This is a genomic window from Frankia sp. CpI1-P (assembly GCF_001421075.1).
Classification (GTDB): Bacteria; Actinomycetota; Actinomycetes; order Frankiales; family Frankiaceae; genus Frankia; species Frankia torreyi.
In genome coordinates this window covers 268,178-325,848 of record NZ_LJJX01000001.1, presented here as the reverse complement: position 1 = coordinate 325,848, position 57,671 = coordinate 268,178, and the positions used below count along the sequence as shown (strand labels likewise).

Below are 57,671 nucleotides of genomic sequence, written 5' to 3'. Positions count from 1 at the left end.
CGGCGTCACCCTCGCCGCCGGCGAACCCGCCCAGCGCGCGCAGGCGGGGCGCCTGCTCGACCTGTTCATGGACGGCCTGCGCCCCCGGACCGCCCCGCCGCCCGCCGCGGCGCGGTAGGCGGGGCGGCCCGGACGCGGCGGCTCAGGCGGCGCGTTCGAGGATGTGCACCCCGCAGGCCGAACCCAGCCCGATCACGTGGGCCAGGCCGACGCGGGCCCCGGGGATCTGCCGGTCGCCGGCCTCGCCGCGCAGGTGGGTCGCCACCTCCCAGATGTTCGCGATGCCGGTCGCCGAGATCGGATGCCCCTTGGACTCCAGCCCGCCGGAGACGTTCACCGGCGTCGACCCGTCCCGCCAGGTCGCACCCGAGTTGAAGAAGTCCACCGCGCCGCCCTCCGGGCACAGCATCAGGTTGTCGTAGTGGACCAGCTCGGCGGTGGCGAAGCAGTCGTGCAGCTCGACGAGGTCGAGGTCCTCCGGGTCGACGCCGGCGGTGTCGTAGGCGCGTCGCGCGGCGTTGCGGGTCAGCGTGTTGACGTTCGGCAGCACCTGGCAGGCCTCCTCCCACGGGTCGGTGGTCAGCACCGAGGCGGAGATCTTCACCGCCCGACGGCGCTGCTCGGGCGCCAGGGTCTTCAGCGCGGCGCCGGTGACGAGCACCGCCGCGGCCGCCCCGTCGCAGTTCGCCGAGCACATCGGCCGGGTGTTCGGGTAGGAGATCATGACGTCGTTCATGATCTCATCCAGGGTGAACCGGCGTTGGTAGGAGGCCAGCGGATTCAGCGTCGAGTGGGCGTGGTTCTTCTCGGAGATCCGGGCGAACAGCTCGAAGCTCGTGCCGCCGTAGCGGTGGCCGTACTCCATGCCGATCTGGGCGAAGACCCCGGGCATCGTCTCGGTGCCGATGCGCCCGTCGAGCGGGCCGACCGCGCCGAAGCGGCCCTGCGGCGCCCAGGCGGCGGAGTCGCCCGCCCGCTCGCCGCCGGCGAGCAGCCCGGCGCCGGCGAGCTTCTCCACGCCGACGGCGAGCCCGAAGTCCGCCTCCCCGGCGCGCAGCGCCATGTGGACGACGCGGATCGCGGTCGCCCCCGTCGCACAGGCGTTGGCCACGTTGTAGACGGGGATGCCGGTCTGGCCCACCTGCTTCTGTAACGCCTGGCCGATCCCGCCNCCGCCGCGCAGGTTGCCGGCGGCGAGGACGCCGATCTCCCGCATGGTGATCCCGGCGTCCGCGATCGCGTTCATGGTCGCCTCGGCGGCCAGGTCGATCAGGTCTGCGTCGGGGTGCTTGCCGAACCGCGTCATGCTGATGCCGAGGATCCACACGTCGTCGCTTGCCATGTCGTCTNTCCTGCCGAAGGTGTGGGGCGGGTTCCGGGACGCCGAGGGCCTCAGGGACGGGGCTCGAACCCGAAGCTGATCGCCTCGGTGCCGGCCTGGTCGACGCCGACCGGGGTGAGCGCGAGGCGCACCTTCATCCCCAGGCGCACCGCCTCGGGCGTGGGCGCGACGTTGATGAGGTTGGCGCGCACGCTCGTGCCGGCGCAGTCCACCGTCGCCGACACGAACGGCACGGGTACCCCGGGGGCGGCGTGGGCGACGATCGTGAACGCGCGCACCTCGCCCTCGGTGGAGACGTCCACCTGCGTGAAGGAGGTACCGAAACAGCTCGCGCACGCGTTGCGCCGGTCGAAGAAACGCGCGCCGCACGCGGTGCATTCGCGGGCGACCAGGTGCGGTCGTTCACCCAGGACCAGATAGTCGACGAACGGGACGGTCTGCGGCACGGGGGGTGCTCCTCACGGGTCGGATTCCGTCCCCGGCCGGCCGACCGGCGGACGCGTGGGTGGTCCGCCGCGGGACGGGCCGTGGTGGTGGCGGTGGCGGATCCCACCCCGGCCGCGGCCCCGGGGGCGCGGCCCACCGATCACCCTCCACCCCTTGTGGGCTTACCACCCGGTCCAGGCAGCGGCAACCGGTCGGCGGCCCTGGGGGCGCGACCGCTCCGCGGCGCGCTCGCGCACCAGACCCGGCCGTCTGACGGTGCTCCACCGCTCGCCCGGGCCCGGCTCAGCCGTTCGCAGCGCCGTGCGGCGGCACCGCGTCCGGCCCGAAAGTGCCGGACGCGCACATCACGCAATCCCTCCGTCTGCGTTTTCCCTGGTCGGGGGTTCCCTGGACGAGACCCACTCGGCACAACCCGCCCGATACCGGGACATGTTGCTACTATGTCGCGACCGCAATAAATACTCCGAGGGCGGGTCATCAATGCCCTGACGGCGAGGGGAATCGGCTTGGACGAGCTCGACCGGGCCTTGTTGCGCCTGTTGCAGCAGANTGGCCGGCGGACCAACCGGGATCTCGCCCTGGCCACCCATGTGGTGCCCTCGACCTCCCTGCAGCGGGTGCGCGCGCTGGTGGAACGGGGCATCATCAGCGGGTTTCGCGCCGAGGTCGATCTCGCCGCGATCGGCCGGCCGGTGCAGGCCCTGATATCCGTGCGGGTCAGGCCGCCCTCCCGGCCGGTGATCGAGGCTTTCCGTGCCTGGGCGGCCGACCTCACCGAAACGGTGAGCCTGTTCTCCACGACCGGAACCTTCGATTTCCTCCTGCACGTCGCGGTGCCGGACGTCGACGGGCTCTACCGCCTCGTCATCGACCGGCTCACCGCCCGGCCCGAGGTCTTCGACGTGCAAACAAGCCTGGTGTTCGACCACCGCCGCTCGGCCACCGTCGAGCCGATCGAACCGGCCGGCCCGCCCGAATAGCGCCGCGGCGGCCACCGTCGCGGTAGCGGTGCGGCGGGATGGTGAACAGCGCTGCCGGGGCGGTGGCTACGCTGCGGGCGTGGCCGATCGGGATATGAGCCGCGGGTACGACGCCGACCCCGCAAAGGGCGGCGGCACCGGGACCGGACAGATGGGCGAGGGCCGTTCCTCCGTGCGGCACCTGTCGCACGCCTATCGCGAACTGTCCGCCCGTTACCGGTCCGGCGCGGACACCCCGCCCGACGGGACGCTGACCGCCGACCACGTGCGGGCCTACGTTGCCGCCCGGTTGCCGGCCACCCTCGCGGTCAGCCGCGCGGTGCTGGCCGAGGTCGCGGCCCGCCGGCCGGACTGGCAGCCGGCCAGCCTGCTCGACCTGGGCGCCGGGCCCGGCACGGCGGCCCACGCCGCGGCGGAGCGGTACCCCGGGCTGGCCCGCGTCGACCTGGTCGAACGGTCCGCGCTGATGATCGACGCCGGGCGCCGACTGGCCCGCGCCGACGGCCCGCCGGCGCTGCGCGCGGCCCGCTGGCACCGCGGCGACGTGCAGATCCCGCCGCCGGTGACCGCGGACCTGACCGTCGCCGCCTACCTGCTTGGCGAGCTGCCCGCCGCGAGGCGCTCCGCGGCGGTGGCGGCGTGGTGGCGGGCCACCGCGGGGGAGCTCGTCCTCATCGACACCGGCACCCCGGCCGGCTTCGCCCGGATCCTCGCCGCCCGAACGGCGCTGCTCGCCGCCGGCGCGACGATCACCGCCCCGTGCCCCGCCGACGGCGCCTGCCCGCTGCCGCGCGGCGACTGGTGCCACTTCGCCCGCCGCGTCGAGCGCAGCGCGCTGCACCGGACGACGAAGGACGCCGCCCTCGGCCACGAGGACGAGAAGTACACCTACCTGGTGGCCTCCCGGCAGGACCCCGCGCACGCCGGCGGGCGGGTGCTGCGTGCCCCGGCGGCCCGCTCCGGCCACGTCCGGCTCCTGGTCTGCGCCCCGGACGGCCGGCGGGACGTCGTGGTCGCCCGCAGCGCCGGCGCGGACTACCGGTGGGCCCGCCGGGCCCGCTGGGGCGACGCCGCCCCGCTCCTGCCCGCCGCCCGTCGCGGGACCGCAGGAAGGTGACCACGTACGCATTCCATCTATCGGTGTCGTCAGCAGCCCATCGAGCCGAGCGCGATGATCCGGTTCGCCTCGTCGAGGGCGGAGTCGAAATCGGCCCCCGGGTCGTGGCGGAGCAGCTCCGTGGCGCGAGCATGCGCACAGACCGTCGGGTCGGCACTTGCCCTTGCCGTCTGCAGGGCCGGCTCGATCACGTCTCCGAGTGCGACGAGGGCCCGGCTGAGACTCAGGTGCATATTCCGGTCGCCGCGACCGAGTTGCGCGGCCAGGTCCGCGGCCAGCCCTTTCTTTTCCCCGGCGGGCACGAGGATGACGGCGGCACGCCATGCGCTTCGCGCGACCTCGTCGTTGGCGTCGTGCAGCAACGATCGCGTGATGGAGGGCNACGCACTCCCGTCCCCGATTTTGGACAGCGTGTGCAACGCCTGGCTTCGGGCCGCAGCGCGCTTGGAATGCAGCTCCGTGCGGAGTCTGGGCACCGTGATCTCCGCCGGGAGACGGNTCAACGCCCAGGTGAGCATGTCGCGCACGAAGAAGTCCGGCTCCACCGCGCACCGTTCCATGAGCGCCTCGAGGAGATCGGGGTCGGGGTTCGTGCCAACCGCCAGGGTCGCCTGGAGCCGCGTCGACGAGTCTGCGGCGCTCAACGCGTCGAGTAGGCGGCTGTCCGGTGCGGTCCTGCGCGTCGCGCTGATGGGGACCACCTCCTGCATCGAGTGCGGACCTTATCACCGTGTTGATGTCAAGTGCGTGATGTCCGGGGCGAGCAGAGGCTTGGCCAGGAAAGCCCGGTGGACATCCGTTCCCCCAGCCGCACAGGTCATAGTGCCTCGGGCCGATCAGGACGGCGCAGGAACCTCCATTCAGCCGGGGCGGGCGACAAAGGTCGCGTCGACCTTGCTGCTGTATCGGCCGTATCCGTGGGGAACAGGAACATCCGGTCTGCTGATCCGCCACATGACGGACACAGCAATAAGCCGTCGACTGCGCCACCCGTGGTGGCGGCCTGCGCCCTGGCCTCGGCGCCCACCGCCGCCGTCGCACCCTCGGCACCGCAGGACCGACAGGAGCCGGACCTGCGCGGTCCGCGTGGCACCCCGGCCGGGTCACCCAGCGGCTGCCTGATCGTCGTCGACCTCACCCCGGCCGGCGGCAGATCTCGATCACCCACAGTCACGGCCGCCTTCGTCTCGTCCGGTGGGTGAGCCGTCTGTGCTACCCCGCGGACCCGTCGCCGCAGGTCGGGACGCCGCCGACAAACATGGCGTGGTGCCGTGGACACCCCACGCGAAGACCCAGAAAAGGTGCGCTCTACTCTGATGGCGCGATTCCGCGCGGGCGGCACGGGACGGTCCACACCACGGAAGGCGACCGCGGCGGGAAGGATCCGCCGAACTCGACGGCACGCGGCGGCCGCAGCGATGTGATCCGGAACGAGATGGGCGGGGGAGATGGGCGCGGGCTCACCACCGTNGGCGCGGGCGCGCAGGGCGGCGGTCGGGTCGTCGGCGGATGCCCCGTCCCCGTCAACGCCGACGCCGAATCCCGGTCCGGCGACGCTCCCCGTGCCGCGACAGCCCACCAGCCCGGCGGCGCGGCCCGCGGCGGACCGGCGGGTGCGGCTGCGGCGGCGGTCGGGCCCGGGCGGGCGGGTCGGCGGGTGGGGCCGCGGGCCGGGCCGGGCGGCCTGGTCGCGCCCGGCGGTCACCGTCGCCGTGATCTGCGCCTGTTCGTTCACGGTGAGTCTCGTCCTGCAGGCGACGCTGTACCGGGACGGCTCCGGCGACGCCGACGAGGCCGCCTACGTCCTGCAGGCCCGGATGCTGCTCGACGGGCACCTCACCCTGGACGCCGCGACGATGGAGCCGTTCTTCCGGCCCTGGCTGACGGGCGAGCACGACGGCCGGCTGTTCACCAAGTACCTGCCCGGCTGGCCGGCGCTGCTCGCCGCCTCGCAGGCGGTGTTCGGCACCATGGCGGTCGCCCCGGCCCTCGTCGCCGCCGGCTGGGTCGCCGGGACCTACCGGCTGGCCCGCGAGCTGCTCGACGACGCGGCGAGTGCCGTGCTGGCCGCGGCCCTGCTGGCCGGGTCGCCGCTCGTCGTCGTGCACACGGCGCTGCCGCTGGCCTACGCCTGCGGCGCGGCCACGCTCACCCTGGCCAGCGCGGCGCTGCTACGGGGGGCCCGCACGGGCGCCCGGCGCTCGCTGCTCGGCGGCGGGGCCGGCGCGGGCTTCGCGCTGCTGCTGCGCCCCTTCGACGCGGTGCTGGTGCTGACCGGGGTGGTCGTGTTCGCGCTCGCGCGGTTACGCCGCCAGCCGCGGGCGATCCCTGCGCGGGTCGGCTGGGCGGTCCTCGGCGCGGCGCCGTTCGTCGCCGTGCTGCTGGTGTTCTGCTGGCTGGTCACGGGCTCCGCCCTGCGGATGCCGCTGTCCGCCTCCGATCCGCTGGACCGCTTCGGCTTCGGTCCCCGGCGGATCCTGCCGTCCGAGCCGACGTTCGCCTTCACCCGCCACCTCGCGCTGCGGGCCCTGCAGCAGACCTGCACCGCCGCGCCGGGCTGGCTGTTCGGCGGCGTGGTGGTGGTCGCGCTCGCCGCTGTCGGCGCGGTGGCCGCGCGGCGGCGGGCGCAGCGGCTGCTGCTCGTGGCGACGGTGGCCGCGGTCGTCGGCGGATATCTGTTCTGGTGGGGCTCGGCGTTCGCGATGCCGGGGCTGCGCGACGGGCTCGGCCCGCACTACCACCTCGCCGCGCTGACACCGATCCTGATCCTCGCCGCGGACGGCGCCCGCCGCCTGTGGTCGGCCGCCGCCGCCCTCCCGCGGGCCACCGTGCTGCGGCCCACCGCGGCCGGCGTGGTCGTGGTGACGATGGTCCTGCTCACCGCGTCGGCGGTGCCCGGCAAGGTCGACGGGCAGCGCTGGGTCAACGACCACAACGCCTTCCTCGCCGCCCTGCTCCCGGACCGCTACCCCGCCCCGGCGGTGGTCGTCGTGACGCCGCAGGTGCCCAGCCGGTACACCCAGGTGCCGTACCAGACGCTGCGCAACCGGCCGGACCTGCACGGTCGCGTGCTGTACGCGGCCGACCTCGGCCCCGCGACGGCGACCCTGCCCGACCGCGTGCCGGGCCGGGCGCTGTACCGGCTGCGCCCGGATGAGATCGCCGACCCGGCGGCGCCCGCCAGCTTCTACGGCTCGTTCACCGCGCTGCGTCAGGTCGGCGGCGAGCGGATCCGGGTTCACCTGGTCGCTCGCCTGCCCGCCGGCCCCGCGGCCGCCGCCGGCGCGGCCGGCGCGGCCGCCTACGTGCGCCTGGGCGCCCAGACCCGGATCTTCCCGGCGACACCGGCCGCCGCGTCGGTGATCGACGCGACGGTGGTGGTCACGTCGGGGGAGCCGGCGGGCGCGGGGGAGATCGGCGTCGGCGCGGCGACGCTGCCGGAGGAACTCGTCGTCGGACTCGTCCAGCCGACCGCCGCGGGCCCCGCCCGCTGGGAGGAACGCATCCCGCTGGCGCGCCGGCCTACCACGGGTGCGCTGACCCTGCTCACCCCCGGACTGGGCTGGCGCCAGGTACCCGGCCGCGCCGCGGCGGGATGGCTGCCCGCCCCGGTCCGCCCCACGCTGGCCGTCGCCGTCGGCCTCGACTGATCCGGCCCGCCGCCCGCCGCCCGCGGCCGACACCACAGTCGACTCCACTGCCCGGCGCGATGCTGGCGCGGAGCCGGGTTCCTCGGTCAGCGATCCGTGGCCCAGGGCGGGTAACGAAACCCTCCTGACGCGATACCGGGAGGGTGACTACAGCGGAAATCAGGCCACGTCGTGGCGGCGCCGCCAGAAGGTGCTTTCGGTCCACCGGCGTTCCTGGCGGTAGACCTCGGTCGAGTTGCGCAGGTAGGTGGCAGTCACTCGATCGATGAAACTCCGGTAGGCCTGCAGTGCGCGAGAGTTTCCGGCCAGGTCCTCGGCGATGGTGAGGCCCGCGCGGAACCCGGAGTGCAGGGCGTTGAGGATGCCCTGCGAGGACAACGGATCGACGGCGAGCGCAGCGTCGCCCACCGCGAGCCAGGCGGCTCCGATCGGTGGGTCAAGGTACCGGCCGGCCGCGGGTGACAGGCGTGGGGACGTGGCTGCCCGGTCCGGGTCCGCCCGGTGCCGCAGGTGGTGGGTGTGCTGGGCCGCCGCCAGGAATCCGCCTGCGGTCTGTAGCGCGGGCGGGACGAGGTCCACGTCGGTGAAGAAGGCGACTGCCCGCTGGCCGGTCGTTACCAACGAGGTGTACCACCAGCCGCCGGGCCTGGCTTCCACCAGGGTTCTGGCGTCGGTGTCACCGGGAACGGGCTCGAGGAGGATGGATGTCGCGATCAGCCGGTCGTACCGGTGGCGAACGGCGCGGCTGCGGGCGAGCAGCGCGCGGCGCCCGGTGGCGTCGACCAGCCAGCTGGCCGCGACCTCGGCGGAAGGCTCTGGGGCGGCAGCGCCTTGGGTGACGCCGTCGTCGTCGGCGGCCGGACGATCTGGCCGTATCCGCCAGCCTCCCGCGGTACGGGCGAGGTGGCGTACGACCGCGGTGCGCACGTCGGCGCCCGCCCGCGCGGCGTGATCGCGCANCATGCTGTCAAAGCTGGCCCGGTCAAGGTGCCAGCCGTGGCCGTGTGGATCGAAGACGTGGTCCACGCCCTGGAGACCGGCTGACCCCCACGCGGCGTTGGTGCCAGGGCAGGGCAGGTGGCCCTCGGCCTGGAACGTGGTCCACAGGCCGAGGTCGCGCAGGATTGTCCGACCGACGGGCGGCAGGGTCTCCCCGGACCCGTGCCGTCCGGCGGGCTGCGGTCCGTGCCGCCCGGCGGGAGCCGCGAGCAGGAGCACCCGTCGGCCGGCACGGGCGAGGGTGAGCGCGGTCGCCGCCCCCGCGGGACCGCCACCGACCACCGCGACGTCGTACCTTCCGACCTCAGGCACTGGACTCAACGCAGGCCGTGGGGGAAGCGGGCGACCTTGTCGATGTAGCCGGCGGCGACCTCGTCGTCGGGCCGGTCGTCGGCCGCGACGGCGGCCGCGGCCGCCCTGGCCGCGACCGCGTGATCAGCGGACTCGGGCACATGGATCGTGATCAGGCCGCGGAGCGCCGGTCCGGTGTCCGGTCCGAAGCCGGTCTCGGACTCGACCATCATCACCGGCGGAAACTCCGCCGTGTCGGTTGGACCGGGGCGGACCTCGATGACGCCGAGCTTGCCGAACTCGGCGACCATACAGTTGATGCGCCGCAGGTAATCGGCGGGAAAGAAGNGGTCCCACACCCGGCGCCGCGCGAACGCCGCCAGGCGGGTGGAGATGTCCTGGGACGGGTCCACGACCGTCTGGTAGTCCTCTTCGCTGAGTACCTGGTTGGGTACCCGGGCCGGCCAGAAGGTCGGTAGATACGGGTCGTAACGCCGCCCGAAACCGAGATCGTACCCGGACCGGCAGCTCGCGGTGTCGGTCTGCCACGGCACGGCCATCCAGCGGGTCAGATCGCCCGCGCCCTGCCCGTACAGCGGACCGGTCCGGCTCAGCGCGGCCAGCGGTGTGAGGACGTTGNCGTAGTCCGTCTCCGGCTGGTCCGGATCGCGGTGGCGTATCCGGAATGGTGCGCTGTACATGGTGGTGTGCCGGACCGGCCAGGTGACCTCGCATCCCGGATGGAACGCATCCGCCAGGCAGAACGACAGCGCAGCCCGGTCCAGTGTCGACGGCTGCTCGGCGATGTCCACATCGCCGAGGTTCCGTGCCGGCGCGTTGCCGGGGTCGTCGTCGGTTCCGTAGTCGGCGTCGAAGTTCCCCTTGGCCCACTGCTCCAGTTGCCAGTACTGGGTCGGCGTGACGGTCATGTGCTGGTGTGCGGAGACCGGGGGCAACGACATCGCGTCTCCGTACACCGGAGGCCAGGGAACCGGGGAGACACCGTCACGGTCCAGGTTCCGGAAGGTGGCGAACACCGTCCGCCNCACGTCGTCGTCGACGGCCGCCGGGCTCGCCAGGCGCGCGAGGTATCCCGGAGCAAGGAAGAAGTCACGGCCGCCCCAGCCGAACCGAGCGGCGAAGCCCTGGTTGACCCACTGCAACGCGCACATGCGGTGGAGAACCGGCAGGATGTCGCGTCGGAAGGACACGCTCCGGGGGCGCGGCAGGATCCCGGCGGAGACGTAGGCGTCATACAGCAGATCGTGCAGTGTGCGAACCGACCTGAGCTGGGGGGCGTAGTTCGGCGGCGCGGTCACGACCCACGCGGGATCCGTCGGCACCAGTTCGCCATCGATGCGCACCTCGGCGGTGACCGGTCCGTCGCTGGTGTCGTCGTGCCAGCCGTCGTTGTTGGCGAAGGTGGTCGCGGGAGAACCGTCGCGGGAGGCGGACACGCCACGGCCACCGAGGAAGATCAGACGGCCGTCCTCGTCGGTGGCGAGCTCGCCCAGGTAGACCTTCTTGCCGCAGAACTGCCCGGTGTCGAACCGGTGGTCCAGACCGGACTGGTTACGGCCCCGGATTGTCCGTTTCCCGGGGTCGATGGTCAGGTCGCCCCGGTCCTCAACCGGCACCTGGGCGTTTCGGCGCCGGGAATCCGGCGCACTGGTGGCCTCGGGAATGTCCAGCGCGATCTGGAACTCGTACCAGGCGGCCTTCTTGTTCGCCACGTGCACGGTCCAGCATAGATCCGCGTTGTCCGCCGTCAGTTCGGCCACCGCCTCACCGGCCGCGTTGTACCCGTACACCCGGAACCGTACCGCCTGGCGCCGTAGCGCACCGGTGGCATCCTTGTAGGAGTCGAATGGCAGCGGCACCGGATCATCAACCTCCGGCGCCAGGTGATATTCTTCGCTGTTTCCGACTCTGGCTACCCCGATCGCCGGATGAATCGCGGCTCGCACGATCCGGGTGTCTCTCGCCGGATGGACGGTCATCGTGGGACGGGGCGCGTCGGGCTCACCGACGGGGACACCGTTGACGTTTCGGCGCAGTTCGGCGGAAGCCTGGTAAACGACCCGGCGGGCGTCGGATATGGAGCCGAGCGGGGCATGGTCGGGCAACGCGTGCCACGGCTGGAAGGCCAGGCTCTCGCCGTAGGCATCCTGCCCCCGCGCGGCAACGTCCTGGCCGTGCAGGGTGAGGGTGGCCACGTGCACCGGCGCACTCTGGCCCTCCTCCCAACGCACCGTGGCCCGATCGAGCGGCATGGCGTCCGGCTCGGTACGGAACTGGACCATCAGGTGAAACACGGCCTGCCCCNCCAGCAGCCGAAACCGCAGGTCGGAACGCAGATAGCTGGGATCCTGGCCCGGCGGGCCGGCACGGTCGTCGGCCGGGGCGGCCGACACGGGCAGCAGCTTGTACTTGACCTGCCGGTCGGGGCCGAAGGCGTACGGCAGACCGCTCCAGTACGTGGCGGTCAGTACACTGGCCTCCGATTTCGCCATATCGGCGAGGATCTGCCGTGTCGTGGGATGTTCCGCCAGGTACCCGGCATAGTCATGGTCTACCACCCCGGCCCTGGTGAACTCGCACATGTCCGTGGCGGTGTCGACAAAGAACACGTCGTGATTCTGGAGAACGAGATCGTGGGTGGTTGCGTCCACCTCGGTCGCCAGTAGTTTTCTTCCGGGTACCCCAAACAGCTTGATCCCGATTCCCAGGGTGCTTTTCAGGTCGGTCCGGGACGGCAGCGTGTCGCTGGAGAAACGGACCCAGNCCGGCAACGCATCCTGCCGGAGCAGGCCGATCCGCAACTCCTCCGGCAGATCCGGGCGTACCGAGAGGAGGCCCTGGGCCACTCCGTGGGCCTTACTGAAGACCGGACGGCGCACCGGATCCTGGCCCGAATCGACGCGCTGCCGCAGCACGGTGTCCACGAACATCGCCTTGAGATCGGCTATCGGGTCGGCGCAGGTCGGGGACGTTGTCGGGTTCATTCTCTTCTCCCGGGATCGGGCAACGTGGCGGTCCTGCACAACCGAGGATTCCGGGCGTGACGATACGCGGCCGTGGTCCCCTGGCGGCTGCGGCACACCGGGTGTCATATCGAGGCCGCAGAACCCGCCGTCGGCGGACACGAGGTCCTGTCCGGAGTCGGCTGATAAAGGCGCCGGAGGCGGATCGGAGGGGAGGACTCTAAGTTCTTACGCAATCTGCGCGAGCAGGAGGAGTGCGCAGGGTGCACCCGGCCGAGGAGGACGGTCCGTGGCGGTGCACGGCCCTCGGGGTCTTCTCCGCGGCCGCTGACCCGGACGGCTGCCGGTCCAGGCCGCTGACGCGCCCCGTAGCGGTGAACAGGACCCCGCCCGCGGGTGACACCACCCCGCGGCTGGCGCGTCTGCCGGATGTGCGTGCCTCCGACGCGGCATAATGCACGTGCATATGCGTTTGATGATGCTCGTGCATTCGATGGAGGTCGACCATGGCCGAACGTCCCCCGATCGGGCCGGTGTCACCACCCCCCTTACCGGCCCATCGCCTGGTGATAGTGGTCACCGCGGCGACCACTCTGCTCGGCCTGGCGACACTTGCTGCGGTCACCGTCATCACCCTGGGCTCCGGCGAACCCGTCGCCGCCGCCGTCGTCGCCGGGCTCCCACCGGCGGTCATGAGCCCGTTCGCAGTTGCTCTACCTGCGGTTATCCGAGTCGCCCAGGCAGAGCGGCCACCACGCCGGCGCGGGTACGGGCGGCGGGCGGCCCGAGAGTCCCAGACCCGCCGCGCGCCGCGGGGGCAATGACGCCGCTCCCTCGATTGCCATCGCGGTGACGACGGCGGATCACCGGCAGGGAAGATCGCCTCTACGGTTGAGCGTCGTGCGGGTCATCTGGGCGGCCTTGGCCGCGATCGTCATGTCTGTCGGCCTCCTGGCCGGCTGCAACGCCTCCGCGACCGGTGTACCCCTCAACGCTGCCAGTGGCATCGATACGAGCGCCGCCCTCGGCGGTTCGTCCGTGGGCGCCACCGGCGACTCGTCGGCCGTCACCGGCGGGGCGCTGCCCGTCGCCGCGACGGCGTCGCCCGCATCCTGCGGCGGCAAGGTCACCAATGTGCAGGATGTCCAACGGCTCATCAACGAGCCGGTCGGCTGCCCCGGCGCGCTGAACACGTTCTGGCACGGCGAGTTCGGCGACGCCTGGACGGCGCCGCGCTTCGTCGCCTACCGCGACGGCGAGGTGCCCGACGACGCCTGCGGCCGCGAGGTCAACGACCCCCGCCAGTTCGCCGACAACGCGCTGTACTGCACGCTCGACGACACGGTCGCCTACAGCGTCGACTTTCTCGACGAGCTGGCGCAGGTCGGCGGCCCCACCTACCCGCTGTTCGTCCTCATGCACGAGCTGTCCCACCGCGGCGACCGCATCGGCGGGAACCTGGGGGTCGTCACCCGCGCCGAGGAGAACCAGGCCGACTGCTTCGCCGGGCGGCAGGCCTCCGCCGCGCACGACGCCGGGCGCATCGCCGTCAGCGACGCCCTGCAGGGCGCCCTGCTGTTCTACAGCCTCGGCGACACCCGCGGCGGCTGGTTCGCCCAGGAGCCCGCCAGCGCCCCCGACGCCCATGGCTCCCCCCGCCAGCGCGCCCAGGCGTTCGCCTTCGGCTACCTGCGCGACAGCTCCACCTGCCACACGATCGGCAAGTCCCAGACGGGCGACGTGTCGTTCTGACCACCGGCCTCCACGTCCGCCGTCAATCTGGTGACGCTCGGTAACCATAGGTGCGGCCGGGTTGCGGCGACAGGGTTACGGTCGGTTATGACCTTCAGGGCTGCGTCCGATCAGATCGAGGTTCCCGCCGGGGTGGGTCTGACCGCTGTCGGCATGGCGTGGGTCCGCGCCCGGGAGAGCGCGCGCCGCGACCGGCTCTTCGACGACCCCTACGCGGAGGCGTTCGTCGAGGCGGCCGGGGGCCCCGCCGCGGCCGGCCCCGCCGGCGCCTTCGCCCGCTTCATCGACGTGGTGGACTCCCACGGCGTGCAACGCACCCGCTTCTTCGACGACTACCTGACCCGTGCCGCCGACGACGGCCAACGCCAGCTCGTCCTGCTCGCCGCGGGCCTGGACACCCGTGCCTACCGGCTGTCCTGGCCCGCCGGTACCCGGCTGTTCGAGGTCGACCTGCCGGAGATGCTGACGTTCAAGCAGGCGGTCCTCGACACCCGGCACGCGACCGCGCGCGCCGAGCGGGTCACCGTCCCCGCCGACCTCGCCGGCGACTGGGCGACCGCGCTGACCCGCGCGGGCCTGCGGCCGCGGGAACGCACCACCTGGCTCGTCGAGGGCCTGCTGCCCTACCTCGACGCCGACCAGGCCGGCCGTCTGCTCACCACCGTCGGGGAGCTGTCCGCCCCGGGCAGCCTGCTGGGATTCGAGTACCAGTCCGCCGACACGCGGCTGCTCGACGAGCTGCGCGCCACCCCGGAGCTGGCCGAGTTCGCGACCCTGCTCAAGGGCGGCCTCGACGAGCCCGCCCTCACCTGGCTGCCCCGCCACGGCTGGCAGGTGCTGCGCGCCCGGCTGCGCGCCGAGCTCGCCACCGAGTCCGGCCGCCTCGCGCCCGGCCCGCTCGTCGACGGCTTCCTCGTCGCCATCCGCCNCTGACCGCCATCCGCCATNGGCCGCTGACCGCCATCCGCCGCTGACCGCCATCCGCCGCTGACCGTCATCCGCCATCGGCCGCTGACCGTCACCCGCCGCCGGCCCGCGCCGGCCGGGGCCAGGGCCCGGACAAGACGACGGCCATGGTTCCCCGGGATGACTCTCCCGGGGAACCATGGCCGAGATGCCGCCCGCTACCGGCGGCCGGCGTGGGCCGAGCCGCGGATCAGGGGGCCTGGAAACCGGCCGCGATCAGGACTGCCTCGCCCTTGTCGGAGGTGACGTAGTCCTCCCACGCCTTGCCGCCGGCGGCGTTCTTGCCGGCCTTGAGGGTGGCGATCGGGTAGTCGTTGATGGCCTTCGCCGACTCGGGGAACTCGATACCCGTCACCTTGTCGCCCGCGGCCTTCGCGTCCGTGCGGTAGACCAGCGCCGCGTCGACCTCACCGAGGGTGACCTTCGACAGGGCGGACTTGACGTCCTGCTCGAGGGTGACGGGGGTCAACTGCGTCCCGGCCNCGGCCAGCGCCTTCTTCGCCGCCGCGCCGCAGGGCACCTGCTCGGCGCACAGCGCGACCTTCACGCCCGGCTTCACCAGGTCGGGCAGGTCCTTGATGCCCTTCGGGTTGGCCTTCGGCACGGCGATGACGAGCTGGTTGCGGACGAAGACCTTCGGCGCCGAGGAGTTCTCCCCGGCGTCGGTGACGGTCTTCATCGTGGCCGGGCTCGCCGCGGCGAACACGTCCGCGGGCGCGCCGGAGGTGATCTGCTGGGCCAGCGCGGAACTGCCCGCGAAGGAGAACTTCACGGTGGACCCCGGGTTGGCGGCCTCGAACTGCTTGCCGAGCGTCGTGAACGTCCCGGTCAGCGACGCCGCGGCGAACACCGTGACCGTGCCCGTCACACCGCTGGAGGCACTGGTGGTGGCGGGCGCCGGCGTGGCGGCCGTGCCTCCGTCGCTCCCGCTGCTGCCACACCCGGCGGCGAGCAGACCGGCGCTGGCCACGACCGCCAGCGCCGTCTTCACCCTGCGAAATCTCACGAATCCCCGTTCCTACGCACCACGGTCGGTCGCCGGCGCCATCGCGCGCACGGTCGACCGCCCCCTACGAACATCCACTGTTGGCTGTGCGGTCGGGCGCCTCGATGTCACTCATCGTCACCGAACCGACCTATGGCGACGTCGTCGTCGCCGCGAGCGTCGAGCCGCGCGGAGTACTCCGACGGCGACGGCACCCGCTCGCACCTGCGGATGCCGCTGGTAGGCGATGCCGCAGATGCGAAACTGGATGCATGATAGTGCCGCTTGTACGTTACGACCAGGTGGGGGTGCCTCAAATCCTTCCGCAACTGCGGTCCGGCTCCGGCCGGATCCAGCGCGCGCCGGCGCCTGCGCCCCGGGCGGGCCGGCAGTGAGCTGAGCCCGTCACAGCGGGCTGTGTCCTACGGGAGGCAGGGGCTGTCGTGGCCNGTGACCACGCGCAGCGCGACGAGCGGAACGTCCAGCGTGAGCACGATGCCGATGGCGGTCACGTCGTAGTCGAGGACCCAGGTGGCCGAGGCCTCGGCGACGCCGGCGGGCACGCAGTGCCCGTCCTGCCAGCGCACGCCATCAGCATGATCGGGATGATCGTGCGCGCGAATAGTCACAGAAGCGAGCAAAATGGTCACGCTATGACGGCCGGCCGGGCGCTCATCTGCCGGGCGGTGGTCAGCCGGGCGGTGGTCAGCCGGGCCCCGACGCGCGCACGGCCCGCCCCCTGGTGGGGTGCGGGCCGTGGACGCTGCAGCGAGCGGGCGAGCGGGCGAGCGGGCGAGCGGCCGAGCCGCGTGCGCGGACCCGGGGCGCGGGCGAGCTCAGGGCAGGGCGTGGAAGGTGCGGTCGTGGTAGATCAGCGGCGCCGCGGCGGGGTCGGTCGCGGCCTCCAGGACCTGGCCGACGATGAGGAAGTGGTCGCCGGCCTCGATCGGCGGGCGGGTGGCGCAGCGCAGCCAGGCCCGGCCGCCGTCGAGCAGCGGCTCCCCGGTGGGCAGCGCGGTCCAGCGGGTCGGCTCGGCGAACCGGTCGATGCCACTGCGGGCGAAGCGGCGGGCGACCTCCTCCTGCTCCGAGGAGAGCAGGTTGACGACGAACGTCTCGGCGGTGCGCAGGTGCGGCCAGGCCGACGCGCTCGACGAGATCGCGAAGACGACCATCGGGGGCTCGGCGGACAGCGACGCCAGCGAGGTCGCGGTGAAGCCGACCGGTCCCACGCCGGCGTCCGTCGTGATGACGGCGACGCCCGCCGGGTGACCCCGGAAGACGGTCCGGAACAGGTCGCCGTCGACGGCGCGCGCCCTGGGGGCTCCCTGGGTCTGGCGAAGCGAGGCGGTCATACGGATGCTCCCGAGGTTCGAGGGGCGGACATGGTTCTGAGCGGCGGACATGGTTCTCAGTGGCGGTCGTGGGTGTTGAGCGGCGGATCGGGCTCGGCCGGTGCCATGGACCGCGTCGGTCACGCCGACGGTCGGGCCATCCGACCGATCGTCGCCGCTGCGCCGCGCCCGGTCGGCACGCTCGCCACGACTCGGACCGCGGACCGGCAGGGTCCGGCTCGTGGACGGGCCGGGCTGTCCGCCGCCGCGGGGCTGGGGAGTGGGTCGGACACGTGCTGGTCAGGGCCACCGGCGACGCGTGGCAGGCGCACGGCCGGAGGCGGACGTGTCAACGGGGGGCGAGCCACCCTGCGGGGCCGGGCGGGACGGCGACGGGGCGGGCGGAGCCGTTCGGGACGGCGCAGGTGCCGGAGGCGTTCACGACGGCGGCATCCGCGCGGGACCGGGCCGGGCCTTCCCGGCGGGTCGGTGCGGACGCTCGCGGGATGGGGTGGCCGGGGTGGGGTGACTCAGCGGCAGGGGCGACAGAGATCGCTGTTGCTGTGGCCGAAGTCGACGTGACGCCGGCGCCGCAGACGTGGCTGGTCGTCGCGACCCTCCACAGAGGCGCACGGCGATGCGCCGGCCGTAGGCCACGGAGTGAGCTGCACGCTTCCACACTAAATCCGCGCCAATGGCAGGTCAACGGGCCGATCAGGGCATCCGGACCCCGGTGTGTGGCGGGTGACCTCAACACCGGGATACGCACGGAACGCGGATGGGGACGACTATGACTTCGCTCACTGCCGGCGTGGATCTGTGCACGGTACGGCCCCGCCGATCGCCGTCCGGTCCGCGGGCGGGATGACCGGTGGCGCCCAGCTCGGCCGCTCCCGTCCCGAGGGGCGGTGGTTCACGGCACGCCCGTCATTGTGTTGCTGGTGATATTTGAGATACGGATCGGCTACCGGTCCTGCGCGCACCGCTAACACGGAGCCCGGTCGGAACGAGTGGCGGTAGCACTCCGTGTGGCAGCACGCGAGCAGGGCCGCGTGAATGCGTTCGCGGCCGACCGGAGGGGCTCGCAGCCGAAGTGGAGGGAACCCCCCGGTTGGCTCCGCGACAGCTCGGCCCTGGTAGGTTTCCGCCAGCGGAGAGGTGCTCTTCGGTGAAGGCGCGGGGGGATCNGCCCCGTCCTGACCGCAGCGTTGTCAATGCGGATCGTCCGCACTGATCCTTTGTGTTTATGCGCCACCGGGTAACGGCGGTCTGCGGGGTGCAGGCAGCCGGCCGCACATAATCCCGGATCTGCCGGTGAGAGCGGAGGAGGCGTTGGCGCGCAGCGGTCCAGATGCCGGCACGGGTAGACCTCGGCGCGGTCGAGAGGTGGCTTATGCAGGTGTGGCGGACGAGATTCACCGGGGCGGCGATCGCCGCACTCATGCTGGCTGCCTGTAGTTCCGGTGACTCGTCGGGCGGCACGAATAGCGCGACCGGCACCTGCGCCCCCGGCGTCACCGACGACTCGGTCAAGGTGGGTCTGCTCTATCCGGACACCGGNGTGATGGCGGCGCAGTTCACCGGCTTCCGGGCCGGCGTGACCGCGCGATTCGGTGCGGAGAACGCCGCCGGCGGCGTCGGCAGCCGGAAGATCGACTATGCCTGGCAGGACGACCAGTCCGACCCCCGCGGCAACCTGCAGGGCGCCTGCGAGCTGGTCGCGCAGAACGCCTTCGCCGTCGTCCAGTACTCCGCCGCCTCCCAGCAGTCCATCGACTACCTCGACACCGCGGGCGTGCCCGTGGTCGGGGTGGCCGACCAGCCCGGCTGGGGCCAGCACCAGAACACCTTCAGCGTCACCTTCGCCAGCCAGAACGGCCAGAGCACCACGACCCTCGGCGACTTCGTCCGGCAGCAGGGCGGCACCAGGGCGGCGCTGNCCATCAGCTTCCTCAGCCAGACGGCCAAGCTCTACGCCGACGGCGTCAGCGCCAGCCTGCGTCACGCCGGCATCGGCGTCGTCACCCAGGATGTCGACTCCACCAACACCGCGGACGTCGCACAGAAGATCATCGCCTCGGGTGCCGACACCATCATCGCCGCGGCCCCGCTCGACCTCTACACCGGCGTCCTGGCCGCCGCGGTCAGCGCCGGACACCCGTTCAAGGTCGCCGTCTCCGTCGTCAGCTACGACCCGCGCCTGCTCGCCCCCTACGGCCACCAGCTCGCCGGCAGCTACGCCCAACTCTCCTTCGCGNCTCTCGAACGCGACCGGCCGGTCCAGCGCCAGTTCCTCCAGGCGATGGCCACCTACTCGCCGGAGGTCTCCCCGCCGGGCCAGCAGAGTGCCATCGACGGCTGGTTGAGCGCGGACCTGTTCATCCGTGGCCTGAAAACCCAGCAGGGCTGCCCCACCCGCGACTCCTACATCAAGGGCCTGCGGGCGGTGAGCGACTACGACGCTGACGGAATGATGGTCAACAAGATCAATTTTGGAACAGACCGGGGTAAGCTCGACCTCTGCTATGACTTCGTCCGGGTTGCGAACAGCGGCGACCATTTCGAGGTCGTCAGCCCGCAGCCCCTCTGTGGGGAGCGCATCGAGACGGATCGATGAGGCCGCCGNTGCGCCGCGCCCTGCCGATGCCGATGCCGAGAGNACTCCTCCATCCCAACTCCGGGACAATCTGAGATGGATTTCTCGGTGTTGCGGATTGGTGGCTGCAACGCCCCCGCCGGCGGGATCGAGGAGACTTTTCGGCCCGGTGCCCGTGAGGATCGAACCCGCCGGAGATTCGGCTGGGTTGAGGTCACGGACAGCTTTCTCGGATACGCTGGCGCGGGTTTCGGGACCGGTCCGTCGAAGGTGTTCGCGGCGGCGGGGTCCGCGGCTCTTTCGGCGCGATGTTCCGGGGCGACGCGGTCGCGGTCCAGTGCGGTGGAGGGCCGGTACTCCGGTACTCCTGCGATCTGGATCACTTTGCCGGCGGATCGCCCCAGGTTGCGGGCCTGAGTGCCGCCGTCCAGCCGGNATCCGAGGCCTGGTGGAGTGCCGGCGAACCCCGGGCCGGATCGGCCGGTGCGGATCGTCGTCCCTGATGCGCCGGAAGTTGTCCGTCCCAAGGGTTCGTATACAGCACAATATTCATCGTCTACAGACCGTGAGCGTAGTCGGGTGGCGGGTGGCCCCGTGCCGACGCTCGGGTGAGCGTCGCTGACCCCCGACGGAGAAGGCTGGGTGGAGCCCGTTGCAAATTTCCTGAGGCGATGCCTAAGGGCGCGGATGGGAAGCGGAGAGCACCCCCCGGCTGGCTCCGGCGTGGCTCCCCCCTGATAGGTTTTCGCCGACGAAGTTCGGTGATCTTCAGTGAAGATGTCGGAGGATGGGACCTGTACTGACTGCTGTGCTGCGGTGAACAAGTCGTCCGCACTGATCTGGTAGACGTTGATGCGCTACGCGGCGGTGGCGGTTCTCGCGGCGAGTTCGCTCGCCGACCCCGATCGCGCACGTGCGGCCGGGATCGGAAATTCATCAGCGCAGAGGGGTCGGCCACGGGCTCGGGAAACCTCGGCGCGATCGAGAGGCGGATTCGACGGGTGTGGCGCACGAGGCTGGGCGTGGCGGCGATCGCTGCGGTGACAATGCTGGCGGCCTGTAGTTCCGGGGACTCGTCGGACAGCGGAAGGTCCGCGTCCGGCTCGTGCGCTCCGGGCGTGACCGACAGTGCGATCAAGGTGGGTCTGCTCTATCCGGACACCGGCGTGATGGCGGCGCAGTTCACCGGCTTCCGGGCCGGCGTGAACGCCCGCTTCAGCGCCGAGAACGCGGCCGGCGGCGTCGACGGCCGGAAGATCGACTATGCCTGGCAGGACGACCAGTCCGACCCCCGCGGCAACCTGCAGGGCGCCCGCGAGCTGGTCGCCCAGAACGCTTTCGCCGTCGTCCAGTACACCGCGGTGTCCCAGCAGTCCGTCGCCTACCTCGACAAGGCGGGCGTGCCGGTGATCGGCGCCGCCGACCAGCCCGGCTGGGCGGCGCACCGCAACACCTTCACCGTCACCCTGACGAGCCAGACGGGCCAGAGCACGACGACGATCGGCGACTTCGTCCGCCAGCAGGGCGGCACCAAGGCCGCGGTGGTCGTCAGCTTCCTCAGCGAGACCGCCAAGCTCTACGCGGACGGAGTGACGAAGAGCCTGCAGCACGCGGGCATCGACGCGGTCACCCAGGACGTCGACGGCACCAACGCCGCCGACGTCGCCCGCAAGATCATCTCCTCCGGGGTCGACACGATCATCGCCGCGGCGCCGCTCGACCTCTACACCGGTGTCCTGGACGCCGCCGTCGGCGCCGGGCACCCGTTCAAGGTCGCCGTGTCCGCCGTCAGTTATGACCCGCGCCTGCTCGCCCCCTACGGGCGGCAGCTCGCCGGCACCTACGCGTCGCTCTCCTACGCCGCGTTGGAGCGCAACCGGCCGGTCCAGCGCCGGTTCCTGCAGGNGATNGCGGACTACTCCCCGGAGGTCTCCCNGCCCGGCCAGCAGAGCACCATCATCGGCTGGCTGAGCGCGGACCTGTTTATCCGTGGACTGAAGACTCAGCACGGCTGTCCTACCCGCGAGTCCTACATGAAGGGCCTGCGTGGGGTGACCGACTACGATGCCGACGGGATGCTGGTCAATAAGATCAATTACGCCACCGATCAGGGCCAGCTCGATCCGTGCTTCGACTTCGTCCGGGTCGCCGGAAGCGGTGACCATTTCGAGGTCGTGACCCCACAGCCACTCTGTGGCCAACNCTTCGACACCGGCCAGTGATGCGGGAAGTCGGGCCCGCGCGTTGATGTGATAGAAGGACATTACGGCGGGGCGTAGGCGAAGATATGGGCCGGCCATCCGATCCGGATGGTGTGGTCTGGCGGGAGCGCAGGCGTCACAGTGACGACCGGCGGTGTCGAGAACTATCCGACCGGTTCTCGGTGAGGATCGAACTCGCTAGAGTTCGGACTGGGGTGATGCTGTGGGCAGCTTTCTCGGATACGCCGTCATCAGTCTTGGGGCCGGCGCACTGTATGCCTTTGTGGCGGCGGGTCTGCTGCTGATCCACCGGGGTTCGGGAGTGCTGAACCTCGGGCAGGGCGCGCTGGTGATGTTCGCGGCCTATCTGTTCCACGAGGCCGGTGACGGGTGGGGGCTGCCGACCGCGCTTGCCGCTGCCGTCGTCGTCGTGCTCACCGGGGCGGTCGCGCTGCTGTTTCACGTGGCCGTGCTGCGGCCGATGCGCCATGCCGCGCCGCTCAACCGGGTCGTTGCCACCCTGGGCCTGCTCATCGTCCTGCAGGCCGCGGTGGTGCTGGCCTTCGGCGGGCAGAGCCGCTCGGTGCCGTCGTTCCTGCCGCAGTCCGTCGTCGAGGTGTTCGGCAAGCCCGTCGGGGTGCACGTCTTCGTCCGCCTCGGTGTCGTCATCGCCCTGGTCGCGGCGCTGTGGGCGTTCTTCCGGTACACCACCGCCGGGGCGGTCACCACCGCCGTCGCCGAGGGGCCGGCCGCGGCGGCGACGCTCGGCTGGTCGGCCGACGCGGTCGCCGGGGCCTGCTGGTTCGGTGGCGGGGTGCTCGCCGGCCTCGCCGGTGTCCTGCTCGCCCCGCTGCAGAACCCGCTGTCGTCGACGAGCCTGGTCCTGCTGGTCGTTCCCGCGCTGGCGGTGGCGCTCGCCGCCGGGTTCCGCTCGTTCCCGCTCGCGCTCGTCGGCGGGCTGCTGCTGGCGCTGGTCGAACTCCAGCTCCAGGTGCACCTGACCGGCCCGCACGACTGGGCGCAGGGCCTCGACAGCGCCCTGCCGGTCGTCGTCATCATCGTGCTGCTCGTCGTGCGGGGCAGCAACATTCCCGACCGCGCCCACCAGGCCGAGGACCGCCCGCCGCTCGGCTCCGGAGCGATCAACCTCCCGGTGCTGGTCGGCGGGTTCGCCCTGCTGGTGGCGCTCGTCTGGCTGGTGCTGCCCGATCCGTGGGTCAACGCGGTCGCCCTCCAGGCCGGGTACGCGCTGATCCTGCTGTCGCTGGTGGTCCTCGTCGGCTACGCCGGCCAGCTCTCGCTGGCCCAGAGCGCGCTGGCCGGGATCGCCGCGCTGGTCGCGGGGCGCCTGGTGGCGGCCGAGGGCTGGCCGTTCGCCGCCGCCCTGGTGATCGGCGTGCTGGCCACCACCGCCGTCGGCGTGCTGTTCGCCCTGCCGGCGCTGCGCACCCGCGGCCTGCAGCTCGCCGTGGTCACTCTGGGCCTCGGTGTCACCGTCAGCGCGATCCTGTTCCAGCGCGGCTACTCCTCACCTCCCGCGGACGGCCAGAGCTCCTCGATCTTCGGGGACGTGCTCGACCAGCAGGGCACCGTCGTCGCCACCGCCGACGCCCCGCTGCACTTCCTCGGCATCCCGGTCGACCGCACCGACGATCCGCGCGCCTACGCCACCCTGGCGCTGATCCTGCTGCTGCTCGCGGGGCTCGCGGTGTCCGCGGTGCGCCGCGGCCGGGCCGGGCGGCGGCTCATCGCGGTGCGCACCAACGAACGGGCGGCGGCGTCGCTGGGCATCAGCGTGTTCGCGGCGAAGATCTACGCCTTCGCGCTGTCCGCGGCCATCGCCGGGCTCGGGGGGGTGCTGCTCGCCTTCGCCAACCGCAACATCAGCTATGACGACGGGAACTTCCTGCCGTTCACCGGCATCCTCGTCGTCGCCTACGCCGTCGTCGGCGGCGTCGGCTACATCAGCGGCGCCGGGATCGGCGCCCTGCTCGCGCCGGGCACCCTCGGTCAGCAGCTCGCCGGCTGGCTGTCCGACCGCTTCGGCGGCTCCACCGCGCTGCCGCGCACCGTCGGCGCCGTGCTCGCCGGCCTGTTCGGGTACGGGCTCGGCGGGCTCGCCCGCGGCCAGGTCGACCGGTCCCGGCGCGCCGGCGCGGCCCGGTGGGCGCGCTGGCTGCCGGCCGGCGCCCTGGTCGTCCTCGCGGTGCTGGGCGTACTGTTCGGCGACCGGCTCACCGACTGGCTGCGCGAGATCGACCGCTACCTGCCGCTGATCGGCGGGATCATCCTGCTGCTGGTGCTGATCCGTTCCGGGGGCACGGGGCTCGCCGGCGGCCTGGCCGGCCGGGCCCGTCTGCCGCTGCCCGCCCCCGTCGCCGCTCGGCTGGGCCGCCCCGACACCGCGTTCGCCGGCCCTGCCCCGGCGCCGGTCACCGTCGTCGAGGCGCCGACCGAGGCTGTGACGACCGGAGCTGTGACGACCGGAGCTGTGACGACCGAGGCTGTGACGACCGGGGCCGTCGTCCCGGCCGCCGCGGACGTGGCCCCGCCGCCGGAAGCCGAGGCCACGCGAGAGGTGTTGCGGGTGCGGCCGGCGACGCTGACCGTCGAGGGCATCACGGTGCGCTGGGGCGGCGTCGTCGCCGTGGACAGCGTCGGGTTCGAGGTGGCGCCGGGCACCGTCGTCGGGCTCATCGGGCCCAACGGCNCAGGCAAGACGACGATCGTCGACGCCATCACCGGGTACGCGGCGACGGCGGCGGGCACGGTCCGGGTGGGCGACACCAGCCTGGACGGGCTACGGGCGCATCGCCGGGTGCGGGCAGGGGTGAGCCGGTCGTTCCAGAACCTCGAACTGTTCGAGGACCTCACCGTCGCGGAGAACCTGCGCGCCGCCAGCGACCCGCGCGACCTCGCCGCCTACATCACCGGCCTGGTCTGGCCGGGCAACCGCCCGCTGAGTGCACCCGCCCAGGCCGCGGTCCGCGAGTTCGGCCTGGCCGACGCGCTGGACACCCAGGTGTCGGCGCTGTCCTACGGGCGCCGCCGGCTGGTGGCGATCGCCCGCGCCGTCGCGACCGCGCCGTCCGTGCTGCTGCTCGACGAGCCGGCGGCCGGTCTGGACGAGCACGAGAGCGCCGAGCTCGCCGCCCTCGTACGCCGCCTGGCGGACGAGTGGGGAATCGCCGTCCTGCTCATCGAGCACGACATGCCGTTCGTCATGGGAGTCTGCGACCGCCTGGTGGTCCTCGAGTTCGGCCGCAGGATCGCCGAGGGCGCGCCGGCGGACATCCAGGCCGATCCCGCCGTCATCGCCGCCTACCTCGGCCGCCCCGACGAGCCGACCGCGGACGGCGCCGCCGACGACCAGGCGGGCAGCGCCACCGAGACCGCCCCGGCTGATGATCCGCCGGCGGCGGTGGATCAGGCTGCCGCAGCGGAGTCGTCGGCGCCGGCGGTCGAGCCGGTGGTCGAGGAGTCGTCGGCGCCGGCGGACGAGCCTGTCGTCGAGGAGCCGCCGGCGGTGGCGGCTGAGGCTGTCGCGGCGAACGAGCCTGCGGTCGCGGAGACTCCTGCCGTCGCGGACGAGGCTGTCCTCGCGGATGAGGCGGTCCCCGTGGATGAGGCCGCCGCGCAGGGCGAGGGGGCCGCCGCGGACGGAGTGGGCGCCGGCGGTACCGAGGAGGAGATCGTCGTGGCCCAGGCCAGCGCACCGGAGCAGACGGCCGGCGATGGTGCCGGACCCGACCAGACGGCCGGCGATGGCGCCGGACCCGACCAGACGGCCGGCGATGGTGCCGGACCGGAGCAGACGGCCGGCGACGAGAACGGCTCGGCCGGCGACGCGGCGGTCGGGGACGGGAAGGACGGTGCGGCGCTGGCCGCGCCGGTCGGTGAGGCGGCGGCGGCGCCGCCCGTGGCTGGAGGTGCCAGGTGAGCGTCGTCGGATGCCGCCAGCTTGCCGTCGGGTACGGCGCCGGGCCTGTCGTGGTCGGTCTCGACCTCGAGGTGGCCCGCGGGGAGGTGGTGGCGTTGCTCGGGCCGAACGGCGCCGGCAAGACCACCACGCTGATGGCGCTGGCCGGCGCCCTGACCCCCGACGAGGGGATCGTCACCTGGCAGGGGGAGGCGACCACGGCGCCGCTGCACCGGCGGGCCCGGCAGGGCCTCGGCGTGGTGCTCGAGGAACGGGCCGTCACCCCGTCGCTGACCGTCCGCCAGAACCTGCGCATCGGCGGCGTGGATCCGTTGGCCGCGCTGGCCGACTTCCCCGAGCTCACCGAGCATCTCGACCGCCGTGCCGGTCTGCTCTCCGGCGGCCAGCAGCAGTTGCTCACCCTGGCCCGGGTGCTGGCCCGCCGGCCGGTGGCGCTGCTCGCCGACGAGCTCTCGCTCGGCCTCGCGCCGCAGGTGGTGGCCCGTCTGCTGGGCGCCATCCGCGCCGCCGCCGACGACGGGCTCGCCGTGCTGCTCGTCGAGCAACACGTCCGCGCGGCGCTGCGCGTCGCGGACCGGGCCGTGGTGCTCAGCCGCGGGCGGGTTCGCTGGTCGGGACCGGCCGCCCAGGCCCGCGCGGACCCGGCGCTCGTCGAACAGAGCTATCTCACCTGACCGCCTGACCGCCCCCGTCCGTGCCCCGGACGGAACGTCTCACCGATCCTGGAGGAACACGCATATGCCAGACGACACCGCGGGCGCGGCGGCGCCCGCCGACGGCGGCCACGGCCTGCGAGCCGCGACGCTGGACTGGGTCGAGTTCGAACGCCAGCGCGCCGAGGACCCGCGGGCCTACTTCTCCCGGCTGCGGGAGAAGTGCCCGGTGGACTACGACGAGGGACACGATGGCTGGATCCAGATCCTGCGCCGGTCCGACATCGACGAGGTCCTGCGCAATCCNGAGGTGTTCTCCAACCTCATCCCCGAACTGATGAGCAGCCCGCTGCCCGCCATCCCGATGGGCGTCGACCCGCCCGACCACGCCAAGTACCGGCGCATCCTCGACCCGCTGTTCTCTCCGCGGCGGATGGCCGTGCTGGAGGCCGAGGTCGTGGCGAACACGGTCGCCACGATCGAGAGCTTCCTCGACCGCGGCGCCTGCGACTTCGCCACCGACCTCGCCGTCCCGCTGCCCTGCTCGGTGTTCCTCACCCTGTTCGGGCTGCCGCAGTCCGAGCTGCNGGCCCTGCTGCACATGAAGGACGCGATCATCCGTCCGGAGTCGCTCACCGACGACCCCGACGAGAGGGTGCGGATCCAGACCGAGGCCGGCACGCAGGCGTTCACCCTGTTCGGGACGGTCCTCGCGCAGCGGCGCGCCGAGCCCCGGGACGATCTCATCACCGAGCTGCTCAAGGCTGAGATCGAGGGCCGGCCGCTGACCGAGCCGGAGCTGCTCGGGATCTGCTTCATGCTCATGATGGCCGGGCTGGACACCGTCACCATCAGCCTCACCTGCATTCTTGCCTACCTGCTGGAGCATCCCGAGGCGCGGCGCGCGATCGTCGCCGACCCGGAGAAGATCCCGACCGTCGTCGAGGAGCTGCTGCGCTGGGAGACCCCGGTGATAGCCGTCCCGCGGATCACCACCCGCGACACCGAGATCGCCGGCTGCCCGATCAAGAAGGGCGAGATGGTCCACGTGATGCTGGCCTCGGGCAACCTCGACCCGGACGCGGACCCGCGGGCCGGCGTCGTCGACCTCGACCGCGCCGACAAGCGGCACCTGGCCTTCGGCGGCGGGCCGCACCGCTGCCTGGGCTCCCACCTGGCCCGGATGGAGCTGCGCACCGTGCTGCGCGAGTGGCACCGACTCATCCCCGAGTACTCCCTGGCGCCGGGGGCGAGCATCACCTGGAACGGCCACACGCTGCGCGGCCTGGACTCGCTGGCGCTGACCTGGCCGACGGATGCGGGGCAGGCATGAGGCTCACGATCGACACCGCCCGCTGCCAGGGGCACGGGCGGTGTTACGACCTCGCCCCGGAGCTGTTCACCGACGACGACAGCGGCTACGGCGAGGTGACCGTTGCGGACGTGCCGGCCGACCGGGTGGAACTGGCCCGGCGGGCGGCGGAGGCCTGCCCGGAGCGGGCCGTGCTGCTCGACGGGGTGTAGAGCGTCCCGGCGGGATGTAGAGCGTCCCGGCCGCGGCGGCCGGCCGGCCCCGCGGGGGGCCGGCCGGCGGGACGGTGGCGGTCGGGTGGAGGAACGGCGGCGAGTTGAGAGTGGGTTCGGGCGAGAGATGATGAGGAAGACGATGCGGTCCAGAAGCGCGATGGCGGCGCTGGCGGTGGGGGCCACGCTGGCCCTGGCCGCGTGTGGTTCGTCCGGAACGACGGGGGAGTCGTCGCCGGCCACGGACGGCCCGAAGGCCAGCCCGGTGAAGCTGCTGTCCATCGTGCCGCTGACGACGCCGACGACGAACTTCCCGGAGCAGGCCGGAGCGGCGAAGGCCGCCGTGCGCGCGCTGAACAAGCGCGGCGGCATCAACGGCCATCCCGTGCAGATCGACGTGTGCGACTCGAAGAACGACCAGGCGGCGGGCGAGGCCTGCGCCCAGAAGGCGGTGAGCGGCAAGTACCTCGCCGTCGTCTCCGCCTTCAGCACCGCGGGCGGCATCAACGCCATCCTGGAGAAGGCCGGAATCCCCAGCATCGGCAGCTCGGGCATCGCCGGCGACGGCTCGGACCTCACCTCGAAGATCAGCTTCGTCTACCAGCCGGCGTCGACGTACTACGAGGCCGTCTGCGCGCCGCTGCTCAAGAACACCGCCAAGATCAGCAAGATGGGGGTCGTCAACTACGACATCGCCGCGGCCTCCCGCCTCGGGGCGCTGGCCGGGCTCGGCGGCAAGTCCGCCGGGGTCGGCACCCAGGAGATCAAGGTGCCGGTGACGACGAGCGACTACGCTCCGGTCGCGGCCCGGATCACCGACGCCGGCGCGCAGGGCGTCACGATGGGCCTGGCCGAGGCCAGCGCGATCGGCCTCATCCAGGCCGGCGGGGACAAGCTGAACTACTGCAACGCCGCGGGCACCATCTCGGACGCGAACCTGGTCAAGCTCGGGCCCGCGGCGAAGAACTTCTACGCCGTCGGCGCCTTCCCGCTGTTCAACCAGAGCGCGAAATACCCGGAGCTGACCCGGCTGCAGTCCGAGCTCGACGCGGACTTCGCCNCCGGCGACAAGGACNCGGCGAAGAACCTGCGCCACTCCACCTCCACCATCGGCGGCTGGCTGGCGGTCCAGATCGTCGAACAGGTCGGCAAGAAGGTCACCGGTGACCTCACCGCCAAGTCCCTGCTGGCGCAGCTCAACCAGACCAAGGGCCTGGACCTGCAGCTCGTCCCGCCGTTGGACTTCACCAAGACCAACCCGGTCCCCGGCCTGACCCGGCTGTTCAACAACACCCTGCTGGGCCAGCGCTGGGACTCGACGAAGAAGACCTTCCTCGCCACCGGCACGTCCTACGACGGCCAGAAGATCCTGACCGCCGGCGCGAAGTGACCCCGTCGGGTCCCGTCCGCGGGACCCGACGCTAGCCGGCCCCGGCCGGCAAGCCCTGGGCCGGGCCGGCTCCCGAAATGGGGGTCGGCCCGGCCCAGGGCGTTCCCGGCACCTCCCGGCACCTCCCGGCACCTCCCGGCACCTCCCGGCACCTCCCGGCACCTCCCGGCTGGGACCCCGGCGATCGGGGACCTGTCAGTTGGGCCGGCTACCAGTGCGGCGGCATTGCGGTGCGATGCGCACGATCCCCGGGCTCAGACCGTGCAAAACGCACCGCGACCTGCCCGCCCGGCTTCGGACTCACTCCTCTGNCTTTTCCGGTCAGAACGCGGCCAGATCGTGCCGAGGCTTAGGTACGGTTTTCGGGCTGAAAAGTGGCACAAGCCCTCGGCGCGATTCCGTGCACAGACAGGCACAGGCAGACACGGGCAGGCGCGAAGGCGCTTTCGTCTGCGAGCACCGGTCCCGAGTCGGACGCCTGGTGTTCCGCGGAACCGCGCCGTGCTGCCGGGCACGACCTCGACTTCCACGATCTTGCCCTCACCTGCACACCTCGACGGTGAGGATCAGGGAACGCGACAGGCCCCCACGGTCACAACCACATACGCGGACTAGGNCACCGTCGTGGCGGCCGGCGGCTGCGGGTCGGGCACGCCGTGGGCGAGCAGGAAGGTGCGCACGCCGGCCTCCACGGCGCGGCGCACGACGTCGTCCGCNGCCGGGCGGGTGCCGTTCTCGGTCAGCTCGGGGATCTGCGCGTTGATCAGTGCGAAGAACTGGCGGGCGGCGAGCGCCGGGTCGGCGACCTGCAGCAGCCCGGCGTTGCCGAGCATCGCCAGGCGTCCGGTGAGCGCGTCGAGGATCGGGTCGCCGGCCTTCTCCCGCACCGTGCGGTAGATCTCGGGATCGCGGACCGACTCGGCGGCGATCGTGCGGTACAGGAACATCGAGCAGGTGCTGCGCTGGCACTCCACCAGCGCTACGCCCACCTCGAACAGGCTCGCCTGCCAGCGCTCGGGGGAGACGTCCAGGGCCTGCAGCACCCGCAGCGCGTCACCGTTCTGCTCGACGGCGGAGTCGGCGACCGACTCGCGGAACAGGTTCTCCTTGCCGCCGAAGTAGCTGTAGATGGTCGGCTTGGACACCCCGGCCGCGGTGGCGATCGCGTCCACGCTCGCCCGCTCGTACCCCTGCGTGCCGAAGATCGGTGCTGCGGCGTCGAGGATGGCCCGGCGCTTGTCGATCCCGCGCTGCCGTCCCNCCATCGGGCCCCACCCTCACCTCTGCGCCGCCGCTGCCGTCCTTACTGTAGGCCCTCCTGTCCTTACTAAACCGTGTAGTTTAATCTGGTCTCATGAGCGTAAAGGAAGCCTCCGGGGAGCCCGCCGCCACGGCGCCCGACCCGGCAGCCGTCCCCGCGGCCAGCCCGACGCCGGCATCCGGGTCGGGGGTGCGCACCGGCCCGGCCCTGGTCGCGCTCGCCGGCGCGGCGCTGCTCGCCGTGCTCGACGGCACCGTCGTCGCGGTGGCCCTCGCCCCGCTGGCCGACGCCTTCTCCGCCCCGCTGACCACCGTCGTGTGGGTGACGATCGCCTACCTGCTCGCCGCGGCGACGGCGCTGCCGCTGCTGGGCTGGGCGAGCGCCCGCTTCGGCGGGCGCGCGGTGTTCCTCGCCGGTCTCGGCCTGTTCCTGCTCGGCTCGCTGCTGTGCACGCTGGCCCGCTCGCCGGGGATGCTCATCGGCTTCCGGGTGCTCCAGGGATTCGGCGGCGGGCTGCTCGAACCGAGCGCGATGACCCTGTCCGCGGCGCTGGCCACCCGGGAGTCGATGGGGCGGGCGCTCGGCGTGATGTCCACGGTCGTCAACGTCGCGCCCGCGGCCGGCCCGATCCTCGGTGGTCTGCTGCTGGAGACCGGCCACTGGCAGTGGCTGTTCGCGGTCAACTTCCCGCTCGGGCTGCTGGTCGGCGCCGCCACCCTGGCCTACGTCCCCGCCCGCCGGCCCGACCCCGCCCCGACCCGCCCCGGCGCCGACCTACGCGGCCTGGTCCTGCTCACCGCGGGTTACCTCGGCGTGCTGTTCGCGGTCAACCGGGCCGGCGCGCACCCCGGCGACTGGCCGGTCCTCGCCGCCGCGGCGGGGGGGATCGTCCTGCTCGCCGCCTACGTCCGCCACGCGTTCACCACGACCGCCACCCCCGCCCTCGACCTGCGGCTGCTGCGCCGGCCCGGATTCGCCGCGAGCATCGCCGTGATGAGCCTGGTCGGACTGGTCATGTACGGGCAGACCACGGCACTGCCGGTGGTCGGCCTCGACCAGCACGGCCTGCACGGCCTCGACCAGGGGCTGCTGGTCTGCGCCCTCGGGCTGGGGCTGCTCGTGTCGATGACGACCGGCGGGCGGATCAGCGACCGCCTCGGCGCGCGCTCCCTCGTACGTGCCGGCGCCGGCGCCACCACCGTGCTGCTGGCCACCTTCGCGGCGACCGCCGAGCACATCCCGCTCGCCGCCGCGTGCGCGCTGTTCGTCGCCGTCGGGCTGAGCTTCGGCCTCACCGCCTCACCGACCGTGGCCAGCCTGTACCGCACGCTGCCGCCGGTCGAGCAGCCGCAGGGCACCACCTCGATCTTCATGGCGGTGCAGCTCGCCGCGTCGCTGGGCGTCGCCCTGCTGAGCCTGCTGCAGTCGCGCGCCGGCACCGACTGGGTGACGCCCCTGTTCGCCCTGTTCGCCGCGGCCGCCGCCGGCATCGGCCTGCTCGCCGGCCGGCTGCCCGGCCGGCCCGGCTGACCCGCCCGTCCCGCCGGGCCAGTCCGTCATCGGCGAGCCGGCGGAGTCCACATCGCCGTCACATCCGGCGGGTCCTACCATCGGTCCATGCGGGTCCTGGTCGTGGAGGACGAGGTGCGCACCGCCGCGGTGCTGCGCCGGGGCCTCGTCGAGGAGGGATACGCCGTCGACGTCGTCGGCGACGGGATCGACGCCGTCTGGCGGGCCACCGAGATCGCCTACGACGCGATCGTCCTGGACCTGATGCTGCCCGGCATCGACGGCTTCGAGGTGTGCCGCCGGCTGCGCGCCGACCACCGCTGGGCGCCCGTGCTCATGCTCACCGCGCGCGTCGACGTCGACGACCGCATCCGCGGCCTGGACGCCGGCGCCGACGACTACCTGCCCAAGCCGTTCAGCTTCGGCGAGCTCACCGCACGGCTGCGCGCGCTGGTCCGCCGCGGCGCGGTGCACCGGCCCGTCGTGCTGCGCGCCGGCGCGGTCGAACTCGACCCGGCCGGGCACCGAGTCTGGCGCGGCGGGGCGCCGGTCGACCTGTCCGCCAAGGAGTTCGCCCTGTTGCACCTGCTGCTACGCCATCCCGACCAGGTACTCACCCGCACCTACATCACCGAGCACGTCTGGGACGACGCCTTCGACGCCACCTCCAACATCGTCGACCAGTACGTCCGCTATCTGCNCCGCAAGATCGATCTGCCGCCGGCCCCCTCGCTCATCGAGACGGTCCGCGGGGTCGGCTACCGGCTGTGCGTCCCGCTCGAACCGCACTCGACCGAGCCGCACTCGACCGAGCCGCGCCCGACCGGGTCGACGCTGCCGGCCGTCGGCGGCGGGACGTAGCCCGACGTGCCGCTGCGGGTTCGGCTGACCCTGCTGTTCGCGCTCGGCACCGCGCTGGTGCTCCTGCTCGCCGGCACGCTGTTCTACCTGCTGCTGCGGGCGAACCTGCGCGACGCCGTCGACACGGATCTGCGGACCCGGGCCGACGTGCTCACCGCGCGCCTCGCCGACCGGATCGCCGCCGGCGAGCCGGTGCCCGGCCGCGGGGATCCAGCAGCCCTGCTCACCGGGGCCGGCTCCATCGCCCAGGTCCTCACCCCCGAGGGGCGGCCGCTGGCCTCCTCGGCGGACGCCGGGACGGCCCCCCTGCTCGCCGTCGACGAACGGGCCCGGGCCCGGTCCCACCCGGTCTGGATCGCCAGCGACGCCGACGACCGGGCCCTGCCCGCCGGCCAGGCGCGCCTGTACGCCGTGCCGGTGCGCGCCGCGGCCGGCGGGAGCCCGCTCGTCGCCGTCGTCGGCACCCCGACCCACCTCACCGACCGCGCCGAGGACCGGGTCCGCAACGTGATGGTCACGGCGACCGCGCCGCTGATCGCGCTGTCCGGGCTTGCCGCCTGGCTGCTGTCCGGCGCNGCGCTGCGCCCGGTGGACCGGATGCGCCGCCAGGCCGCCGAGATGGCCGCCTCCGACCTCGGGACGGCCGGCGACGGGTTCCAGTTGGCGGTGCCGGCCACCCGCGACGAGATCGCCGCCCTGGCCCGCACCATGAACGACCTGCTGGCCCGGTTGCACGCCGCCCGCGCCCGCGACCGCGCCTTCGTCGCCGACGCGGGTCACGAGCTGCGCACCCCGCTGACCGTGCTGCGCGCCGAGCTGGAGCTGGCCGACCGCCCGGGACGCTCGGCCGAGCAGCTACGGGAGGCGATCCACACCGCCGCCGAGGAGACCGACCGGCTGATCCGCCTCGCCGAATCGCTGCTCACCCTGGCCCGGATGGACGGCGGCCACGTCCGGCGCGGGCCGCTCGCCCTCGACGAGCTGCTCGACCGCGCCGCGCGCGCCGCCGCCGGCTACGCGGCCTCGCGCGGGCTGCGCCTCGACGTCACGGTGCCCGCCGGCGACCGGCCGCTGACCGTGTTCGGCGACCCGGACCTGCTGCGCCAGGCCGTCGACAACCTGCTCGCCAACGGGGTGCGCCATGCCCCGCCCGGCAGCGCCGTCGAACTGCGGGGGCACCGTGCGCCGGGGCGCGCCGACGGCGTGCCCGGCGTGGTCGTGGTGCAGGTTCGCGATCACGGCGCGGGATTTCCCGCCGCTTTCCTGCCCCACGCGTTCGAGCGGTTCCGCCGGGCGGACGCCGCCCGCGGCCGCGACGACGGCGGCGCCGGGCTCGGCCTGTCGATCGTCGCGGCGATTGCCGCCGCCCACGGCGGCACCGTCGAGGCGGCCAACGACCCGGGCGGCGGCGCCCTCGTCACGATCACGCTGCCCCCCGTCCCCGACCCACCCGACATGTTTCCCCGTCGCGAACCATGATCGCGGCGCCTCGCCGCCCCAAGCCGCCCGTGCCCCAAGCCTCCGTGCCCCAACTCTCCGTGCGTCGAGTCGCGACCGGAACACGCTGCGTGTTGCACACTGGTGAGTAGTGTCGGGGCCGTCGCCGCGTGTCACGGATCGGCGGGCCGCCTCGTCCTCACCCGCGTGGCGGGTCGTCCCTCCCGCCCGAACCCGAAGGGGAGACACCGTGCAGATCGTCGTCATCGGCGGGACAGGCCTCATCGGCGCGAAGCTCGTGCGCCGGCTGATCGGGCACGGGCACACCGCGGTCGTCGCCTCGCCGAGCTCCGGCGTCGACACCCTGACCGGCGACGGGCTCGCCGAGGCGCTCACCGGCGCCGACGTCGTCGTCGACGTGTCCAACTCGCCGTCGTTCGACGATCAGGCCGTGCTGGAGTTCTTCCGGACGTCGACGGCGAACATCCTCGCCGCCGCGACCGCCGCCGGCGTCGGGCACCTGGTCGCGCTGTCGGTGGTGGGCACCCGGCGGCTGGCCGAGAGCGGCTACTTCCGGGCCAAGATCGCCCAGGAGGAGCTGATCGGGCAGGGGAGCCTGCCGTACTCGATCATCCAGGCGACGCAGTTCTTCGAGTTCGTCGGCGGTATCGCCGACGCCGCCACCGTCGGCGGCACGGTCCGCCTGGCGCCGGCGCCGTTCCAGCCGATCGCCGCCGACGACGTCGCCGCGGCGGTCGGCGTCACCGCGGCCGGCGCGCCGGTGGACGGCACCGTCGAGGTCGCCGGCCCGCAGCGGTTCCGCCTCGACGAGCTCGTCCGCCAGCACCTCGCCGGCCGCGGCGACCCCCGTCCGGTGGTGACCGACCCGCAGGCCCGCTACTTCGGCGCCCGCCTGGACGAGCACACCCTGCTCCCCGGGCCGGACGCCCTGCTCGCCCGGACCCGCTTCGAGGACTGGCGGGCCGTCACCGGCGCCGCAGCCGGCCGCTAGCCAGAGCGCCCCGCTCGCCGCCGCGGGACCGCACCCTCTCCGGGGATCTGGCGACTCCGGGGATCTGGCGACGCCGGCCTGACCTTCATCTCAGGATGAGCGGACGCTCCGGCCCCGGCTCGCCGCGAGCTGCCTCCTGGGGTTCGGTGACAGTTCCGACTGGCTCGTTCCGGCTTTGCGCTGTCCGGGGTTACCGTCGATACGGTACGACACCGGGGGTGGACGGAGAGCAGCCGATGGTGTGGAACAAAAGGGGCAACACCGACGGTGGCGCGTCGTCGGGCCGTGGGGGCACGAAGCGTGGTGGTAAGCCGCCCGTGGTCCGGGACGACAGCGATCCGGACAGGCGGAAGGCCGGCGGCAACACNGGGGACCAGCCGGTCGAGTTCGGCACGTGTTCCGCCTGCGACGGGAAGGGCGAGGTGGAGACGGGCCGGCAGGAGGTCGATGAGGACGGCCGGTTCGCTGGAAATGCTGTCACNAAGTGCACGGCGTGCAGTGGCGGTGGGCGGGTGACGAAGTGAGCGAGGACACCGGCGTGGACAGGATCGTGCCGATGATCTCTGTCACTGCCTGCCGGAAGTGCCGCCGGGCCCGCGGCGCGGCACTCGCTGGCGTCCGGGGTGTCCGGGCGTCGTCCAAGGACGGTTCCGGACGCTGTCCTCACGGCCTGGTGGACCGGACGGTCTGGGCGCCAGGTGAAGGGCCCGGTTCCGAGCCACCGGAGAGTGCCACGACGCCTGAGGAGCGCCGCCAGGGTCCGGTCTGACCTGGGGGCGGCGCGCCCGCTCGTCGGGGGCGCGCTCAGAGCTCGGTCCGCGCCCCACGCTGGTCGCGGCGCAGCGGGTGGTCGGGTGGGATCTCGACGACCACGATGGGGATGCCGTCCGGGTCCTCGATCCACATCTCGTCGAGCCCCCACGGTTCCCGCTGCGGGTCGCGGACGATCGGCACCCCCGCGGCGGCGAGCCGGCGGTGCTCGGCGGCGAGGTCGCGCACCTGCAGCCACAGGCGCACCCGCCCCGCGCCGCCGCCGGCCGGCTCCTCGGCGCGGCCGGAGACCTCCAGCAGGCTCTGCCCGAGGAAGAACACCAGGCCGGGATCGTCCGGCGGCCCGAACTCCCGGTAGATCGCCAGCCCCAGGATGTCGCGATAGAAGCGGCGACTGCGCCCCGGGTCGACCGGCCTGATGAGAATCCGACTGCTGAGAACCTCCATCCGGCCAGTCTTCCCCCGCCGGCGCCCGCGTGCCGCCGCAGCCGGACACCGGGGTCCACCGTCGCCCCCCCNCGGCGCCCCGTGGTCGCCGCTACGGCGCCGCCGCGGGTGCGCGCACGGCGATCGCCTGGAGCTCGACGAGCACGACGGGCAGCGCGAAACCGGTCACCAGGGTGGTCCGGGCAGGGGGGTGCACAGGCCAGGCCGCGGCGAAGGCGCTGTCCCACAGCGGGAAGTCCGCCGGACGGGCCAGGAACGCCTCCACCCGCAGCGCGTAGTGCAGGCCGCTGCCGGCCGCGCGCAGGACCTCGCCCAGCGCTCCCAGGGCGCCGTCGATCTGCTGGCGGACGTCGGGGGTGGTGGCCGGCGTCAGGCCGGGGCGCAGCAGGTCGGGGCAGATCACGCCGGAGGTGACGACGAGCTCGCCGTGGCCGGTGGCGCCCGAGATCGACGGAAGCTGACCGGGCACCCTCGTGATCACGGCCGGCTCCGCTGGAGGGCCGCGGGGGTCAGTTCGGTGACCGACCCGTGCCCGAGCAGGGTCAGCACGGTGACCATCTCCTCGTGCAGCAGGGCCAGGACGCGGGCCACCCCGGCCTCGCCGCCCGCGGCCAGACCGGCGGCGGCCAGCCGGCCGATGACCACGGCGCGCGCCCCGAGGGCGAGGGCCTTCACGACGTCCGTGCCGCAGCGCACCCCGCTGTCGAGCAGGACCTCGGCGCGGCCGTCGGCGGCCGCGACGACCTCGGGGAGCTGGTCGAGCGCGGCGGGCGTGCCGTCGAGCTGGCGCCCGCCGTGGTTGGACACGAGCACGGCGGCGGCGCCGGCGTCGATGGCGGCGCGGGTGTCCTGCGCGGTGAGGATGCCCTTCGCGATCCACGGCAGGTCGGTGTGGCGCATCAGCCGGGCCAGCCGGTCCCAGGTCCAGACGGGTTCGTCGCGGGCGAAGAGCTGGCCGAAGACGTCCTGGGCCGCGACGTCGCCGCCCGGCGGGTAGTTACCGGTGATCATCCGCAGGTCGACGGTGAAACGGTTGCGCAGGTTGCGCTCGCGCCACCCGGCGGTCGGGCAGTCGACGGTCACGCACACGGCCGCGTAGCCGGCGCGTTCGATGCGCTCCAGCATGCGCACGAAGTTGCGTTCGGTGCCCATGGGGTGCACCTGCGCCACGCGCGCCGCCGCCGGGGCGGCCTGGGCGACGCTCTCGATCGAGTGGGTGCCTGCCTCGGGAACGATGCTCAACGTCCCGCACCGGGCGTTCGCCCGGGCCACGGCGAGGTGGCCGTCGGTGTCGAAGAACCCGTCGGTGCCGAACGGCGCCGTCAGGACCGGCAGACGCATCGGCAGGCCGAGCACGGTGGTGGCGGTGGAGGGCACCGGGTGGCCGCTCATGACCCGGGGGCGGAACTGCCAGCCCGCGAACGCGTCGCGGTTGGCCCGCAGCGTCGTCTCCTGCCCGGCGCCGCCGGCGAGGAAGTCCCACACGTCGCGGGGCAGCACCGCCTGCGCCGCCGCGCGGATCTCCGTCAGCGTCGGAAACCGCCCCGCGATCGGATCGCCCCTCTCGGCCTGCGCCGACCCGACGCCGTCCGACCGGGCCCCCGCAGACTCGGTTCCGGCCGGCCCGATCCCCGCCGGCCCGATCCCCGCCGGCCCGGTTCCGTCCGGCCCGACCTCCGTCTGGCCGACTCCCGCCGCGGTCGTCATGACGCCACCTTCTCGATCAGCGCGCTGCGGTCGCTCAGCGCGTCGCCGGCGCCGGTGATCCGGTCGATCAGGCCGCCTACCGTCATCTCGGACTTCTCCGTTCCGTCGTAGTCCGCGATCACCCGGCCCCGGCTCATCACCAGCAGCCGGTCGCCCAGGGCGAGCGCGTGATCCATGTTGTGGGTGACCATGACCGTGGTGGCGCCCAGCTCGCGCACCAGCTCGGTGGTCAGCGCGAGCACGGTGGCGGTCGTCCCCGGGTCCAACGCCGCCAGGTGCTCGTCGAGGAGCAGCACCGACGGGGCGCTCAGGGCGGCCATCACCATCGTCAGGCTCTGGCGCTGGCCCGCCGAGAGCAGCCCGACGCGGTCGGCGAGCCGGTTCTCCAACCCGAGACCCAGACCGGCGACGTGCTCGCGCATGACGGCGCGCCGGCGGGCGGTCACGGCGAACCGCAGCCCGCGCCTGCGCCCGCGGGCCATCGCCAGCGCCAGGTTGTCCTCGATGGACAGCTCCGGCGCGGTGCCCGCCCGGGGATCGTCGAAGACCCGGGCGATCCAGCCGGCGCGGCGGTGGTCGGGCAGCCGGGTGACGTCGCGGCCGTCGAGGTGGACCCGGCCGCGGGTCGGGCGGGCCGCACCCGAGATCGTCTGGATCAGGCTCGACTTCCCGGCGCCGTTCGTGCCGACGACGGTCACGAACTGCCCGCGTTCGAAGGTGACGCTGAGACTGCGCAGCGCCACCACCTCGTCGACCCGGCCGGCGTTGTAGATCAGGTCGATGTCGTCCAACCGGAGCATCAGGCGGCCTCCTGCCGGACGGCGGCGCTGGCCGAGCGGGTGGTGTGGGCGAGNGTGCGGGCGAGGCCGCCGAGCGCACCGAGGTAGCGTTCGGCCGCGATCGCCACGAGCAGCGTCAGCGCCGTGACCCCCCGCAGGTCGCCCGCGGGCAGCCCCACCCGCAGCGCACCGACCAGGACCAGCCGGTAGGCCAGCGTGCCGACCAGCACACAGCCGACGATGCGCAGCAGCTTCGACCCCGACGGGCGGACGAACAGCTCGCCGAGCAGCACCGCNCCGACCCCGGCGACGAAGGTGCCCGCGCCCATGTTGACGTCGGCGTAGCCCTGGTACTGCACGCTGAGGCTCGCCCCGAGTCCGGCCAGGCCGTTGGCGAGCACGAGCGCCAGCACGGTCAGCCGGCGGTCGTTGACACCCTGGCTGCGGGCCATCCGCGCGTTGACGCCGGTGGCCCGCAGCGCCAGGCCCAGCTCGGTGCGCAGGAACAGGCCGAACGCGACGAGCACCACGGCGACGACCCCGGCCATCACCCCGGAGGTGGCCAGGTCGGCCTGCCGGCCGGACAGCGAACCGAAGCCGCTGAACAGCGTGCCCTGCGTGCCGAGGCTCAGCGTGGGGGTGTCGAGCACGTGCAGGTTCACGCTGAACAGCCCGATGCTCATCACCAGGCCGGCGAGCAGCACCGGAACCCGCAGCAGCAGGTGGATCAGCGCCGTGACGGCGCCGGCGGCGGCCGCGCCGGCCGTCCCCGCCAGCAGGGCGAGCCAGCTCGGCCAGCCGTGCACCAGCGTGAGGGCGCACACCGCGCCGCCGGTGACGAAGCTGCCCTCGACGGTGAGGTCGAAGTCCGCGCGCAGCCGGAAGACGGTGTAGATGCCGAGGAACACCGGCACCAGCGGCAGGCCGGTGACCAGCATGTCCAGCAGGACCTGGATCATCACTGCACCGTCGCCGCGCTCAGCAGGTCCGCCGGCAGGGTGATCCCGAGTTTGGTCATGGTGGCCTTCTGGACGGTGAACCCGACGCCCGACGGCTGGCCGAAGGCGACCTCGGCGGCGGGCGTGCCCGTCAGCACCTTCGCGGCGGAGTCGGCGGCCAGGCGGCCGAGCGTCGGATAGTCCGGTCCGATGCTGGCCAGGATGCCCGCGACGGTGGCGTCCCCGCCGACGACGTAGACCGGCAGCCGCCCGCCGGCCGCGGCCGAACCGACGACGGGCAGCGCGGCCAGCACGGTGGCGTCGGGGCCGATGAGCTCGGCGTCGACCCGCCCGGTGAGGCTGCGCGCGGCGCTGGGCACGTCCTGGGCGCCGGAGATCGTCGACTCCACCACGCTCACCCCGGGGTACTTCGCCACCGCGGCGCGCAACGCCTTGATCCAGACCTGCATGTTCTGGTTGGACGGGTCGTAGATCGTCCCGAGGCGCTTCGGGGCCGGCGTGATCTTCATGATCGACTGCAGCAGCACGGCCGGATCGACGTAGTCGACGCTGCCGGTGACGTTCTTCCCGGGCCGGTCGAGACTCTGCGCGACCTTCGCGCCGACCGGGTCGCCCATCGCCAGGGCGAAGATGGGCTTTTCCTGCGTCTGCTGCGCCAGGGCGACCACGGCGGGGGTGCCGATGACGGCGACGCCGTCGGAGTCCGACTGGGCGAAGCTCCGGGAGATGCTGGTGATGAGGCTCTGGTCACCCTGGGCGTTCTTCACGTCGAAACTGACCGGACGGGGGGCGAGTTTCGTTTTCAGTTCCTGCTCGAAGGCGGCCACGGTCTGGTCGATGACGGTCGCGCTGGCGAGCTGGAGCACGCCCACGTGCACCGTCTTCGCGGTGGCGGCGGAGGAGGCGCCGGCGCCCGTGCCCGCGGGGGAGCCGTCGCCGCCGGAGGATCCGCAGGCTGCCAGGGAGATCGCCGCGGCCAGGCAGGAGGCGACGGCCGGCGCGAGAACGCGTCCGCCGCGTCGGCCGTGGGCGTGGGGCCCGGGTGTCAATGTGGTAACGGCCATGTGACATCGCTTTCGGGGAGCGGGGAAAGGGATTGATTTGGCGATCTTCTCGCGGACATGGGAAGATTTTCGCGTGTTGCCAGAGTCTTGAGGTCGGCCCGGATGACTGTCAAGGCGCGAAACATGAGATTAACTTCCCAGGTTATGGGTTAACATTGATGCCGGTGCGCATCGACGGCGGTGCGCACCGGTGGCGGCGAGGGGGAGCGGATGGCGGGTCCGAGACCGGGACTGCGGCGGGACACCCAGGAGACCCGCGACCGGCTGCTGGCCGCGGTAGGCGAGCTGCTCGCCGAGTCCGGCCCCACCTTCGGCCTGCCCGAACTCGCCCGCCGCGGCGGTGTGGCCACCGCCACCGCCTACCGGCACTTCGAGTCGATCCACGACGCGCACCGCGAGTTCCTGCTGCAGCTCACCGGCCGGCTCACCGACCGGCTGCAGTCGGTGCCGCCCACCTGGACCCCGCGCCGGCGCTTCGACGCCGCCTGCGAACGGTGGGCCGAGCAGGCCGCGGACTGGGGCCCGGCGGCGGTGCACATCCGCAGCTGGCGGGGGTTCCTCGAGCGCGTCCACCTCGGTGACGAGCCCACCGGCGCGCTCTACGCCGCCCTCGAGCCGATCGTGCGCGACCTCATCGAGCACGGGGAGCTTCCCGACCAGGACGTCGAGTACGCCGTGCTCGTCTGGATCACGATGTTCGACGAGCGGGTGATCGTCGACCTGCGCGAGTCCAAGGGCTGGCCGCTGCAGCGCCTGGCCCGCGTCCTCGGCCGCAGCGTCCTGTCCGCCCTCGGCGGCACCGCCACCTGAGCCCGCCCGGGGCGGGGGCCGCGGTCCGCCCGGAGCGTCGCGCCGCAGGGCGCCCGGGGACGGGGCGCCGCAGCGCGCCCGGGCGAGCCGGGGGCGCGTGCCGGCCGGGCGCGCGGGGGAGGATGCTCGGCATGCCCCCCTTGGCTGGAAGGTGTTCTGCTCCGTGACCTCGACGACCGAAGCCGAACCGGCGCGGTGCCCGGCCGGCCCGCGGCGGCTGCGGCGGTGGCTGCTGGCCGGCGCCGAGCAGGCCCAGCAGCACTCCGGCCCGCACGCCCAGCCCGCCGAGGAGCACCGTCTGCACCCGTGGTGGCGGGTGATGTGCCTGACCGGCGTCGACTACTTCTCCACCCTCGGCTACCAGCCGGGCATCGCCGCGCTCGCCGCCGGGGCGGTCAGCCCGATCGCGACGGCGGTGCTGGTGCTGGTGACCCTCGCCGGGGCGCTGCCGGTCTACCGGCAGGTCGCCCGGGACAGCCCGCACGGCGAGGGCTCCATCGCCATGCTGGAGAAGGAGCTGTCCTGGTGGAAGGGCAAGGTCCTCGTCCTGGTGCTGCTCGGCTTCGCCTGCACCGACTTCCTCATCACGATCACCCTGTCCGGCGCCGACGCCACCGCCCACATCCTGGAGAACCCGTACGCGCCGCACGCGCTGCACGGCCACCAGGTCGCCGTCACCCTCGTGCTGCTCGCCCTGCTCGGCGGGGTGTTCCTACGCGGGTTCACCGAGGCCGTCGGCATCGCCGTCGTGCTCGTCGTGATCTACCTGAGCCTCAACGCGGTCGTCATCGTCGACGCGCTGATCAAGATCGTGAGCCATCCGCACCTGTTCAGCGACTGGCACGCACTGCTCGTCAACGAACATCCCGACCCGCTCGCCCTGGTCGGCTTCGCGCTGATCGTCTTCCCGAAGCTGGCGCTGGGCCTGTCCGGCTTCGAGACCGGGGTCGCGGTGATGCCGCTGGTCCGCGGTGACCCGGGCGACACCGAGGCCAATCCGGTCGGCCGCATCCGCGGCGCCCGCACGCTGCTGACCACCGCCGCGGCGATCATGGCGGTGTTCCTCATCACCAGCAGCCTGAGCACGACGCTGCTCATCCCGGAGAAGGAGTTCGAACCCGGCGGGCCGGCCAACGGGCGCGCCCTGGCCTACCTGGCCCACCAACAGCTCGGCGCCGCCTTCGGCACCGTCTACGACGTCAGCACCATCCTGATCCTCTGGTTCGCCGGCNCCTCGGCCATGGCCGGCCTGCTCAACCTCGTCCCGCGCTACCTGCCCCGCTACGGGATGGCGCCGACCTGGGCGCGCGCCGTGCGACCGCTGGTCATCGTGTTCACGCTCATCGGCTTCGTCGTCACGATCGTCTTCCGGGCCAGCGTCGACAAGCAGGGCGGCGCCTACGCCACCGGCGTGCTCGTCCTGATCACCTCGGCGGCGCTCGCGGTGACGCTGTCCACCCTGCGCCGCGGCCGGCGCCGGCTGGCGATCGCGTTCGGCGCCATCGCGGTCGTGTTCGTCTACACGACCATCGCGAACATCATCGAACGGCCCGACGGGCTCATCATCGGCTCGATCTTCATCATCGCGATCATTGTCGTGTCGTTCTCCTCCCGGGTCGCGCGCTCGTTCGAGCTGCGCGTCACCGGGGTGCGCCTGGATCCCCTCGCCGAGCGGTGGGTGCGCGAGTCCGCCGAGGCCGGCTCGCTGCACCTGGTCGCCAACGAGCTCGACGCCGGCGACGCCGCCGAGTACGCCGACAAGGTCCGCAAGGCCCGTCAGGAGCTGTTCGTGCCCGACGACGTCCCGCTGCTGTTCCTCGAGGTCAGCATCCCGGACTCCTCCGAGTTCGAAGGCGAGCTCGACGTCTGCGGCGAGGACCGCCACGGCTACCGGATCCTGCGCCTGACCAGCACGTCCGTGCCCAACGCGATCGCCGCGCTGCTGCTGCACCTGCGCGACACCACGGGCATGCGACCGAACGTGTACTTCGAGTGGAGCGAGGGCAACCCGATCGTGAACTTCCTGCGTTTCCTGTTCTTCGGCGCCGGCGAGGTCGCCACCGTCACCCGCGAGGTCCTGCGCGAAGCCGAACCCGACCCCGACCGCCGTCCCTTTGTCCACGTGGCCTGACCCCGCGGCCGATGCCGATGTCGGGCCCGGACGAACCCACCGGGCCGTACACGGGTGGGCCTGCCGGGCCGGGCGCGGGCGGGTCGGGCGCGGGCGGGTCGGCCGGGCTGGGCGACGCTGGGCCGGCCGGGCTGGGCGCGGGCGAGCAGACGGGGCTGCGAGCGCGGCGCCGGCGGCGCATCCATGACGCGCTGTCCGCGGCGGCGATCACCCTGTTCCTCGAACGGGGCTTCGACGCCGTCTCCGTCGCCGAGATCGCGGCGGCGGCCGGGGTGTCCAAACCGACCCTGTTCGCCTACTTCCCTGCCAAGGAAGACCTCATCCTGCACCGCATCCTCGACCACCGCGGCGAGGCTGCCCGGGTGGTACGCGCCAGGGCGGCCGGCGTGACGCCGCTGGCCGCCCTGGAGTCCCACCTGCTCGCCGGCCTCGACCGCCGCGAACCCGTCACCGGCCTCAACGACGACCCCGAGGTGCTCGCCTTCCACGGGCTCGTCTTCGCCACCCCGAGCCTGCTCGGCCGCGTCGCCCAGTACACCGCCGGCGACGAGCAAGCCCTCGCCGCCGCCCTCGCCGAGGTCGCGCTGCCGGCCGATGATCTACCCGGTGCCGCGTCGGCGTTCGGTGACGTCGTCGGGGCAGTGCCGGCGCCCGGGGACCTCGCTGCGGCGCTCGCCGCCGCCCAGATCATCGCGGTGCAGCGCGTCCTTGCCCGGGAGAACTGGGCGCGGCTGCGCGCCGGTGAGAACGCGGCCGCGCGTCATCCGGCGGCGGTCACGGCCACCCGGAGAGCCTTCGACGCCCTGAGCCGCGCCCTGCCTGACTACGCCTGATCCGCGGGCGAGGCCGTCATCGACCCCGGCGTGGACTGCGATGGACGATGTCGGCGGCGGTGAAGTCCCCGAGCTTGCCGCGCAGTCGGGGTGCTGTCCCGGTCAGNAGGGGGCGGTCGGTCATCCCGAGGGCGGCCATCCGCTCGGACATCGGATGATTGCCCACCTCCACCTGAGCCCGGCCACGGCCGAACCGAATCCCGCCCAGCCGCAGCGGCATCACCCCGCGCAGCAGGACCCCCGGCCGCGGGCCGTCCGGCAGCACGCACCACAGCGGAATGCGGACGCGCACCGGGAACGGCACTCGCACACCATCCACCCCCAGCCGGGCCCGCAAGACGAACCGGCCGCCGTCTCCGTCGAGCTTGACCGCGTATCCCGAGCCCGAGGCCTTCGTGTCCGTTTCGTCCCTCCGCATAGTCGGGAGGGGGCGCGGCGGGGTGGATGGTTCGGGCGCGGTCTCGATCAGGATCGACGCCGCGCGGTCGGTGAGATCCACCTTGGCGGACATGAGCCACTTCGGCAGCGACCAGATCGCCCGGCCGGCGTCGCGGGTGAACGACTCGGTCACCGGNAGGTCAACGAGGTGCACGCCGCGCCGCCGACGCGGGCCCCGCACGACGACCCCGATCCCCACCTCGTCGTAGCTTCCGAGCACCCAGGGCCCGTAGTGGACGACGAACAGCACGCTGATGGCTCGGCCCCCGACGGTCCACGGCGTCAGGCCGGCGCCCGCCAGCACCCCGCGCGCTGCATCGGGATCGGCCCGGTAGACGGCGATGGCGGCCCGCGCATCCGCGATCGTGACCGGCAGGCCGATCAGCTGGTCGTGGATGCGCCATGTGCCGGCCCGCACCGTTCGCGCCATCCGCGTGCCTCCCCGCCCCGCCGTCCCCTCCACCGCAGTCTTGCCTGTCGGCCGCACTGAGGCACCGGCACGGCACCGGCCCGGCGCGCGGACAGGAGTCACGGTCGGCGTCCGCTCGGCCGCCGAGGGTACTTCGACCGTCACGTATCCTTTACCGGGTTAAGAAAGGGGTCGTGGTGGGGACTGGAAGTCGGGGCGTCGGACTAGATGACGAGACAGAGCCTGATGTCGTGACGAGACCCGACCCGGCAGGCGAAACCGGCCCGGTGGGCGAAACCGGCCCGGTGGGCGAGGCTGAGCTGGCGGGGGAGCGGGCTTACCTGCGGCGGGGCCACGCGGCGCTCGCGGGCATGCGGGCCGAGGCCGAGAACACCCAGGTCGCAGGGGGCGACCCGGTTGACGACAAGGTGACGATCGCCTATCTGCGGATCGCCAGGCAGCGTCGCATCGCCGGCCTCGCCGACGGTGACGGGACCGCACCGCTGTTCTTCGCCCGCTTGGACTATGCACCCGACTCAGACGGTGGACCCGCAGCAACCGGTGGACCCGCAGCAACCGGTGGATCCGGCGGACCCGCCGCATCCGGCGGACCCGCCGCATCCGGCGGACCCGCCGCATCCGGCGGACCCGCCGCATCCGGTGAACCAGACGCCTCCGGCCGATGGGGAGCGACCGAGGTGCCCGGTGTCGCGGGCCGGCGGTTCTACCTCGGGCGTCGGCATGTGCGGGAGGCGGCCGGCGACGATCCGCTGGTCGTCGACTGGAGAACGGACGTCGCCAGACCCTTCTACCGGGCTCATCGCGGCGACCCGATGGGCGTGCTGCGCCGGCGGCGCTTCGGCCACGACGGCGCCGAGCTCACCGCCTTCGAAGACGAGTTCCTCTCCCGCCCCGTCCGCTCCACCGGCGACGCCGCCCCCGACGGCTACGGCGACGGCACCCCCGACGCCGATGGCGGCGACCATGGCGACAAGGGCGGGGCGCGGACGGCGGTGGTGGCGGCTGGGGGGCTGCTCGAGCGGGAGATCGAGCGGCCGCGGTCCGGGCCGATGCGTGACATCGTCGCCACGATCCAGCCCGAGCAGGACGAGATCGTCCGGGCCGAGCTGTCGGTGAGCCTGTGCGTCCAAGGGGCGCCCGGGACGGGCAAGACCGCCGTCGGTCTGCACCGGGCCGCCTACCTGCTGTTCGCCCATCGGGAGCGGCTCGCGCGGGCCGGGGTGCTCGTCGTCGGGCCGAACCGGGCGTTCCTCGGCTACATCGCCGCCGTCCTGCCGGCGCTCGGCGAGTTCACCGTCCGCCACAGCACGCTGGCGGACCTCGTCGACGACGTCACCGTCGCCGGCGCGGACACGCTCGACGCGGCCACCCTCAAGGGCGACGCCCGGATGGCGACGGTGCTGCGCCGCGCCCTGCACGACGGGCTGCACCCCCCGACCGGGCCAGTCGCCGTCGTGACCAGGACCGGCCGGTGGACCGTCGGGGAGGAGGAGGTCGCCGGCCTGTTCGCCGACGCCGCCGCCGGCCTGGCCGCCGGCACCTTCCGCTACGCCACCGGACGCGAACGGCTCGCCGGCCGACTGGTGAACGCCGTCCGCGTGCGCGCCGAGGCGAGCGGGCACTACCTCACCGACGGCGCGGTCCGCACCCTCGCCCGCAGCCGGACGGTCCAGGGCGCCGTCGAGGCCGCCTGGCCGAAGGTGGACGCGGCCACCCTGGTCCGCCGCCTGCTCACCGACCCGCCCCTGCTCGCCCGCGCCGCAGACGGCGTCCTCGACGCCGACGAGCAGGCGACGCTGCTCGCCGCCGCACCACCCGGCGGCGCCCGCACGGCCCGCTGGTCACCCGCCGACGTGTTCTGCATCGACGAGGCCCGCGACCTCATCGAGGGCACTCCCGGCTTCGGCCATGTGATCGTCGACGAGGCGCAGGACCTCTCCCCGCTACAGTGCCGGGCCCTGGCGCGACGCTGTGCCGACGGCTCCCTGACCGTCCTCGGGGACCTCGCCCAGGGCACCACCCCGTGGGCGGCCACCTCCTGGGCGGCCCAGCTGACCCACCTCGGCCGGCCCGACGCCCACCTGGAGGTCCTCACCCGCGGTTACCGGGTCCCCGCGGAGATCCTCGGCTTCGCCGGCCGCCTGCTACCCCACATCGCCGCCGAACTGACCACGCCCACCTCGGCCCGCACCACCCCCGGCGCCCTGACGCTGCTGCCCACCGCGGACGTGGCCGCCACCGTCACCGCCCAGGTCGCCCGCGTCCGGACCGCCAGCGGCTCGTTCGCGGTCATCGCCGCCGACGCCGACCTCCCCGCCCTCGCCGAAGCCCTGCGCGCCGCCGACCTGCCCGTCGACGTGCTCGGCGTCGACGGGACGCCGTCGCGGGCCTGCCTCGTGCCCGCCTCCCTGGCGAAGGGCCTGGAGTTCGACCAGGTGATCGCCGTGGAACCGGCGGCGATCGTCGCCGGCGAACCCCATCCCCGCCTGGGCCTTCGCCGCCTGTACGTCGTGCTCACCCGAGCCGTCAGCGACCTCACCGTCGTCCACGCCGACCCGCTACCCGCGGCCCTGCGCACCCACGTTCCCATCAGGCTGCCAGTGGCAGATCGCGACCCCATTGCGCCGGTCATCCGCGAGGCGTGCCTACCCCGGAGTGACCAGACGCTGGTGGCCGACGAATGAGCAGGTGAGGCCGGCTGACCCCGCGACCTCTTTGCAGCGACGCAAAGTGGTTGCCGTGCGGCGCTCCGCGTCACGCGATGATCGAGATTTCGGCCAGCTGCCGCTCGGCCAGCTGCCGCTCGGCCAGCTGCCGCTCGGGCAGGTGTCGCCAGACCCCGCCAGCCCATGTCGCAGCCGCTGTCAGCAAGTCACCCCGGATACAGGCCAGTGGGCAACTGCCGTCACGGCACGTCATTGCACACTCGTTGATGTCGAGATCTTTCGCGATCGCCGATACCGGTCGACCCGAATCGATGACGAGTTTCACGGCCTCGTCCTTGTTCTCGGGCGTGAACCGCCTCCGCGACCGGGTCATTGATCTCCTCCGTCAAGGGATCAATGAGCCCACACCGGGATCACTGTCCGAAGAACGGGAACCGCCTCAAGCAGCTGATCGCGCATGACACAGGTCGACCTCTCTCCGCAGGTCGGCCGGGGATGGCGGAGGCCGGCACTTGGCCGATGGGCCTCGCCACCAACCCGGCAGGCGAAGCCACCGGCGCGGTGACACCCGGCAGCGCACCGAAATCGAACGGCTCGGCGGCCATGGCGCTCCCAGACCCCTGGGCGCCGATCGCGTCATCGTAGGAACTCGCCTCGTCTCCAGCCATCGGTGGTCGAGCCGGCGGGACGGCATCGCGGCCATGGCCACGCGCTGTTGCCGAAGGCCGGTTCGGCGCTCATCGAGGGAAAAACCGTGGCCGGACGTTTGCGGCAAATCGTGCTACCTGCTAACCACTGCGGCCCAATCTCTTGTATCGGGACTAGGTCCGCACATATTTTCGGCCGGCGATGCGCATCCCTGGGGAGCGCGAATCGAATACGGGGGACAGATGAANAGATACTCCTCGGTCGCGTTTCTGGCCGTCCTGTTCGCAACGTTAATGGTTTTTCCTGGAGTCGCGATGGNGGCCGGAAAGTGCGGAAACTGGCACCCGGGTGGAGGGAAGGTTCGACAGACCTATCTGAAATCAGGTTCGAGCGGATCACATGAGTACCTGGTGACCGTCGACTTCCGATTCTCCGACAGTGATATCTCCGCCCTCGCATGCACCGGATCCAGTGCGTTGGAGGTTGACGTCGAGGCGTATGGCGGCCTCAACAAGGCCGGGGGGTATCGTGGCTGGGATTCAAATCTACCGCACGCCTATCTCGACACCGAGGCGTTCGACGGAAACCCTCGTGTACTGACGGTCGGCACCTCGAATGCCGCTGATCTCAAGTCCAACGTGGACTACTTCACGAAGATCCATCTGATCGAGGTGGGACCGACCAAGGACTACTCCGAGATCTACCTGAACTTCCAGCGGGGGCATTGGGCAAAGAAGACGAGCCCGAAAGAGCAGGCATCATGCGTCTCGCATGGTGGCAGTGATCCGGCGTGGTGCGTCTTCGGCGACGAGTCCCATGCCATGAAGAGCGAGCTCGGCACTGCGCCGCGCATCGCCCTCAACGTGGACTACGAAACAGACGACGCCGGCTACTGGGGAAACTACCGGACGACCGATCTCGTCCACGGAAATCGGCTGGCACCGGGGGACAAGATCTTTTCCCCCAATGGCCTCAACTATCTCTCCATGCAGGCCGACGGCAATCTGGTCGAGTACATTCCAGGTGGTCGTGCGGTGTGGGCGAGCGGGACAGGTACGCCCGAGGCCATCCTGCTGGCGCAGGACGACGGGAACTTCGTGGTCGTCGCTCCCGGTAACCGCGCCGTCTGGTCGACGGGAACAGGTCGACGGGACACTGTTCTGAGTCTTCAGGACGACCGCAATCTGGTCGCCTACGCGCCGGGACACATAGCGGTCTGGTCAAACAACATCGCCGGCCGTCCGTAGCTCTGCCTGCCAGGACGAGGTGGGACAGGGGCCGCCGGCCGCCGGCCTGCGGCTGTCGGCCGTCGGCCGTCGGCCTGCGGCCAGCGCGGCCCCCCGTTCGGGCGGACCTGCCGGTCGTCACCGGGGCCCGGCTGGCCCGATCTGGCGGGACACCGTGTGGCCGCGGCGCGGGTAGGAGAAAATGGGCGGGTGGCAGAGGAGCGCAACGTTCTCGGTGGCGAGCTCGAACCGTGCGGCACCGATCCGGTGACCGGGTTCTACCGCGACGGGTGCTGCAGCACCGGTCCGGAGGATCTTGGGAGCCACACCGTGTGCGCGGTGGTGACGGCCGACTTCCTGCGTCATCAACGGCAGGTCGGCAACGACCTGTCGACGCCCCGGCCGGAGTACTCCTTCCCCGGCCTGCGCCCCGGGGACCGGTGGTGCGTCGTCGCCGTCCGCTGGCTGCAGGCCTACGACGCCGGGGCCGCCGCTCCGGTCGTGCTCGCCTCCACCCACGAGCGGGCGCTGGAGGTCATCCCCCTGGAGGCACTGCGCGCCCACGCCGTCGACGTCCCCGCGGACCCGCGTTCGCTGAGCTGATCCCGGCTTCGCCGGGCCGATCCCCGATCCCCGTTCGCCGGGCCGATCCCGGGTGCGCGGGGCCGACTCCGCGTTCGCGGGGCTGGCCCCTGCGCGGTCCGGTCAGTCGATCACCTCGGGTTCGAGGCCGACGGTGAGCCAGTCGCGGTAGACCAGCCCGGTGAGCTCCTCCAGCCGGGCGATGTCGTCGACGAAGTAGGGCAGCACCGCGCGGCGCTGCTCCGGGGTCAGTTTCGGCCGGCCGCCCTTCTGGCGTTGCAGCGCGGACAGCAGCGGGTCGCGCACCACGCGGCGCACCGGCACGGGGAAGTGGTGGCCGACGCGGCCGCCGGTCCGCAGCACCGCGCGCAGCGCCGTGTTCACCGGGGTGTCGGCGACGAACGGGGTGACGTTCTCCGACGGCACGAGGCCGACGAGGCCGGTCTCGACGCCGAGGAACTCGCAGACGCGGTCCAGTGTGGCGGCGGGGGAGTCGCGCAGGTCCCGGTAGCGCANCAGCAGCACCTGGTCGCGGGAGAACAGGCCGAACAGGTGGGCGAGCTGCTCGCCGTAGCGACCGAGGGACACATAGTGCCAGAACTGCGCCCAGCCGGCGTCGCGGCGCTGCTCCTCCAGCGCACAGGCGCGGACGAAGTCCCGTTCGCTCTCCAACCCGGCGGCCCACAGATGCGTCCAGTTGGAGTGGGCGCGGTCGACCGGATTACGCAGCAGCACGATGATCCGCACCTTTGGCAGCAGGCGGCGGATCCGGTTCTGCGCGTCGAGGTCGTACAGATAGAACGGGGTGGCCTCGCCGGTGAGCGTCCCTGCCGGCGCGGGGGCGAACAGCGCCTCGTAGTCGCGGCGGCGCCACACGTGCTCCTGGTAGGTCTGGGCGTCGCCGGGCCCGCCGCGGGCCGGCGGCGGGCCCTCGGACAGGAAGAACTTCGGCTCCTTGACCTGCGGCAGGAACAGCCCGGGATGGCGCGACAGCGCGGCGTGCAGCGCGGTCGTGCCGGCCTTGGGCACGCCGAGGACGAGGAAGTCGGGCAGGGCCATCGGCGGTCGCTCCTGACGGACGGGGGATCGGCCGCGGCCGATCCGCACGGACAGGGATCGGCGTCAACCGATCCGCGGGCACCCGGCGGCGCCGGTCGAAAGGCCAGCCGCGAGAGGCCATCCCCACTGGCATAGCCGAGTAACCCGACCGGTGAAATCAGGATGCTAACCGCGTAACGGCCCTGGCGGGGCCCACTTCGCAAGCCTCCCCGTGTAGCGGAACGGTAGGGTTGCGCGGTGGCAATCAGCCAGCAGCACACGGCGTCCGAGACCATCCCCCTGCCCGGTCGGCAGCCCGCGACGACGGTGGCGCCCGCCCCCGGGCACGGCCCCGGCTTCTGGGCCGGCGCGCCCTGCGNCGTGCTGGCCGACGGCGTGTTCTACCTGGCCTACCGGCTGCGCCGCCCGGTCGGTGCCGGCCGCGGCTTCGGACTGGTCATCGCCCGCTCCACCGACGGGGAGACGTTCACGCAGATCGCCGGCATCCCCCGGGACCCGTTTGGCGCGGAGAGCCTGGAGCGGCCCGCACTGGCGGTGACCCCGCAGGGGTCGTGGCGGCTCTACGTCAGCTGCGCCGCCCCGGGCAGCCCGCACTGGTGGGTGGACCTGCTCGAGGCCGACTCCCCGGCCGCCTTCGACCCGCATCGGCGGCGCACCGTGCTGCCCGGCGACCCGGCGACCCTCGCCGTGAAGGACCCGGTCGTCGCCCTACTCGACGGGCGGTGGCAGCTGTGGGCGTCCTGCCACCTGCTCGACGACCCGGCCGCCACCGACCGGATGGACAGCCGGCACGCCACCAGCCCCGACGGCGTCCACTGGACCTGGACCGGGACGGCGCTCGCCCCCCGCCCGGGCCACTGGGACGCCCGCGGCGTGCGGATCACCTCCGTGCTCACCGGCGGCACCCAGCCGGTGGCCTACTACGACGGGCGGGCCAGCGCCGCGCAGAACTGGGCCGAGCACACCGGCCTCGCCGTCGGCATCACCCCCGACCGCTTCCACGCCGTCGGCACCGAGCCGGTCGCCTTCTCCCCGGACGGCGACGGCGCGCTGCGCTACGTCAGCGTCGTGCCCCTGCCCGACGGCGCCCACCGGTTGTACTACGAGGCCGCCCTGCCCGACGGCAGCCACGAGCTGCGCACGGAGCTGCACCCGGCGCCCTGAGCCGCGGCTCGTCACGCGTCGCCGGGTGCCGGTCGTCCCCGGGGGCGGACGCGGTCGCCTCCACCCCCGGGGACGCGGATCAGGGCCGGCTCAGGAGGTGATCTCCTTGCCGCAGAGCTGCTCCTTGACGACGTCGAACGCGGTGCCGGCATCGTTGACCTGCACGAAGGCGTAGCAGGTGGTCTGGCGGCCCTGGCCGTGGGCGATGTCGATGGGCTGGATGAGGCCCTCGGCGTCGTAGTTCGTCACCGCGCGCAGCCCGTCGATGAAGCCCTGCCGGGTCGGGCAGTCGCCGGCCTCCTCCAGCCCGCGGACGAACATGTCCGTCTGGATGTAGGACATCAGCGGGATGTCCTGCTGCGGCTGGTCGATCTGCGGGGCGTAGCGGTTCATCGCGTCGACGTAGGCGGCGATCGCCGGCCCACCGGACTCGAACGGGCGGTAGAACAGCGGCACCGTCACCCCCGCCATCCCGGCGCCGTACCGCTTGAGCAGCCCGGCGTCGTACCCGTTGACGGCCATGACGACCTTGGGTGCGTGCCCGGCGGCGCGCAGCTGCGCGAGAACCTGGACGAGGGCGTCGGTGTCGGTGATGGCGAGCAGCGTGTCGGCGCCGCTGTCGACGACGCGCTGGGCGACCGCCGCCGGGTTGTCCGCGCCGGGGGTGTAGCTGACGGTCCCGCCGTCGCTGACGCCGGCCGCCNTCATGCTCTGGACGAGCTTGGTGCCCACGTCGGAGACGCCGCCGGACAGCGCGGTCTGCAGCAGCACCGACCGGCTGCCCCCGCGGGACTTCACGAACGTGCCGTAGGTGTCCACGGGGGCGCCGGTGGTGTAGGAGAACGAGAACATGTTGCGGTACTTCGACCAGATGCCCTCGGCGGCCAGCCCCGTGACGGGGACGCTCTGGTCGTTGAGGTACTGGGCGCTGCCGCTGGCCGCGATCGTGGACTCGATGAGGCCGAAGACCTGCTGGTGCTCGATGAGGTCACGCGCGGCGATCGCGTTGGCCGCCGGCGTGCCCTGGTCGTCCCGCCAGTCGTAGAAGATCTTCCGGCCGTTGACGCCGCCCTTGGCGTTGATCGCGCCGAGCCGGGCGTCGATGCCGGCGCGGGCCGCCTGCAACGGCCCCGACACCGCGCCGGTGTCCGGGTAGACGACGCCGATGTGGATCGCGTTCTTGGTCACCCCGGGTGCGTCGCAGTCGCCGGCGGCGCCCGCCGCGCCGCTGGCGCAACCCGTGGCAGTGGCCGCGGTCAGGGTGAGCGCGACGGTCGCGAGACGTAACTGGACGTGGCGGCGCATAAGCGGCGAACCCCTCGGTGGCTGACGGTGGACGATCGACGATGACGGGCGACGATCAGCGAACGGTGCATGCGGACTCCGATCTCGTCGGCAGCAGGGTGCGCCTGGCCGGAACCACGACTGCGATGTTCACCGCCTGTGACAACAGGCACGTGCCCGAGGCGCGGACATTACCGTAAAATGTCCACACCCGAGCACAATACCGAGCCCACTTTTATGGTCTTATGCCTGGTGGGCCTGGGTGTCGGCCGGCAACTGCGCGTAAGGTGCGGCGGGCCCAGCGTCCCGCCGGCGGGCACGCTCACCGCCGCTGTGGTGACACTGGGCAGCCCTCCGCCGGCCCGGCTCGCCGTCAGGCCGCCCGCCCGGCTCGCCGGCCGGCCAAACTACCCGCGCGCGCAGCGGCCGCATCAGATCAGGGACGGCCAGAATCGGGGTCGGCCGCGCGCCCGCGCGCGGCGGCCGCGTCGCGGCGCGCGGCGGCCGCGTCGCGGCGCGCGGCGACCGCGCGCGGGGTGAGGAAGTGTCCGCCCGCGGCCGCCGCGTGCCGTCAGTCCCCTCGCCGGGCGAGGGTCACTCGCCGCGCCAGACCGGCGCCCGCTTCTCGGCGAACGCCAACGCGCCCTCCTTGGCGTCCGCGGAGGCGAACACCGGCTCCATGATCTTTGCCTGGCGGTCGAACGCCTCGTCGGCCGGCCAGGCCGACGCCGAGGCGACGATCTCCTTGGTGGCGGCGACGGCCAGCGGGCCGTTCGCCGCGATCCGGGCGGCGAGCGCCCGGGCGCCGGCCAGCGCCTCGCCGGCCGGGGTCAGCACGTTGACCAGGCCGTAGCGGTGGGCGTCGGGGGCGGAGAGCTGGTCTCCGGTCAGCGCCAGTTCCAGGGCGACCTGGTAGGGGATGCGCTTGGGCAGGCGCAGCAGGCCGCCGGCGCCGGCGACGAGACCGCGCTTGACCTCCGGGATGCCGAAGGCGGCGTTCTCGGCGGCGACGACGAGGTCGCAGGCCAGCACGACCTCGCACCCACCGGCCAGGGCGTAGCCCTCGACGGCGGCGATGATCGGCTTACGCGGCGGCGACAGCGTGATACCGGCCAGGCCCCGGCCCTCGACGACGACGTTCTCGCCCCGCAGGAACGCCTTGAGGTCCATCCCCGAGCAGAACGTGCCGCCCGCGCCCGTGATGATCGCCACGGTCAGGTCCTTGCGGGCCTCGAACTCGTCGAGGGCGGCGGCGACCCCCACGGACACGGCGCTGTTCACGGCGTTGCGCGCCTGNGGGCGGTTGATCGTGATGACGGTGACCCCGTCGGCGTGTTCGACCAGAACTTCGTCGGACATACGTGCTCCCTTGTTGACGGACAGTAAGCCACGCGCGCCCGCGCCGCNGCATACGGGTGATCTCGTCGCGGACGTGGCTGTTTTCGCGCAATACCCGGTGGCCGAACGCTACCGCTAGCGCGCCGCAGAGGAGAGTTCTCGCCCACGCCACCGCCCTCGCCCGAATCCGTCCCGCCGGATCGAGCAGCGCCGGGTCGTGGGTCTGCGCCGGGTCGTGGGTCTGCGCCGGGTCGTGGGTCTGTGCCGGGTCCGGGTACCGCCAGGTGTCCTCCGTGATCCTCGCCGGTCGGCGGCCCGTCGGCGGTGGCCCGCCGAGTTGCTGGAGGGTGGCGACGGTTCCAGTCCCGTGAACGGGGCGCCCCGCCCGCGGGGATCGGACGTCGGCGAAGATGGGATGTCGGCGAGGATGGGATGTCGGCGAGGATGGGATGTCGGCGAGGATGGGATGTCGGCGGGGATGGGACGTCGGCAGAGAGGGAACGTCGGCGGAGAGGGGCGGCGCCGGTGCGCGAGATCGCCGACGCGCTGCGGCGATGGCGGGCCGAGGGCGGCGCGTTCGCGGTGGCGACCGTCGTCGGGGTGCAGGGCAGCGCGCCCCGCCAGCCCGGCGCCGCCATGGCCGTCGCCGCCGGCGGGGAGGTCGTCGGCAGCGTGTCCGGCGGCTGCGTCGAGGGTGCGGTCTACGAGGCCGCGGCCGAGGCGATCCGCACCGGCGTGCCCGTCCTGGAGAGCTACGGCATCTCCGACGACGACGCCTTCGCCGTCGGCCTGACCTGCGGCGGGACCATTGACCTGATCATCGTCCCGTACCCGGCCCGCGGGCCGTCCGCGGGCACGGGCGCGCGGGGCGCGGGCGGCGTGCTCGACGCGGTCCTCGCCGCGCTGGCCGCCGACGACGCGGTGGCGCTGCTGACCGTCGTCGGGGGAGGCAGGTTGGGTGGGCAGGTGGCGGTGTGGCCCGATCGCACCGTGGGTTCGTCCGGGGTCGCCGGTCTCGACGTCGCCGCGGTGGACGATGCCCGCGGGCTGCTGGCGGCCGGTCGCAGCGGGCTGCGCCGTTACGGGCCGCAGGGGCAGCGGCGGCCGGACGCGATCGGCGTGTTCGTCCAGTCGTTCGCCCCACCGCCGCGGATGCTGGTCTTCGGCGCGATCGACTACGCCGCCGCGGTGGTGCGGTTGGGCCGCTTTCTCGGCTACCGGGTGACGGTGTGTGACGCCCGGCCGGTGTTCGCCACCGCGCGGCGCTTCCCCGACGCCGACGAGGTCGTCTGCGAACGCCCGGTGGCCTTCCTCGACCGTGCGGCGGTCGACGCTCGCACGGTGATCTGCGTGCTCACCCACGATCCCAAGTTCGACATCCCGGTGCTGCGCGCCGCGCTGCGCTCCCCGGCGCACTACGTCGGCGCGATGGGGTCGCGGCGCACCCACGCCGACCGGCTGCGTCGGCTGCGTGCCAGCGGCGTCGCCGAGGACGACCTCGCGCGGCTGCACTCCCCGATCGGCCTGGACCTGGGCTCGCGCACGCCCGAGGAGACGGCCGTCTCGATCGCCGCGGAGATCATCCAGAGTCGCTGGGGTGGCAGCGGCCGCCCGCTGCGGGCCACCCGCGGTCGCATCCACGCCGACCCCGGCGAGCCGTCCAAGCCGTCCGAGCAGGCTGGGCCGTCCGAGCAGGCTGGGCCGTCCGAGCAGGCTGGGCCGTCCGAGCAGGCTGGGCCGTCCGAGCAGGCTGGGCCGTCCGAGCAGGCTGGGCCGTCCGAGCAGGCTGGGCCGTCCGAGCCGTCGGCGGACCCGGTCGCGCCGAATCCGGCGGACGCACCGAGCGCCCCGGCCAGACCGGACGGCTGAGTGAGGGCCGTGGCCGTGGGGCCTGATCGGAGCTCGGGTGCCTGGTGGCCTCGAGGCTCGGGCGCTCGCTGGCCGTACCACCTGCCTTGTATCGTTCTGTGATCGTCTATGCACAGAATCGTGCCGAGGGGTAGGTACGGTTTTTAGCCGAAAAACCGTACACAGGCCTCGGCATGATGTGGCCTCAATATGGCCGACACTCGGCTGACGGGCTGACGGGCTGACGGGCTGACGG

Annotated in this window: 35 protein-coding genes and 30 pseudogenes (1 of these 65 cut by a window edge); 33 read left to right on the top strand and 32 right to left on the bottom strand. The window is 72.9% G+C overall.

Annotated elements, in window-relative coordinates:
* Positions 1–118, top strand: the 3' end of a protein-coding gene (locus FF86_RS01550; protein ID WP_044883083.1) for a TetR/AcrR family transcriptional regulator. It extends 482 nt beyond the left edge of the window; only the last 118 of its 600 coding nucleotides appear in the window; its start codon lies beyond the left edge, outside the window; it ends in the stop codon at positions 116–118.
* A gap of 24 nt (positions 119–142) precedes the next feature.
* Here the strand turns inward: FF86_RS01550 and FF86_RS01545 are convergent.
* The 3 genes and pseudogenes from FF86_RS01545 to FF86_RS01540 all read right to left on the bottom strand — a co-directional run.
* A pseudogene (locus FF86_RS01545) lies at positions 143–1,171 on the bottom strand (thiolase family protein); the annotation flags it as partial.
* A 1-nt stretch (position 1,172) separates the two neighbouring features.
* Positions 1,173–1,342: pseudogene (locus tag FF86_RS37895) on the bottom strand (thiolase family protein); the annotation flags it as partial.
* Positions 1,343–1,392: 50 nt separating this feature from the next.
* Entirely contained in the window at positions 1,393–1,788 is a 396-nt protein-coding gene (locus FF86_RS01540) for a Zn-ribbon domain-containing OB-fold protein (RefSeq protein ID WP_044883085.1), read from the bottom strand.
* Positions 1,789–2,295: 507 nt separating this feature from the next.
* On the opposite strand from FF86_RS01540, the pseudogene FF86_RS61695 reads away from it, so the two are divergent.
* From FF86_RS61695 to FF86_RS01530, 3 genes and pseudogenes are all read left to right on the top strand, one after another.
* Positions 2,296–2,338: pseudogene (locus FF86_RS61695) on the top strand (hypothetical protein); the annotation flags it as partial.
* Position 2,339: 1 nt separating this feature from the next.
* A partial coding sequence (locus FF86_RS01535) for an Lrp/AsnC family transcriptional regulator (RefSeq protein WP_242417960.1) occupies positions 2,340–2,769 on the top strand: 430 nt, incomplete at its 5' end.
* A 94-nt stretch (positions 2,770–2,863) separates the two neighbouring features.
* Positions 2,864–3,886: a small ribosomal subunit Rsm22 family protein gene (locus tag FF86_RS01530; protein WP_052680883.1), complete on the top strand. Its 1,023-nt coding sequence runs from the start codon at positions 2,864–2,866 to the stop codon at positions 3,884–3,886.
* 29 nt (positions 3,887–3,915) lie between these two features.
* Here FF86_RS01530 and FF86_RS64790 read toward each other — a convergent pair.
* From FF86_RS64790 to FF86_RS35225, 4 genes and pseudogenes are all read right to left on the bottom strand, one after another.
* Positions 3,916–4,267 (bottom strand): annotated as a pseudogene (locus tag FF86_RS64790) (HEAT repeat domain-containing protein); the annotation flags it as partial.
* 1 nt (position 4,268) lies between these two features.
* Positions 4,269–4,384 (bottom strand): annotated as a pseudogene (locus tag FF86_RS64785) (HEAT repeat domain-containing protein); the annotation flags it as partial.
* 1 nt (position 4,385) lies between these two features.
* On the bottom strand, positions 4,386–4,596 hold a 211-nt coding region (locus FF86_RS64780; RefSeq protein WP_396229723.1), incomplete at its 3' end, for a HEAT repeat domain-containing protein.
* Positions 4,597–5,357: 761 nt separating this feature from the next.
* A pseudogene (locus FF86_RS35225) lies at positions 5,358–5,621 on the bottom strand (hypothetical protein); the annotation flags it as partial.
* Between the two features lies 1 nt (position 5,622).
* Between FF86_RS35225 and FF86_RS01515 the strand changes: the two are divergent.
* Entirely contained in the window at positions 5,623–7,536 is a 1,914-nt protein-coding gene (locus tag FF86_RS01515) for a glycosyltransferase family 39 protein (RefSeq protein ID WP_242417959.1), read from the top strand.
* 159 nt (positions 7,537–7,695) lie between these two features.
* On the opposite strand, the pseudogene FF86_RS64775 reads toward FF86_RS01515, so the two are convergent.
* The 5 genes and pseudogenes from FF86_RS64775 to FF86_RS35215 form a co-directional block, all read right to left on the bottom strand.
* Positions 7,696–8,495: pseudogene (locus tag FF86_RS64775) on the bottom strand (NAD(P)/FAD-dependent oxidoreductase); the annotation flags it as partial.
* A gap of 1 nt (position 8,496) precedes the next feature.
* On the bottom strand, positions 8,497–8,847 hold a 351-nt coding region (locus FF86_RS37890; protein ID WP_242417958.1), incomplete at its 3' end, for an FAD-dependent monooxygenase.
* A 328-nt stretch (positions 8,848–9,175) separates the two neighbouring features.
* Positions 9,176–9,465: pseudogene (locus tag FF86_RS64770) on the bottom strand (LodA/GoxA family CTQ-dependent oxidase); the annotation flags it as partial.
* 1 nt (position 9,466) lies between these two features.
* Positions 9,467–9,755: LodA/GoxA family CTQ-dependent oxidase (locus tag FF86_RS64765; protein WP_396229731.1), on the bottom strand; the 289-nt coding region annotated here is incomplete at its 3' end.
* A 117-nt stretch (positions 9,756–9,872) separates the two neighbouring features.
* A partial coding sequence (locus FF86_RS35215; protein WP_206778879.1) for a LodA/GoxA family CTQ-dependent oxidase occupies positions 9,873–11,129 on the bottom strand: 1,257 nt, incomplete at its 3' end.
* 1,617 nt (positions 11,130–12,746) lie between these two features.
* On the opposite strand from FF86_RS35215, the gene FF86_RS01500 reads away from it, so the two are divergent.
* Positions 12,747–13,562, top strand: a complete 816-nt coding sequence (locus FF86_RS01500) for a metalloprotease (RefSeq protein ID WP_242417957.1) — start codon at positions 12,747–12,749, stop codon at positions 13,560–13,562.
* Positions 13,563–13,649: 87 nt separating this feature from the next.
* A pseudogene (locus FF86_RS01495) lies at positions 13,650–14,490 on the top strand (SAM-dependent methyltransferase); the annotation flags it as partial.
* Positions 14,491–14,718: 228 nt separating this feature from the next.
* Here FF86_RS01495 and FF86_RS37885 read toward each other — a convergent pair.
* From FF86_RS37885 to FF86_RS01485, 3 genes and pseudogenes are all read right to left on the bottom strand, one after another.
* Positions 14,719–15,010, bottom strand: a pseudogene (locus tag FF86_RS37885) (extracellular solute-binding protein); the annotation flags it as partial.
* Between the two features lies 1 nt (position 15,011).
* Positions 15,012–15,534, bottom strand: a 523-nt coding sequence (modA, locus tag FF86_RS37880; RefSeq protein WP_396229722.1) for a molybdate ABC transporter substrate-binding protein, incomplete at its 3' end; no start/stop codon positions are given.
* Between the two features lie 815 nt (positions 15,535–16,349).
* Positions 16,350–16,868 carry a flavin reductase family protein gene (locus FF86_RS01485; protein WP_044883094.1) on the bottom strand — a complete coding sequence of 173 codons (519 nt, stop codon included), beginning with the start codon at positions 16,866–16,868 and terminating at the stop codon, positions 16,350–16,352.
* 1,330 nt (positions 16,869–18,198) lie between these two features.
* On the opposite strand from FF86_RS01485, the pseudogene FF86_RS63905 reads away from it, so the two are divergent.
* The 13 genes and pseudogenes from FF86_RS63905 to FF86_RS37840 all read left to right on the top strand — a co-directional run.
* Positions 18,199–18,407 (top strand): annotated as a pseudogene (locus FF86_RS63905) (hypothetical protein); the annotation flags it as partial.
* Position 18,408: 1 nt separating this feature from the next.
* A pseudogene (locus FF86_RS37875) lies at positions 18,409–18,786 on the top strand (ABC transporter substrate-binding protein); the annotation flags it as partial.
* A gap of 1 nt (position 18,787) precedes the next feature.
* Positions 18,788–19,104, top strand: a pseudogene (locus FF86_RS37870) (ABC transporter substrate-binding protein); the annotation flags it as partial.
* Position 19,105: 1 nt separating this feature from the next.
* The coding region (locus FF86_RS37865; protein ID WP_242417956.1) for an ABC transporter substrate-binding protein at positions 19,106–19,464 on the top strand (359 nt) is incomplete at its 5' end.
* A 1,025-nt stretch (positions 19,465–20,489) separates the two neighbouring features.
* Positions 20,490–21,348 (top strand): annotated as a pseudogene (locus FF86_RS01475) (ABC transporter substrate-binding protein); the annotation flags it as partial.
* A 31-nt stretch (positions 21,349–21,379) separates the two neighbouring features.
* Positions 21,380–21,645: pseudogene (locus FF86_RS37855) on the top strand (branched-chain amino acid ABC transporter substrate-binding protein); the annotation flags it as partial.
* Between the two features lie 222 nt (positions 21,646–21,867).
* Positions 21,868–24,354 (top strand): annotated as a pseudogene (locus tag FF86_RS01470) (ABC transporter); the annotation flags it as partial.
* A 501-nt stretch (positions 24,355–24,855) separates the two neighbouring features.
* Positions 24,856–25,584: a hypothetical protein gene (locus tag FF86_RS64760; RefSeq protein ID WP_396229730.1), complete on the top strand. Its 729-nt coding sequence runs from the start codon at positions 24,856–24,858 to the stop codon at positions 25,582–25,584.
* On the top strand, positions 25,581–26,258 hold the full coding sequence (locus FF86_RS01465; RefSeq protein WP_044883097.1) for an ABC transporter ATP-binding protein: 678 nt from the start codon (positions 25,581–25,583) through the stop codon (positions 26,256–26,258). The genes FF86_RS64760 and FF86_RS01465 overlap by 4 nt, the downstream gene beginning before the upstream one ends.
* A 580-nt stretch (positions 26,259–26,838) precedes the next feature.
* Positions 26,839–27,570 (top strand): cytochrome P450, encoded by a 732-nt coding sequence (locus FF86_RS37850; RefSeq protein WP_242417993.1) that lies wholly within the window; start codon positions 26,839–26,841, stop codon positions 27,568–27,570.
* The gene (locus FF86_RS01455; protein ID WP_011604962.1) at positions 27,567–27,761 is read left to right on the top strand and encodes a ferredoxin; all 195 of its coding nucleotides are present in this window, start codon (positions 27,567–27,569) and stop codon (positions 27,759–27,761) included. Before FF86_RS37850 ends, FF86_RS01455 begins: the two co-directional genes overlap by 4 nt.
* 127 nt (positions 27,762–27,888) lie before the next feature.
* Positions 27,889–28,821 (top strand): annotated as a pseudogene (locus FF86_RS01450) (ABC transporter substrate-binding protein); the annotation flags it as partial.
* Between the two features lie 16 nt (positions 28,822–28,837).
* A pseudogene (locus FF86_RS37840) lies at positions 28,838–29,151 on the top strand (branched-chain amino acid ABC transporter substrate-binding protein); the annotation flags it as partial.
* A 617-nt stretch (positions 29,152–29,768) separates the two neighbouring features.
* Here FF86_RS37840 and FF86_RS61685 read toward each other — a convergent pair.
* Together FF86_RS61685 and FF86_RS01445 are read right to left on the bottom strand one after the other, a co-directional pair.
* Positions 29,769–29,867, bottom strand: a pseudogene (locus FF86_RS61685) (TetR/AcrR family transcriptional regulator); the annotation flags it as partial.
* A 1-nt stretch (position 29,868) separates the two neighbouring features.
* Positions 29,869–30,377: TetR/AcrR family transcriptional regulator (locus tag FF86_RS01445; protein ID WP_255355675.1), on the bottom strand; the 509-nt coding region annotated here is incomplete at its 3' end.
* A gap of 128 nt (positions 30,378–30,505) precedes the next feature.
* Here FF86_RS01445 and FF86_RS01440 point away from each other — a divergent pair.
* From FF86_RS01440 to FF86_RS01425, 5 genes and pseudogenes are all read left to right on the top strand, one after another.
* Positions 30,506–31,942 (top strand): MFS transporter, encoded by a 1,437-nt coding sequence (locus FF86_RS01440; protein ID WP_236705901.1) that lies wholly within the window; start codon positions 30,506–30,508, stop codon positions 31,940–31,942.
* A gap of 87 nt (positions 31,943–32,029) precedes the next feature.
* Positions 32,030–32,621, top strand: a pseudogene (locus tag FF86_RS01435) (response regulator transcription factor); the annotation flags it as partial.
* A gap of 1 nt (position 32,622) precedes the next feature.
* A pseudogene (locus FF86_RS37835) lies at positions 32,623–32,782 on the top strand (response regulator transcription factor); the annotation flags it as partial.
* 576 nt (positions 32,783–33,358) lie between these two features.
* A partial coding sequence (locus FF86_RS37825; protein WP_242417955.1) for an ATP-binding protein occupies positions 33,359–34,261 on the top strand: 903 nt, incomplete at its 5' end.
* Positions 34,262–34,469: 208 nt separating this feature from the next.
* Complete coding sequence (locus tag FF86_RS01425; RefSeq protein WP_044883102.1) at positions 34,470–35,231, top strand: SDR family oxidoreductase; 762 nt, start codon at positions 34,470–34,472, stop codon at positions 35,229–35,231.
* A gap of 804 nt (positions 35,232–36,035) precedes the next feature.
* Here the strand turns inward: FF86_RS01425 and FF86_RS01415 are convergent.
* The 7 genes and pseudogenes from FF86_RS01415 to FF86_RS01390 all read right to left on the bottom strand — a co-directional run bounded on the left by FF86_RS01415 (position 36,036) and on the right by FF86_RS01390 (position 40,958).
* The gene (locus tag FF86_RS01415) at positions 36,036–36,449 is read right to left on the bottom strand and encodes a VOC family protein (RefSeq protein ID WP_044883103.1); all 414 of its coding nucleotides are present in this window, start codon (positions 36,447–36,449) and stop codon (positions 36,036–36,038) included.
* 91 nt (positions 36,450–36,540) lie between these two features.
* The gene (locus tag FF86_RS01410; RefSeq protein WP_052680886.1) at positions 36,541–36,930 is read right to left on the bottom strand and encodes a RidA family protein; all 390 of its coding nucleotides are present in this window, start codon (positions 36,928–36,930) and stop codon (positions 36,541–36,543) included.
* Entirely contained in the window at positions 36,927–38,156 is a 1,230-nt protein-coding gene (locus tag FF86_RS01405; RefSeq protein WP_052680887.1) for an alpha-hydroxy acid oxidase, read from the bottom strand. Before FF86_RS01405 ends, FF86_RS01410 begins: the two co-directional genes overlap by 4 nt.
* The gene (locus FF86_RS01400; protein ID WP_044883104.1) at positions 38,153–38,956 is read right to left on the bottom strand and encodes an ABC transporter ATP-binding protein; all 804 of its coding nucleotides are present in this window, start codon (positions 38,954–38,956) and stop codon (positions 38,153–38,155) included. The genes FF86_RS01405 and FF86_RS01400 overlap by 4 nt, the downstream gene beginning before the upstream one ends.
* Positions 38,957–39,010: 54 nt before the next feature.
* Positions 39,011–39,231 (bottom strand): annotated as a pseudogene (locus FF86_RS37820) (ABC transporter permease); the annotation flags it as partial.
* Position 39,232: 1 nt separating this feature from the next.
* A partial coding sequence (locus tag FF86_RS01395) for an ABC transporter permease (protein WP_242417991.1) occupies positions 39,233–39,873 on the bottom strand: 641 nt, incomplete at its 3' end.
* Between the two features lie 20 nt (positions 39,874–39,893).
* Positions 39,894–40,958 (bottom strand): ABC transporter substrate-binding protein, encoded by a 1,065-nt coding sequence (locus FF86_RS01390; RefSeq protein ID WP_242417954.1) that lies wholly within the window; start codon positions 40,956–40,958, stop codon positions 39,894–39,896.
* Between the two features lie 210 nt (positions 40,959–41,168).
* Here FF86_RS01390 and FF86_RS01385 point away from each other — a divergent pair, with 210 nt between their 5' ends.
* The 4 genes and pseudogenes from FF86_RS01385 (at position 41,169) to FF86_RS01375 (ending at position 44,732) form a co-directional block, all read left to right on the top strand.
* Positions 41,169–41,768 (top strand): TetR/AcrR family transcriptional regulator, encoded by a 600-nt coding sequence (locus FF86_RS01385; protein WP_044883264.1) that lies wholly within the window; start codon positions 41,169–41,171, stop codon positions 41,766–41,768.
* A 163-nt stretch (positions 41,769–41,931) separates the two neighbouring features.
* A pseudogene (locus tag FF86_RS37815) lies at positions 41,932–42,999 on the top strand (amino acid transporter); the annotation flags it as partial.
* Between the two features lies 1 nt (position 43,000).
* A pseudogene (locus tag FF86_RS37810) lies at positions 43,001–43,899 on the top strand (amino acid transporter); the annotation flags it as partial.
* Positions 43,900–43,910: 11 nt separating this feature from the next.
* On the top strand, positions 43,911–44,732 hold the full coding sequence (locus FF86_RS01375; protein WP_082121580.1) for a TetR/AcrR family transcriptional regulator: 822 nt from the start codon (positions 43,911–43,913) through the stop codon (positions 44,730–44,732).
* 107 nt (positions 44,733–44,839) lie between these two features.
* Here the strand turns inward: FF86_RS01375 and FF86_RS61680 are convergent.
* Together FF86_RS61680 and FF86_RS37805 are read right to left on the bottom strand one after the other, a co-directional pair.
* Positions 44,840–45,306 (bottom strand): annotated as a pseudogene (locus tag FF86_RS61680) (acetoacetate decarboxylase); the annotation flags it as partial.
* Position 45,307: 1 nt separating this feature from the next.
* Positions 45,308–45,600 (bottom strand): annotated as a pseudogene (locus FF86_RS37805) (acetoacetate decarboxylase); the annotation flags it as partial.
* A gap of 284 nt (positions 45,601–45,884) precedes the next feature.
* Here FF86_RS37805 and FF86_RS01365 point away from each other — a divergent pair.
* The gene (locus tag FF86_RS01365; protein WP_242417953.1) at positions 45,885–48,284 is read left to right on the top strand and encodes an AAA family ATPase; all 2,400 of its coding nucleotides are present in this window, start codon (positions 45,885–45,887) and stop codon (positions 48,282–48,284) included.
* A 241-nt stretch (positions 48,285–48,525) separates the two neighbouring features.
* Here FF86_RS01365 and FF86_RS01360 read toward each other — a convergent pair.
* Positions 48,526–48,639, bottom strand: a pseudogene (locus tag FF86_RS01360) (transposase); the annotation flags it as partial.
* Positions 48,640–50,350: 1,711 nt separating this feature from the next.
* On the opposite strand from FF86_RS01360, the gene FF86_RS01350 reads away from it, so the two are divergent.
* A complete protein-coding gene (locus FF86_RS01350; protein WP_044883107.1) occupies positions 50,351–50,743 on the top strand; it encodes a DUF2237 family protein in 393 nt (130 codons plus the stop codon).
* Positions 50,744–50,845: 102 nt separating this feature from the next.
* On the opposite strand, the pseudogene FF86_RS61675 reads toward FF86_RS01350, so the two are convergent.
* Together FF86_RS61675 and FF86_RS37800 are read right to left on the bottom strand one after the other, a co-directional pair.
* Positions 50,846–51,237: pseudogene (locus FF86_RS61675) on the bottom strand (sulfotransferase); the annotation flags it as partial.
* Position 51,238: 1 nt separating this feature from the next.
* The coding region (locus tag FF86_RS37800) for a sulfotransferase (RefSeq protein ID WP_242417952.1) at positions 51,239–51,781 on the bottom strand (543 nt) is incomplete at its 3' end.
* 359 nt (positions 51,782–52,140) lie between these two features.
* Here FF86_RS37800 and FF86_RS37795 point away from each other — a divergent pair.
* On the top strand, positions 52,141–52,945 hold an 805-nt coding region (locus tag FF86_RS37795; RefSeq protein ID WP_242417951.1), incomplete at its 5' end, for a hypothetical protein.
* A gap of 90 nt (positions 52,946–53,035) precedes the next feature.
* On the opposite strand, the pseudogene FF86_RS37790 reads toward FF86_RS37795, so the two are convergent.
* The 3 genes and pseudogenes from FF86_RS37790 to FF86_RS01330 form a co-directional block, all read right to left on the bottom strand.
* Positions 53,036–53,648: pseudogene (locus FF86_RS37790) on the bottom strand (ABC transporter substrate-binding protein); the annotation flags it as partial.
* Between the two features lies 1 nt (position 53,649).
* Positions 53,650–54,250, bottom strand: a 601-nt coding sequence (locus FF86_RS37785) for an ABC transporter substrate-binding protein (RefSeq protein WP_242417950.1), incomplete at its 3' end; no start/stop codon positions are given.
* A gap of 573 nt (positions 54,251–54,823) precedes the next feature.
* Positions 54,824–55,525, bottom strand: a pseudogene (locus FF86_RS01330) (crotonase/enoyl-CoA hydratase family protein); the annotation flags it as partial.
* Between the two features lie 567 nt (positions 55,526–56,092).
* Here FF86_RS01330 and FF86_RS01325 point away from each other — a divergent pair.
* The gene (locus FF86_RS01325) at positions 56,093–57,436 is read left to right on the top strand and encodes an XdhC/CoxI family protein (protein WP_095211939.1); all 1,344 of its coding nucleotides are present in this window, start codon (positions 56,093–56,095) and stop codon (positions 57,434–57,436) included.
* The last annotated feature ends 235 nt before the right edge of the window (positions 57,437–57,671 follow it).

Excerpts from the sequence above, each read along its gene's own strand:
- FF86_RS01530 (WP_052680883.1), top strand. The coding sequence starts at position 2,864 with ATGAGCCGCGGGTACGACGCCGACCCCGCAAAGGGCGGCGGCACCGGG.
- FF86_RS01500 (WP_242417957.1), top strand. The coding sequence starts at position 12,747 with ATGTCTGTCGGCCTCCTGGCCGGCTGCAACGCCTCCGCGACCGGTGTA.
- FF86_RS01485 (WP_044883094.1), bottom strand. The coding sequence starts at position 16,868 with ATGACCGCCTCGCTTCGCCAGACCCAGGGAGCCCCCAGGGCGCGCGCC.
- FF86_RS64760 (WP_396229730.1), top strand. The coding sequence starts at position 24,856 with ATGCCGTTCGTCATGGGAGTCTGCGACCGCCTGGTGGTCCTCGAGTTC.
- FF86_RS37850 (WP_242417993.1), top strand. The coding sequence starts at position 26,839 with ATGAAGGACGCGATCATCCGTCCGGAGTCGCTCACCGACGACCCCGAC.
- FF86_RS01455 (WP_011604962.1), top strand. The coding sequence starts at position 27,567 with ATGAGGCTCACGATCGACACCGCCCGCTGCCAGGGGCACGGGCGGTGT.
- FF86_RS01440 (WP_236705901.1), top strand. The coding sequence starts at position 30,506 with ATGAGCGTAAAGGAAGCCTCCGGGGAGCCCGCCGCCACGGCGCCCGAC.
- FF86_RS01415 (WP_044883103.1), bottom strand. The coding sequence starts at position 36,449 with ATGGAGGTTCTCAGCAGTCGGATTCTCATCAGGCCGGTCGACCCGGGG.
- FF86_RS01405 (WP_052680887.1), bottom strand. The coding sequence starts at position 38,156 with ATGACGACCGCGGCGGGAGTCGGCCAGACGGAGGTCGGGCCGGACGGA.
- FF86_RS01400 (WP_044883104.1), bottom strand. The coding sequence starts at position 38,956 with ATGCTCCGGTTGGACGACATCGACCTGATCTACAACGCCGGCCGGGTC.
- FF86_RS01390 (WP_242417954.1), bottom strand. The coding sequence starts at position 40,958 with ATGGCCGTTACCACATTGACACCCGGGCCCCACGCCCACGGCCGACGC.
- FF86_RS01385 (WP_044883264.1), top strand. The coding sequence starts at position 41,169 with ATGGCGGGTCCGAGACCGGGACTGCGGCGGGACACCCAGGAGACCCGC.
- FF86_RS01375 (WP_082121580.1), top strand. The coding sequence starts at position 43,911 with ATGCCGATGTCGGGCCCGGACGAACCCACCGGGCCGTACACGGGTGGG.